Consider the following 48,585-nt stretch of genomic DNA (forward strand, 5'->3'; position numbering starts at 1 on the left):
CCCTACTGGCGGCAGTTGCCGCCGACGGAAGATGTTGCCAAAGGGTGTCTTGCCAACTCAATCTCCGACTTTCTCAGACTTCCAGAACTTCTCGCGTCTTTCGGCCAGCTTGGCTACGACGTCGTTGAAATGGTTCTGGCTGACCAAGACGGCTGGGACAGATACGAGGCGGCCAAATGGCTCACCATGCGCCGATGGCTTGAAGCCAATCCCGGCGACGAGTTCGCGAAAGATGTTCGAGCCAAACTGACCTCGGAACCCGAGCGCTACGCCGCTTACACGCGTGAATACCTGGGCTGGGGTGTGTTCGCGCTGATGCCGCGGTGAGGCGTTGGCGCATCCGGCGGACCGTCAACGGATGTGCCGCGGAACAGCTGGTGGCTCGTCAAGATGTCATTGCGCCTGATTTCATTTCTTATGGTTTAGTTATCCGTGCAATCAACAGAAAGGTCTGTCTCAGGCAGGCCTGACAATTCATTCAAGCCGACGCCGCTTCGAGGCGCGGCTGAATTCAAGCGTTGGAACGCAAAGAAGAGAGGCATCCCAACCGAGGGGCGCCTCCCGTTCTGCCAGCTGCTTCGCTACGTCGTGATTCAGGGCTTCAGGCCACACTCCCAGATGGCAATCCCTGTGCCCACATCCCATGCTTCGTTATGAGGATTCTCTTCTGTCAGTTTGTGTGCGGCGAGCCATACTGCTTCGGCTTGTTGCGGGGAACTCTTGGTCATATGGTCTTCAGTTCGGTTCTTAGGCTTCGCAGGAGGCCGATGATCTCTGGCAGGTGGTGGTTGACGCTGCCGGACACGTTGAGGTAGACGCCGAGGCCGCTTTCCCGGGTGGTTTGCCGGTAAGCCATGTTGTGGTAGTGCAATGGCGGTCACGCTGGGCCCCCGCTACTCCTATTTTAATTCTAACGCCGGCCGCTAGTAGGTCACCGCGCGCTTGGATTGCCGCAAATAGCGCGGGTGCCGTAAGGGGCAAGGCTGCTTCTGAATGAACCCATCTATCTGCTGATTGGTAGATTGCTCAGGCATGCTGCGCACAGGGGACGAATGAGGTTTCTCCGACGGCCGTGCACGAACTCTATCGACGGGGAATTTCCGCGCACAAACCACGATGACGAAAGGTCTATACAATTGGGCGCGCAATACGGAGAAGCCCAAAGGCACGGGAAACGCCGGCAAACCGATCACGCAGCACTGGCGGGGCATTCGGGCAGTATGAAGCCCCAGTGGCGATAGCAGTGCGAGGAGATTAAGGATGAAACTCTACACGCGCAAAGAGGCGGCCCAGCTCATGAAGATCGGCTTGCGCACTCTTGGCCGGCGTATTGCTTCGGGCGAGATCCAGTGTTACCGGCTAGGCGATGGTCACCGGTGAGGTAGTCGCGGTCAGTGTTCCTCGGCAACTTAAAAGCCTCGACCTGGGCGAAAGGGTTATCTCCTGAATACAGTTCAAGCTTCTTCGCGTGATTCCAGATGGATCTGAGGGTCTTGAGCCCGTTGTTAACGCTTACCTTATCCAAACCGACCCCTTCGGGTTTGCTCTTTCCCTGGCGGGTCAGTTCTGTCTTGAACTGTTCAGCGTTCTCTCGGGTCGCGTCGCCAAGCCGTTGGATATCGGTGAACTCGCAAAACTGCACAAACCAGTTCTTGTATTCCTCGACGGTGCTTGGGGAGCGATTGGCGTTTGCCCACAGCAGGAATTCCCTCCAGAACTCTTCCACCGTGGGGTTCCTACGTTTGACCGCCGGCTTGTCGCTTGGCACAAGCTCGGCTTTTCCTGTTTCTTCCAGAAGAAGTTCTACCTCTCGTTTGAGGCTTTGCGCCTTGTGCAGGCTCTTCGTTCCCAGACTTCGGTGTTTCTGTTTTCCTCGCTCCCGGTACAGGATATGCCCCGTGCCGGATATGCTCTTGCGGCGGATGGTCGCCATGATTCATTCCTCCGTACGTATAGACCGTCCACTGGCCATATTCGCGTGGAGGAAGGAGAATGGCGTGTTACACCATCCGTTACACCCTACCCCTTTTTGCACAAAAATGGCCACTGGCTTGCTTCTGCAAACCACTGGCCTGGAATAGGTTATATGGTGGGCGGTGCGGGACTCGAACCTGCGACCCCTTGCATGTCAAGCAAGTACTCTAACCACCTGAGCTAACCGCCCTTCTGAGCCTTGAACTATAGCAAGCGGAGACCGTCGTGTCAATCTGGATCGGGTAGATCGGCAACGGGCTCCCAATTGGGATGATGCCGCTTGGCCCAGACAGAACTGACGATGCCGCCGAAAATTGTGCGCACGCTGTGCGGGTTGACGCATACTCCGAGGTAAACGTGGCCCAGGAGCAGGAGAATCATGCCCAGGCCCGCGATGTCGTGAATGGTGTAGAGCACGGACTGCCAGGCAAATCGATGGCCGGAACTCAGGCCCATGATGAGGCCGGTGACGACAAGCACGATCATCATCGCCAGAGCGGCCCAGAAGAGGATCTTCTGTCCGGCGTTGAATTTCCCTGCGGGGTAGTGGCCTTTGCCGCCGAGGTAGCCACCCATGTGCATGAGCCATACGCGGTCGCCCTCTTCGGGAAGCATCTTCTTCACCCAGACGATCGTGACCAACGCGAACGACACGGCTGCAACGTAGCCGGCCAGGAGGTGTATGTATCGCGACCATTCGCCGAGGAAATCGTTGTGCCCAAGCAGGAAACTGAACCCGGTGAAGCACAGGTACGTCACCGATGCCATCAGCCCGAGGTGGCTGACGCGCTCGAAGGTGGTGAACCGCAAGGTGTCTAGCTTGTCTTCGTTGGGGCCGGTCTTCGCGCCGAACATCACGTAGTGGGCGATGATCACGAGCAGCACGAGCAACACGCACCACAGCGCGTAATGCTTCACGAAGCTTTCACGGAAGGCCGCGAATGCCAGGTCGGCCGTGAGATAGTCGAGCTTCTTGAAGTTGGGCTGGGTGACCGGCAGCGCGTCCGGCCCGTATGGGTCGACCATCGCCCTCCCGAAGAAGAACTCGGAGTCCATCGAGTGGCAGTCGGTACAGCCGTTGGCGCCCAGGGCCTGCTGGGCCGGCACAACGCCGTGCGAGAGCGTCCACGGCAAACGTTGCGCAAGCGATGCCAGGGCGGTCATCTTGGCGTCCGAACCGCCCGAGGCGGCGGCGAGGTCGACCTGCTCGACGCTGTACTTGAACATCTTCATGGGCCGGGGCGCTTCGGCGACCTGCCAGATCTGAGAGGTTTCGTCGAAGGCATATCGGAACTTGGCCAGACCGGGTTCGCCGTCGGGAATGGCCTCGACGCCGGCCCAAGACTCGCCGAAAGGCGGGTCGTTGACGTCTTCGACGGTGATTCTGTAGGCGCTGGTCCCTTTTATGTAATAGACCTCGGGCTTGGGAAGGCGCGTCATGGTGCGCACGAGGGCCCAAGCCATGGTCCCCATCTCCTGCTCGGTGTTGGCTTCGGGCCATCCGTCCAGGTTGTCGTCATAGATGCTCAGCCGCTCGATCTCCGGCGTGGCGTACGCCCTGAACTTCTTGACCCAGGCGCTCTGGAACTGCTTAGCATCCGCCGTTGCGGGATCGGGCATGGACACGGCCGGGTTTTCCAGCGGGGTGGCGGGGATGTAGAAGTACTTGTACTCCTCTTGAGTCAGCAACGTCCAGGCAGCGGCTGTCTCTTTGGTGAACACGGGCCGGATGGTCGTGCCGTCGTCAAAGGCCCAGAACGCGCCGAGCTGGTACCATTCGGAGCGCAGCTTCTGTTCTCCATTGGAATCGTGGTAGGCCCACGAGACGGGCTTTTCTTTGATATACCCCACGCGCGGCGCATTCAGCTTGCTCGGGACGGCCTGCAGCTTGTCGCCGTAGAGACGGTAAGCCTGGCCGCGGAACACGCACGAGGGCTCGGCGCCTTCTTCGAGCGTATTGGCCAGCGCAAGAAGCATGAGCTTCCGTTTGTAGTCGTTGTCGACCTGGTCTCCGACCACCTGCGCGACCGTCACCGCGCCCTGTTCGCGCAACCTCTGGGCCCACGGCGTCAGATTGCCCGCGCCATCTTTGAAATAGCTCCAGAAATCCGCGTCGTCGGCCGGCACCCGGAATTCCGCGGCGCGCTCGATTTCGGCCGGCGTGAGCGGAAACGCCGCCGCGCCGAGCTCGTTGACCATCGTTTTTGTCCAGAAAGCGTTGAACCGTTTGCTTGCGGCGGTCTCCTCCCCGATGTCGTGAGGAAGCTTGATGTTCTTGCCGGTCAGGGTATCGACGACCGTCGCGGGATAGAGTGCCGTGCGCGGAATGTGGCAGGAATCGCAGCCCATCCGCAGGAAATGGAGCGGCGGGAACCCGGGATGATCGTATTTCGGCGCGCCAGACTCCTCGTTTTCGTGGCATTGTTCGCACGACATCATGCCGCCGTCAAGGTCGTCGCGGACGTGCATGCTCGCCGAATCGCCTTTGGCAAAATCGTGCCGGATATCGCCCGAATGACAGTCAATGCAGGCCATGCCCTGCTGGGTGTGCATGTCCTGCATATAGTTGTCATGCCACGTCTGCCCGCGTTTCTGCACGCTTAGCATGTGGTGACAGAACAGGCAATTTTGGTCTGATGGGCGGCGGATCTTCAGATGGATCTTGCCGTCTGCGCCGAACATGTCCTTGTTGTAACTCAGGCGGGGGAGATCGCCGTCTTTGACTGAGCCCTCGACGCTGGCGAACCCCGATGCCTCGGTTGCGGCCCACTTGAAGTTGTATTTCTTCAACTGCTGGGCCCGCAGCGAATACTCGTAGGTCTCGAGATGGCAGATCAGGCAGTCGGGCCCCGCTACGCCGCTCCGATGCCATTCGGCGCCGAAATAGTCTCCGTCATAGAAGATTGAAATGCCCGGGTCCTGGGCCTGGACCACGTCGTACCGGCGCCCTACACGGTCATACTCGGCGGGACCGCCCCCGGGATGCAACACGCCTTCATTCTGCACCCATTCGAAGGGCGTCTCGTCAACGCTGTTGGGGTCGTCGAAGCTCAGCGGCGATACCTCGCGCTGCTCGAACAACCGCCATTTGCCAAAATAGGCGGGACCCTTGTCAACGGGGGTGTGCTCTCCCCGCTTGTTGGGAGGAAACAGCTCATCCGCACCCATTTGGAAATGGTAGCCCTCGGTGATGCGCTGGACGTCGTGGCAGGCTGGCCCCCCGCAGGTCTGGCGGAAACTGACCGGGCGGTTCACGTCTTCCTCGATCGTGGGGTCGATGATCTTGTTGTATTCATCGCGCAGGTAGAAGGGCGGGCACGACTGTGGGAGCAGCGGGATGATGTCCGCCGTCTGAGCCAGACCATCCTTGACCAGCTCTCTCCCGACATATTTCTCGAGGTCCCGCGTGCTATTAGGCGCGGCGGCCTCCTCGGCCGCCATCGCGACAGCGCCGAACGCCACGGTCCCCATGATGAGTGCCCAGCGGAATGCTGACTTGCGCATGCTGACGTGTTCCTTTCCCGAACCTATCGAAGGAATCAATCCGGACTACTCCCTGTTAGCTCAAGCGTGGCCGTGCGGTTTTGCCCGGCCCTAGCGGAAATGCATCTACCCCCTCCCCCTCGGCGCGGCATTCCACTGCATCCGAATGCTTGCGCGGAGCGTCCCGCGGCGCCCGCCCGAACTGACGCGGCGGGAGAGAGACTACAACAAGGAGGGGCCACTCGCGCGGCCCACTCCATGTTTACAGTTTACACTTTAACCGGCGGCCCGTACATCGAGGTGTCGTCGGTCTCGAAATCGAACTGGTACCACTCGGGCTTGATCTTCACCTCGGCGACTTCGCCCTTCGCGGCCTGGCGCATGGCCATCATGCCGCTCAAAGCGCAGATGGCCGACTTGAGTCCGACCATCACATTGGCCCGGGGAGTGCCGTTGTTCATGACATCGCTCGCGAACGCCTCGAACTGCAACTGGTCGACGCTGCGGTCGGTATCGACCAGCACCGGCTCGGCGTTCTTGACGGCTTCGTTGCTCAACTCGCGCGTGCCGCCCGTCGTGACGATGATGGCGTTCTCTTCCGCTGCGTCCTTCCGCCCCTCGGCCGCCCACTTCACGTCGGCGGTCGCTTCGCGGTAATACAGACAGCCGAGCTCGGTCAAACGCAGCGTGCCTTTGTCGCCCTGCATCCATTCGCTGGCGCCGCGCTGCGCGTTGGCGGTGATGCTTGAATACATGGTCCTTACACAGTAAGCGTCATTGCGCGCATCCGTGTGCAGTTCGCCCCGTGCCTCGATAGGCTTGTGCGCCCGGCTCTTGCCCGGCTCAAGACCGTATTCGAAGCAGACATTGATGTTGTCGAATGCCGTGCGGCCGTCGCGCCAGTAGTCAATGCCGCCATATCCGACCACTCTCGTCGGATTCGCGTCAAGGTACCAGTTCACGACATCGAGGGCGTGGGTAGCCAACTCAGTCATCAAGCCGCCCGAGCGCTCGGTATAGATGCGCCAGTTGATATGGCCATCCATGATGAGCCGCTCCTTCTCGGCGTCCGACATCTTGCTGAAGTTCGGGTGATAACTCATCTGCTTGCTCAAGTAGTCCCACACGAGCGCCTTCATCTCGTCGTCGAAACTTGTAGCCGGCGGGAGGGGCCGGAGCCAGTCGTTATTGCGGTGCCACTGGGCGTCGATATGGTGGATGCGCCCGATGATACCCTCGTCCCACACGAGTTTCAGTGCATGGTTGTAGTCGGGGTTGTACCGGCGCTGATGACCGATCTGGAGAAATTTGCCCTTTTCGTGAACCTTCATCACGAGGTCGCGGTTCTGCTGGACGTGTTCCTCGAGCGTGGCCTGGGGCCCGGCATAGCACATGGTCTTCTCGCAGAACACATACTTGTCCGCGTCGAGGCAGTGCATCGCGATATCATGATGGGTGTCAATGGGCGTGGCGATGACCACCGCATCGATTTCTTTGCCGATCTCGTCGAGCATCTTGCGGTAGTCGCGATACTGTTTCATGTTCTTGTCGCGTCCGGCGACGATCCATCCGCCTTGAAGATGGGGTCCGTAGACGTCGCACACTCCTACGACCTGAATGTTCTTTGCGCGCGCGAGGCCGTCACGCAGATGCAGGCAGCCCTGGCCGCCCGTACCGATGCTGGCCACGCGCACTTTTTCGTTCTGCGCATACGAGAACGGGGAATACCCCGATGCAATCATCACACCGGCCGCCGCGCCCGCGGTAGCCATGAAATTGCGCCTCGAAAGTTTATGCTTGCTGCTGTACTTTTCCTTCATGACCACTCCTCATGGCGCATCAAACCCAATACGCCTCGGTTCAAGTTCGCCACCCGTGTGAGGCACAAGTATAGCCCGCACACCGGGGTGTTCCCTGCAATACTCTCGGGTCTTCTCGACGCCCATGACGAAGAACGCCGTGCTCAGAGCGTCGGAAAGTGTACCCGAAGGCACGATAGCAGTCGCACTTACCATGCCTTCCACCGGCAGGCCCGTGCGCGGATCGAAAATGTGGCAGTACTTCTTACCCTCAAGCTCGAACCACTTCTCGTAGCTCGCGGAAGTCGACAGGCTCTCGTCCTTAAGACACACTTCATCAATATACTTATTCGTATTATACGGGTTTCGAATACGCACTGTCCACCCGGGCTCCCCCGGAGGGGCGCCTATCGCAAGCACGCTGCTGGTGCCCCCGTGCAGAATACCTGAACTAACCCCATAGCTCCGAATGACTTCCGCCGCGACTTCCAGGGCGAGACCCTTCCCGATGCCCCCGAAATCGAGGTGCATGCCTTTTTCGGAAAACGCGACCGTGCGTTCCCCCTCGTTCAGCGTGACCTTCTCGAGGCCCACGCGCGCCACGGCCCCGCGCAGTTCTTCATCGGAGGGTAAGTGACCCTCCCCCTTGTAAAACCCCCACAGTTCGACCAAGGGCCCAACTGTCACATCGAACGCGCCGCCGGTTTCGGCGTACACCGTCTTACACGTCTGGAGAAGGTCAAAGACTTCCGGAGAGACCCGAACCGGTTCCTCAGCGGCGTGCCGGTTGATGTAGGTGGTCTGGCTCTGCGGTTTCCACTGGCTGATTTGTTCCTCGAGGTCGCGCACGGACGCGATGGCCAGGTCGGCTATCCGCACGATCTCGGCGGTGCTTTCGGCTCCGGGCCCGGTATACAGCGTGAACTCGAAATCCGTGCCCATTGCCTGGTAGCGCATGGTCTGCTGGAGGCGTTCTCCCGAAGCGCCGGCTGCCGCCGCGGACGTTTCAAGCGACTCGGGACCGGCAGCAGTTTCGGTCGGCGGCGTCGCGCTCGCGGAAGGGTTTGCGGGCTCCGGGCCGGACGCTTCGGGCGAACATGCGGCCAAACCCGCAACGCACCCCAGAATGGCCGGAAGGAGGCCAATTCGTGCACCGAGATATCCAAATCTCTGTCTCATTTCGCTTCACCGAATTCCAATCACCACGGCTGTCACAAGAGTCTATCAACTGAAAATGAGCGCTGCAAGAAGGAAGGGAGCAAAGGGACAAAAATGCGACTAGAGGTGCTCACGCAGACCTCCGGAACCTTGCAGGCATCGACAAATCCGGCTGGCCGCCTGAGGCCTCCTGGCTCGTCGGGCTGGTCTGACCCGTTCGACAATCCTGGACAGGATGCCAATGCTGCCATAAGTGCGCCCCAGAGCGCGCCGTCCGCCACGCGTGGGCCGTGTAGGACCCGTTTCCTTATCTTCGTGCGGCGTGTTACCATTGCGCCAACTGATAGTGATTCAAGAACCATGAGCAATCAGACAGTAATTGGCATTGATTGCGGCACGCAAAGCCTGCGCGCGGCGATATACCGTACTGACGGCCACGTCGTGGCCCAAGCCTCCTCTTCCTACCCGACCTCCCTCCCGCATCCCGATTGGGCGGAGCAGAATCCTGACGACTGGTGGCGCGCGCTCGAGGACGCCGTGCGCGCCTGCCTCGGCCAGGGCGGCGTCAAGGATTTCGAGATCGCCGCATTGGGCATCGACAGCACATCCTTTACCGGAGTGTGGTGCGAAGAAGACGGCACACCGCTGCGGCCGGCCGTGTTGTGGATGGACCACCGGGCTGCGCGCGAAGCAGACGAGGTCGCCGCGTCACGCCACCCCGTTCTCGAGCATTCGGGATGGCGCGTCTCCTCCGAATGGATGCTCCCCAAGGCGATGTGGATCGCGCGGCACGAGCCGGAGGTCCACGGAAGCGCGGCACGCATCGCCGGGGGCGCTGATTGGCTGGTTCACCGGCTCACGGGAACCTGGAGAACCTCGACAGGCGGCGCAGCGAGCAAACGGCACTGGACGCCCACGGGCGGATGGCCCCGTGAGCTGTATGCGCAGATGGGCGTGCCGGGTCTCGAAGAAAAGAACCCGGATCACGTGCAGTACATGGGCGAACCGACAGCCCCAATGCTTCCGGAAGCCGCCGAAGCGCTGGGGTTGTCTCCCGAGTGCATCGTCGCGCATGCCGGTATGGACGGCTGGGTCGCGCCAATCGGCAAAGCGTGTCTTGAACCCGGAACCGCTTCTCTCACTCTCGGCACTTCCACCGTCATGGTTCTCGAGACCGTCGACCGGATAGTCATTGACGGCATCATGGGCCCGTTTCCCGAAGGCATTCGCAAGAACCGCTTCACTTACGAAGCGGGTCAGACCTCGGGCGCCGCAGTGGTCGGATGGGCGCTCGAACTTATGGGTGTGGCGCCCAATTCCGATGCGTACGCGCATCTCGAACGCGCGGCCAGACGCATTCCGGCGGGTTCGCAGGGCATCGTGGTCTTTGACGCCTGGCGCGGCAACCGCACCCCCTATTTTGATGCCGCAGCCCGGGGCGTGGTCTTCGGATTGACCCTCGAACACACCCCGGCCCATGTCTACCGCGCCGTGCTCGAGGGTTGCGCCTTCGGCATCCGCAACGTGGCGTCTCGGATAAGAGACGCGGGGCACGCCATAGACGAATTCCGCGTCTGTGGAAGCGGTGCCGCAAACACACTGTGGACCCAGATCATCGCGGATGCCACCGGAATCCCGTTGCGCGTGTCAGCAGAGAAGCATGCGACATGCCTCGGCGCGGCGGTGTGCGCAGCCGCGGCAGCCGGCCTGTTCCCCTCCCTTGCCGAAGCAGCTGCCGCCATGGCGCCCGCGTTTGAAACCGTAATGCCCCAAACGGGTATACACGCGTATGACGATTACTTTTCCGCGTACCTCAAGATTTACGAGAAGACCTGCGGTACAATGGCACATCTGTCGGCACTTACGGGAGACACGAGACCCGGGAGAACAGGAAACTCAAAATGACGGGCGACATTGCACCAGGCGCTCCTTTGCGCCTGACACGAAAACAATTGGCGCGCATGATCGACCATACACAGCTTCGCGCGTACGCCACCCAACTCGATATCACCGAGCTCTGTGATGAGGCGGTTGCGTTCGGCTTTGCATCCGTGTCCATAAACCCTGTTTGGACATCCTACTGCGCGAAACGGCTCGCGGGCACGTCCGTAGTCGTGGATCCCACGGTGGGTTTTCCTCTCGGCGCGAACACGGCCCGAATCAAGCTCGAAGAGGCCAGGGAAGCCGTGCGCTGCGGAGCTCAGGAACTCGATATGGTCATTAACATCGGCGCGCTGAAATCGGGGTACCCCGACTACGTGGAGAAGGAGATCGCCAGCATCGTGAGAGGGGTGCGCGGCGTCCCTGTGAAGGTTATCCTGGAAACCAGCTACCTCACTACCGACGAGAAGGTCGCGGTGTGCGAAATGAGCCTGCGCTCGGGCGCCGCGTTCGTGAAAACGTCCACGGGTTTCGGGGACGGCGGCGCTTCCGTTCAGGATGTGGTCCTGATGCGCGAAGTCGTTGGCGGCCAGATGGGGATCAAGGCCGCGGGCGGGGTGCGCACCTACGGCGATGCCGTCGCCCTGATCCAGGCGGGAGCGACGAGGATCGGCACCAGCACAGGGCCCAACATACTCGATACGGCGCCCCAGTAAGTCCCGGCAGAAAGCTCAGGGTTTGCCCATCATCTTGATGAATGTCTGCAGCAGGTCGGTGTCAAGCTCTTCTGACATCTCGTGCTTCATAGTATTCAGGGCGTCGAACGAGCTGACCGCGCCTTTGTACGACCGCTTGGTGGTGAGGGCATCGAAAATATCCGCAATGGTGCACATGCGAATGAGGAGAGAAAGGCCGTTGGCTTTGCGCCCTTCCGGGTAACCGCTGCCATTGACCTTTTCGTGGTGATAATGCACCACTTCCATGGCCGCAGGGCTAATTCCTCCGTGACCGTCCAGAATCCGGCACCCCAATTCGGGATGGCGTTTCATCTCCTGCCACTGCTCGTCCGTCAGCTTGCCTTTACAATTCACGATAGACGGGTCGAGCAGGCTCTTCCCGATATCGTGCAAGAGCGCGCCCGCGCCGAAGTCCTTAACCTCCTTTGGCGAGAACGTGCCCGACCGCTGGGCCAGCGTGATGCTGAACACAAACACGTTGATGCTGTGGGTATACGTATAATAGTCGTACGACGTAATGCGTAAGAGCTGGGCAAACGCGGTCTTCTCCTGCGACAGGAATTCGTAGGTCAACTGCACGTACGCCTTGCTGCGGTTCACGGTGTCTCCCGCGCGAGGGTCCGCAAATACTTCGCGCAGGAGAAACCGGCCGGAGTCGTAGACCACGTCCGTCTTATGCTCGAGGGACATCTCGGGGTCGGCCAGAATGGCCCCGAGGTTCTTCTCAAGATACCGCAGGTAGGCTTTCTCTTCCCGGGAATCGACAAACAGGTGTTTGACGTTGTTGTCTTGCAGCCGGCGGCGATCTTCTTCCGTGAAAGGCAAATGCTTCTCTCGGTAGAGCACCGGTGGCTGCCCGCCGCCGGTTCGGAGGTATAAATTGAAGCTGGTGACGGTCTCATCCCGCAAGCAATCTACCGGCACCGGGATAAGCTGCGCAGGCTCTGAGACTACGGCATCACCCTTCAATCCCATAGGGAATCCCCCTGCGACTTGGACCACTGTCCACAATTTGCATTATACCCTCATAAGCGCATTTCTGACAAGAATACTCCCCTTGCCGCATCTTCCAAGAGGTGGCAAGGGGCAGACGGCGAGGCAGACAGCGCCGCGACAAAGGGGTAACCCAAATGATAGGAATGTATTAGACGCGGGGGGCGCAGTCCCGGAAGCGACTCCGGAAGCATCCCTGGGCAGCCTATTTCCCGCCCATTTGTCTGATGATCTGGGTGGTTGAGTGGCCTTCGACGCCTGGGATAATTGCGATCTCGCCGCCGTACCCCTCGACGAGGCGGCGCTCCTCCTGCACGATAGTATCGAGCGAATAGTCCCCGCCCTTGGCATATATGTCAGGCCTGAGGATCTCGAGCTGTTTCATAGGGGTAGGTTCATCGAAAAGCACGATGTAGTCGACGCATTCAAAGGCCGCCAGGACAATCGCCCGGTTCCCCTGGTGAATGATGGGCCGGTCCGGACCTTTGTTCATCTTTACGGAGACGTCACTATTAAGCCCGACCACTAACACGTCCCCGAGCGCGGCCGCTCGTTGGAGATACGTGATATGCCCGACATGAATGATGTCAAAACATCCGTTGGTCCACACAATGCGCTTACCCTCTCTGCGCAAGCCCTCCAGAATGCGCTGGAGGGTATCGACGGTCTTGAGCTTTGAGGGCGCGCCCGATGCGGTGAGGGCATCGCGCAACTCATCGTTCGACACCGTAACCACGCCCGGCTGCACCACCGCCACCCCTGCCGCTGCGTTCCCCAAGACCGCGGCGTCCTCAAGCGAGCCGCCCGCGACCAGCGTCAGCGCCACCGCCGCGGTGACCGTATCCCCGGCCCCGGTAACATCCACAACCGCGTCCGGCGAAATGGTGATGGGCACATCAACGGGTTTCTGGTTTGGCCGGCACACGCGAATACCCTGGGGCCCGCGCGTGATCAATGCATTCTTTGCGACCTTCAAGAGTTTCGTCGCGGCTGCTTCAAGGCTGGCCTCGTCCACGACATCGATCCCGGCGCCAATTCCCGCCTCGCGATCGTTCGGAACGATAACATCGAAGCCTTTGAGCGCTCCCGCGCGGGAGCGCGAATCGCCCACTGTCAACAATTTGTGCTTCTTCGCGCAGGCCACAGCGGTCGCGAGCACGCGTTCGGTCGCCACGGAGGATACCTGGTCGACCACCACGATGGTGTCGACCTCGGGCGCGAGTTTCTCAATGTTCGCGACGATTTGGTCCTCGATAGCCCCGGAGATGAAAGTGGGAGACGGGGTATCGGTGCGCAGAATCTCCTGGCTAGGGATATTGAATCCGCCGGCACGCAGTTTGCCGTAGGTATTGGTTGGCCGTGAGGGGTCCGTCACGACGAAATCCGTGTTCACGTTGCGCACCGCGAATTCGTGCCGCACGATGCCCGCATTCACGTCATCGCCCACGTAACCGAGCATGTACGTCGTAGCGCCCAGGGATGCCACATTGCACGCGGCATTGCCCGCCGCACCCGGATTATGCCGGCGCTCATGGACTTCATACACCGGGATCGGCGCCTCGAGGCTTACGCTCGTCACGGCCCCATAGACGTTCTCGTCAAGGTAAATATCCCCTACCACCATAACGCGCGCTTGTTTGAAGCGGCTCACTAAATCGGTGTAACTCATACGGCCATCAGCTCCCCGTCGGTTCCTTTGATCACGGTCCCTTGCGCCGCGATTCGAGGCGCAAATTACAGCACAATCCCGGCCGAAACACAAAATGGGGACATGTACCAAGCGCCATCTTCGGCGCGGTTACGTCTCCCCTGCTCTCTCAATCTCACCGTTCCCGCACCACAAAAAACCGGTCCACGTAGACCGTCTCGACTTGCTCGGGATTGTTGACCGGCGATACCCAGAAATACATGCCCGCCGAGAGGTTGTGGGTGCCCAAATCAAGGGTCTTGTATTCCTTCCCGGCCACTTCGGCTATTGGCACGCTGCGTTGCATGACATGTTTCTGCCCGCGGGCGTCGTAAATGCCTACCGCCAGAGCCGTACCCGATTCAGCCTTTGCGTCGCAACGAAGTTCCGCGTAACAGTGCCACGGGTTCGCATCGGAGGCTTCCTCGCGAATCTCATATTGTATCGCCCATTGGGTGTGGTTCGACGGCATGCACGCCGCGGCCTTGTCGGCGGCGGCGGCATCGTCCACGAGATGGCTCCACCCATTATCCACGCCGTGCAGATTGAACCGGTTGTCCTCGATGATCATGTAGTCCTCTTCCGGCAGGCCTTCACAGGCCGCCGGGAGCGGTCCTGCAGGCCGGAAACGAAGGCGCATCATCTGCGCGTACTGCTCGAAGGCCCCGCCTTCCCGGTAGCTGTTCGCGGAAAACGCGTTGGCCCGCGTGATGAAATCCTCCGCAAACGCAACTGGCTCGGGGGGCAATGGAATCGCGGCGCCGGCTTGCTTTGCGGCACGCGCCAGGTCGTAATACCGGTTCAGAAGTACGGCATCGAGGGGCATGCGCGCCCGGGCGGCGCGCCTCGCGATAACCGGGTCGTCCTTGACGCGCTGTTCAGCCTCGTTGAACAGTTCCGCCGCGCGGACTACGTCCTCGAGCGGAAACCATTCCGATGTATCGGGCATGTAACAGCGGAGGTACACGCCCGACCACGCCGCCGCGTCGTGAATGAGGTCGATGTACCGGCGCAATGGAGCCGCCGCAAGCCCGTAGTAGCCATCGAGGAATTCGTTGATGAGGGCGTACTCGTCCCGCGAGGGGTCCCACATCAGATGCGCCAGCACCCAGGCGCGCAGTTCGGGGAAATCGCTGATCGAGCAGCTCGAATCCCCCTGCTCGAACAGCCCCACCGCGTTGTTCTCTACAAAGAACCGGATGTTCGGGGCGAGCACCCGCATGTTGGGATGCGGCATGATGTAGTCGCGGAAGTTTGTCACGTAATCCCAGACGAACAGGCGCGGAGCAATGGCGCTCCACGCCTCCATGTCGCGTTTGAATGCACCGTTCTGAGGACCCATCGCCAGCGGCTGCGAATAGGAGCACTCGATCGAGCATAGACGAATGATGACGTTGTGACGCGGCGTGACGCCAACGGGCGCTTTCCGTGTGTATTGGTACGCGAGGGTCTCGATCAGGAAATCGGGGTACTCCTTCTCGATCTCCGCCGCCACGGCGTTCACAAAGTGCAGCAACGACCCTGAGGGCGACCCCGCCGCGTCGTCCAGGGCCTTGCAGTTCGCGCATTGGCAGTTCCCGTGACAGTCGTTTTGCGATATCGAGATGATGCCCGCCTCGGGACTCTTCCGAATCCATTCCAGGGCGTTCTTGACGAATTCCCCGCGCATCGCCTCGTTCGTGAGGCACAGTTGCGCACCCTCGGCACGGCGTTCGCCGCCAATCTCGCTATACCAGTCCGGATGCTCGCCAAAATACTTCTCCGGCGGCAGGATCTGATAAAAGGTATGGCACCAGCCCAGGATGTTGTAATGCCCGCCGTATTCCTCCGCGACCCTTACGAAATGGCCATTGCATTTGCTCCGTGCCGCGTACACCCCCTCAAACGCGTCCCGGTAAAACGCTTCCCGGTAAATCAGCCGCGGCGAGTACACCGTATCAAGTGCCGGAATTCGGAGCGTGGGCTTTTCCGGCACAAACCGTTCCGTCGACGACCACCACCGGCAACCCACCACGTCCTCGAGAAACGTGTACACGGCGTACAGCGTGCCGCGCGGACGGCCGCCCGCCAGGTAAATGCGGTTCTCCGCCGACTTGAGCACAATCCCGTCATGACCCAAGGCGTCCAGATCGACATCAGGAAACGCCGCCGTGAACAGCGCCGAGGGTCCGACAACGATGGCCTTCGCACCCTCTTCGACAGCATGCTGGATGGAAAATGTTGCGCCCGTTACGGCTTGAAGATGTTGCTGCAGTTCCACGGCGGCGGTCTGCTCCGGCGCAATGGCGTCTTCCGCGACAACGATGACCCATTGGGCCGCTCCGTCCTGGGACAGGACCGCCTCGCCCGGCGCCTGAGCCGCCAAAAACATGATGAGCGATAATGTGAAGTGCATGGTGAAACTCCCTCGTTCTTGAACGCACGACTCGTGCGTGCTCACAGAGTATACGGATGGAAGGCGGCCCGTGTCACTGACCATTGACGCAGTTGAGGCGGCCCGGTACACTGCTCGGGGAGGAACGTTGATGACGCCCAAGGAACGCGTACTGGCTGCCGTGAATCACCAGCAGCCCGACCGGGTGCCGATTCAAACCTATCTCACCCCGGAAATCCACCAGCGGTTGACGGAACACTTCGGCACAACCGAAATCAACGGCGTGCTCGGGGTCGATTTTCGGAGCGTGAGCCCGCGGTTCCGCGGCCCCGAACGGCCCATACCCCAAGGGTGCGCGTGCGTCGACGAATGGGGTACCGGCTACATCATGAAGGAATACCCGGGAGGGACGTATCCCGAGTCTTTTCACAAGCCCCTCGCCGGGCTGACGTCGCTGGACGACGTGGAATCCTACCCCTGGCCGGAGGCGGACGACTACGACTTCTCGGTTCTGCCGGAGCAGTGCGAGGCGGTATCCGAGTATGCCGTGTGTTTCGGCGGCGCCGGGATTCCCGACATCGTCAACGGCGTGGGACGCGGACGCGGCATGGAACAGGTGTTGCTCGATATCATGACCCAGGACGCCGTGGGGGTCGCGGTCATCGACAAGCGCTGCGATTTCTTCTACAACTACTGCCTGCGGGCGCTCGAGACCGCCGGCGGCAAGATCGATATTCTGTGTCTGGGCGAGGATTGCGGCAACCAGAACGGCCCTATGTTTGACCCGGCGGTGTTCGACGGCTTCTTCCGGCCTCGTCTGCAACGCTTCTACGATCTCGGCCACGAGTTCGGCTGCAAGGTGATGATGCACTCGTGCGGCAGCACCCGAAAACTCATGCCCCGGTTCATCGGGATGGGCCTCGATGTGCTGGATGCGGTCCAGCCCGAGCCCGCGGGTATGAATCCCGCCGAAGTAAAGCGGGAGTTCGGCGGCAAACTGGCCTTTTGCGGTATGATAAGCACCCAGATGACGCTCCCCTACGGAACCGAAGCCGAGTGCCGGGCCGAGGCGCGCCACCGTATCGAGGTTATCGGAAAAGGCGGCGGTTACATCTTCAGTCCGGCCCATTGCATACAACCGGATACGCCTCTCGAGAACGTTCTGGCCATATATGAAGAAGCCCTGGGATTGACGGAGGGCGCTTTTCGCAACATACGCGAGGCCCATTGGAAGGAGAAAGTTCGATGAACGGACAGGAAGAGTACGTGGAGACCGTGCGCCTCGACCCAGCCGGGTGCATATCGGAGGGGTGGAATCTGGTAAAGGACCAGTACGGGTTGTTCCTGGGCATTACGGTCGTAGGCATGCTTCTGGCGAGCTGCGTCCCATTCGGGATACTTGCAGGGCCAATGTATTGCGGCATCTTTCTGGCCCTGTTCATGAAGATGAGAGGGCTGCCAGTCGAGTTCGGCACACTGTTCAAAGGGTTTGACTATTTCGTCGAGAGCCTTGTTGTGACGTTGCTCATCATCGCCGTGAGCATAGCGTTCGCGGTGCCAATGTTCATCGTGTTCATCGTGGTCACGGCTGTGGGCGCGAGTATCGGGGACGCCACACACTCCGGCGCCATAGGGGCAATGATCATCGCTCCGCTGTGGCTGCTGTTCTTTGCCGCGATGGTCGCCTTCGGCGTCTTTGTATCCGGCTTGATGTTCTTCACCTATCCGGTGCTGGTCGACCGCAACGTGCAGGCATGGCCCGCACTCAAGTTGTCGGCAAGGGCCGTCTTAGCAAACAAATGGGGCGTGTTGGGCCTCCTGGTTCTCAATTGGCTCCTCAGCATGGTCGGGATGTTGCTTTGCTATGTCGGTGTCTTCTTTTACATGCCAGTGATGTTCGGGTCCATCGCCGTGGCATACCGCCGGATGTTTCCCGAGCTTGCGCCGCCAGCCGCACCAACCCTCTAATCCGCCAGGGCGTGCCGCGCCATTTGGCACATAAACCATGGCGCTACAATGAGATCTGCACCGAACACCGGCGTCTGGCCGGGTGGGTGAGATTTCTTTCTCCTGTCCGTGTGAACGGAACCTCCTGTAAATCGTTATCCTGGATGGAACATGTTCGCGAACGTTCCTTGCCGGCAAACAACTAGAGCGTAGGGGGAAGTGATGACGGAAATCGCGTCAGCGGACTGGATACGTCAGGCGCTCGAGCAGTACGAGAAACCGCTCATCCGGTACGCCTGCCGCATTACGGGCGACCTCGAGACCGCGCGCGACGTGGTGCAGGATGCGTTTCTGCGTCTGTGCCAGGCGGAGCGCGCCAAGGTCGACGGGCACCTGGCGGCGTGGCTGTACACGGTGTGCCGCAACCGCGCGTACGACGTGCGGAAGAAGGAGGGACGGATGAACGCGCTCACCGAAGGCCGCGCAAACGTGCAGCCAAGCGATGGTCCCGGGCCCAGCGCCGTGGCCGAGCGCCGCGAGGCCCTTGCAAAAGTGTTCGACGTGCTCGGCGAACTGCCTGAGGAAACCCAGGAGGCGTTTCGCCTGAAATTCGAGGACGAGTTGACCTACCGGGAGATCAGCCACGTGATGGGTGTCTCCCTCGGCAAAGTGAGCAACCTCATCGCCACGGCGCTCGACACCATGCGCCTAAGGCTGCGGGGCGAACTCGACCTCGCCCAGGAGGTGTGAATATGAAACCCACATTGAACATCGAAACCCTGACCGCCTACGCGCTCGGCGAACTCGACCCGGCCACCCGCGAGACGGTGGGAAATGCCCTCAAAGCAGACCCGGACGCCCGCAAGACCCTCGAGGAGCTTCGGGCGGTGGCAGAATTGGCCCGGACCGCCCTCCACACAGCCCCGCAGGCCTCGCTGACGGAACGCCAACGCGCAACGGTCATGGAAGAAGCGGAATCCTCGACACCGCACGAGGCGCGCGGGACAAGCAATATCATCCGGCACATATTCTTCGGCAAGAGTGCCGGGGGCGCGCTGGCGCGGGCCGCGGCGGTGCTGCTTGTTATTGGCGTATTCTACTGGGCGGCGAACGACGCCTTTGTAGGCCGGCCAGCGCAGGAATTGGCGAAGCAGGATGCCGAGGGAGCCAACACGCCAGCCGCAACGGCGCCCGCCCCGGAAGAGGGAGAAGTGGCCCCAGTAAGGCAGGCCCCGGGCTCTGCCGCTGCTTCCGCTCCAGCGGCCGGCGTCATCGATACTGAGGACGAGGACTGGAGCTCGTTCGAGGTCGTCCCGACTGATTCGGGCAGCGCCGCCGTGCGCGTGCTCGAAGACAAACCTGCCGCGACGCCGGACGAGGAGACGATGCCTGCGCCTGAGCCTCCAGCCAAGCCAGCCGCGCCCGAGCCGGAGCCCGCTATACAGCCGGAATCCGCCGGTGAGACGGCCCCCGTCGAGGTCGCGGCGGTTGCGGAAACCGCCCCCTCTGGGCCGTCAGCGGCTCCAGCCGTGAGACCCGAAGCCCCCAAGGCCATCGCTTCGAAGCCAGGGTCCACGATAGACCTGGCGGCGTTGCGGTCGCAGCGCGAGGCGGCCTCCCCGGAGATCATCGCCGCCCTCGGGACCATGGTGAGCAATGAGGTGTTCGGAGCCAGCAACAGCATTCCGGTGAAGCGCGCCAACGTGACGGCGCTTGATGCCAGCACGCTGTCTATCCAGTTGAACGATGACAAGAACGGCGTGTTGGTGCTCGAGACGACGCCCGAGGCGGTCGAGAATGTTCTGCTCCAGGACCGGCTCGTCCTTGCCATGGCCCGGCCCGAGCCAGCGGCAGTGAACGAGGGGGCTGCGCCGCCGAAGACGGCTGTCGAGGTGGCTGCCGGCCAGCCGGTGGCGCTGCCCCTCGAGTTGCCCGAGAAGTCATTCATGGGCACGCCGTTGGACTACTGGTCCGAGATCCTGGAGTTTACCTACACGGCCCGGGAACCGTTCATGGTCCCGGCGGGCACGGAACTGCTGTCGCGCGGCAAACCGGTCACCAGCAGCGACAACACTCCCGCCATGGGCAAACTCGCGATGATCACCGATGGCGACAAGGGGTTTCAGGAAAAGAGCCTCGTCGAGATCGGCAAGGGGCTACAGTGGGTCCAGCTTGACCTTGGCCAGCCGTGCGGCATCTGGGCGGTCGTGGTGTGGCATTTCCACACGAGCGAGCGCGTCTACCACGATTTCATCGTGCAGGTGGCCAACGACGCGGATTTCACCCAGAACGTGCGCACCCTCTACAACAACGACCATGACAACTCCGCGGGCCTCGGTGCGGGGAAGGATAAAGAGTACATCGAATCCAACGAAGGCCGCCTTGTGAACGGTCGCGGCGAGGTCGCGCGGCATGTCCGCCTCTACAGCAAAGGCAACACCTCGAACGAACGCAATCATTACGTCGAGGTCGAGGTCTGGGGCGTGCCGGCTCCAGGCGCGCCTGTGGTTTCAAGCGGAGAAGACACGCAGGGAAAGCCTCCGTACACCGGCGTGCCGGTCAAGGGGCAGGCGCCGGAAGTGCTTCACAACCGCGTAGCCCTGCGCATCGAGTTGGCCGAGAAATCGTTCATGGGCACCCCCCTCGACTATTGGTCCGAGAACCTCGACTTCGATTACGCCCCGCGCGGGGGCCAGACGTTGGCCAAGATGGAGCAGCGGAACGCGCCGGCGCAGGACAAGCAGTGGACCGAGTTTGAGGTGGTGCCAGCGGCGTCCGCCAGCGCCGCAGCCCCCCCGGCCACCGTAGCCGAGCCCAAGCCTGGCGGTTTGCAGAATGTGATGGTGGGCGGAGAGATAAAGATCCGTGGGAAGTATTTCGCGCGCGCCGCGAAAGACGCGAAAGATGAGCCGCTTGCCGCAGGGGTGTTGATTGATGAAGTCCGGCGGCCGGACACCTCGGACCACCCGGATTTCAACAACGACCCGAATCTGGTCTATTGGCCGGAGCACAACACGGAAGCTTACGACCACATTGTCGAAAACCCGTTCCGGAAAGTGACCGATGAGCCCCTGTCGACCTTCTCGATCGACGTGGATACGGCGTCGTATGCGAACGTACGGCGGTTCCTGAACCAGAACACCCTGCCGCCGCCGGGGGCTGTGCGCATCGAGGAATTCATCAACTACTTCGATTACCATTACGGCCCGCCGGACGGGGAAGACCCCTTCGCGGTGCACGTCGAAGTGGCGTCGTGCCCGTGGAAACCCGAACACCGCCTGGCCCGGCTCGGGCTAAAAGGCAGGGAAATCCCCCCTGACGCCCGGCCCGCGTGCAACCTTGTGTTTCTCATCGACGTCTCGGGATCGATGCAACCCGAGAACAAGCTGCCCCTTCTGAAACAAGCCATGGAACTCCTGGTGACGCAGTTACGCGAAGACGACCGTGTGGCCATGGCAGTGTACGCCGGCGCCTCAGGGTTGGCGCTGCCGCCGACTTCCGGCAGTGACCGCCAGAAGATCCTCGACGCGTTGAGGAACCTCGAGTCGGGCGGTTCCACCAACGGCGGAGAGGGCATCAAACTCGCGTATAACACTGCAGCGGAATCCTTTATGAAAGACGGCGTGAACCGGGTGATTCTCGCGACGGACGGCGATTTCAACGTTGGCATGACCGATCAGTCAGAACTGATCGATATGATCGAATCAAAGGCCAAGACCGGTGTATTCCTATCGGTACTCGGGTTCGGGATGGGGAATCTCAAAGACTCCACGCTCGAGAAACTTGCCGATAAGGGCAATGGCAATTACGCCTATATCGACGACATGGATGAGGCGCGTAAGGTCCTCGTAAAAGACATGTTAGGCACATTGGTGACCATCGCCAAGGACGTCAAGATCCAGGTCGAGTTCAATCCGGCGCAGGTCCAAGCCTATCGCTTGCTCGGGTACGAGAACCGGAGACTGGCCAAGGAAGATTTCAACGACGACACCAAGGATGCTGGCGAAATCGGTGCGGGGCATACGGTTACCGCGCTATACGAACTGGTTCCGCCGGGCGTGCCGTTCACCAATCCGGGCGTGGACCCGCTGAAATACCAGCAGGCTCAGCCCGCGCTCACGGATGCGGCATCTTCAGGCGAACTGTTTTCGTTGAAACTCCGGTACAAGAAACCGGATCAAGACACTAGCAAGCTGCTTACGTTCCCAGTTGAAGACGAAGGAGCCGCTTACGAGAGCGCGTCCGAGGATTTCCGGTTCGCGGCAGCCGTCGCGGGGTTCGGGATGCTGCTTCGAAACTCGGATTACAAGGGCGCGCTTACATACGGGCAGGTCCTGACACTGGCTGAGCAGGGCCTTGGTAGGGACGAAAACCAATACCGTGCCGAGTTCATTGGACTGGTACGTAAGGCGAACGCCCTGGCAAGCCAGTGACACTGACGGGCCGGGAAAGCACTCTTCCACCTCGGGGGCTTTCCCGGCCCGAATCTTGTCATCATTCCTGTGGCGGGAGCCATCGACCTCATGGTGTCGAGGCCCGCAGGCCTGAGCCAGAATCACTGGTCACCGACCACGGTTTCCCGTTGGATGCGCGGGTCGGTGAAGAAGTCCGACTCGTCGCGGCTGGTGCTTGAGAATTCGGACACGATCGCCCCTTCATCGCCCGCCTGAAACCAATGCAGCGTATCTGAAGGGATGGTGTACTGCTCACCCGGACGAAGCACAATCTCGTGGAAGACGGTGTAGTGCTCTTCGCTGCCTTCAGGCGGCTGGCATACGGGGTTCGGCGCCGGTTCACCCTCGGTGTACAGAAAAACTTCGCCGGACCGGCACCGAAACGTCTCCATCTTGCCCGGCTGGCCCTGGACGTGCGGATGGCGATGCTCAGGGCAAGTCTGGTGCGGAAACATGACAAGTTCCTTGGCGCAGTAGCGGTCCGTATTGACATAGACCACCAGTTCCAAGCCAGTTTTCTCAACCTCGTCGAGGCCGAAATCGGCAATTTCAATGTTCTCGCGTTCTTTCTCTGTAATGGCAATGCCCTTCGCATCGAGCATCTTCGCGGCCCGTTGCTGAAGCCGGTGCAACTCCTCTCGCGTCAACATAGTGCAATCCTCCTGGCCCGTGCTTCGCGCACCCCATGCCTCACAGCACGCTTTACTGAACCGACTCAAATTTACCGGGGCGAGAACGATTATGCAAGCTGCCCTAAACGTTTCCGGACCAACGGATAAGGACGGACGGCCCCGGTAACCGGCAGAACAGCGTGTTCGGGCAGAATCTGGGGTATAATGTAACAGATTTCGCGCGAAAGACGAAGAAAGGAGCTCGGTTCGAGATTGGCGGAGACCGAAGGAAGCGGTATATTCGGGTCTGGCATCCCGATAATTTCATTTTTCTCTGTTTGTAAGAAGAAAGTATGGTATAATCTTCAGGGGAAATACTGGGGAGTATGTCAGGGACCGTGCGAGGAGAAACGATGGTTCTGGCGTAGGGGGATGGATAGGACTTATGACCAAAGCAACAGCACACACCGGCGAAGGCTGGGACCGTCTCGAACGGCTGGTTCTGGACCTTCAGAGCATGTCAGCGGACGGGTTCCGGACGGGGACAGACCAGATTGCCAAGGCGCGCGACCTCCTGGAAGCTGTCAGGAATGACTTCACCACGCGGGGCGAGTCTGCCGCACAAGTCGTGAAGGACATCATGGCAGCAGTTCAATCGTTGCGCAAAGCCACTACGGAAGCCGAAGAGCTGCAACAGACGATTGCCGGTCTCGAGAAGCAGGTCACGGAACGTGACAACGCGATAGAAGCGCAAAAAGAGGCCGCCCTGCAGCTCGAAAAACGCCTCTCGGAACAGGACCAAGCCATCCAGGCGTCCAAGCAGCGGGTAGCCGAACTCGAACGTCAGGCCAGAGAATACGAGGCGTCGCTCGACTCCGAGCTTTCCCGGAAGACTGCCCTGCAACACCAGCTCGATGACCTCGAAAACATGGTGAACGCCAGAAATGTCGACCTCGAGCAAGGTTCTAAGGAAGTGGACTCTCTCAACCTGAGTCTGGCCGAAAAGGACAAAGAAGTTGCCGAATTGCGCAAACGCATTGAATCATTCGAGAGAGGCAAGTCGGACGCCGAGTCGGCGCGGGATGCGCTGAAAGCGCGGTTGGTCGATATGACGGCCGGCAAACAAACGGTCGAGGGCGAAATCAACACCTTGAGGATGGAGGCTGACGGCCTCCGCAAAGATGTGACGAAACTCCGCGAGAAACTCCAGAAAGCGGCAAACACCGAAGCCCGCGTGGCCGAACTCGAGAATGCGCTCAAAGAAGCAACTGACCGGGTTGGTGTGCTCGAGGCGCAACTGAAGGAAGAAACGGCGGACGGCACGAAAGCGTCGGTCGTCGAGCAACTCGCCAAAGCCACGAAAGAGCAGGAAGCATCGAAAAAGGAATTGCGCAAGCTTCGTGCGGAAGTGAAACATTTGAAGACGGCGCGCGCGGAAACGCAGGAACCGGAACCCGAGGCTGTAGCACCCGAGCAGGTGGAATCCGAAATCACTATTGAAGAAGGCGCCGCGCCGGCGGCTCCCGCATCCTCCACGGCTCCAAGCCTTCCGGACGTGGAGGCGCGCCGCTGGAAACTGGGCGAAATCCTGTGGGAAATGGGCGTTATCACATTGGAGCAGCTCGAGGATGCGCTTGAGGTGCAACGGCAGAATCCGCAGGCGAAAATCGGGACGATTCTTCAGGATAAGGGCTTTGCTTCGCCGGAGGCGGTAGCCCAGGCTGTGGCGTTACGGGCCAGGACCGAGTACGTCGAGGTGGATGCGCAGTCGATCGCGCCCGATGTGGCAAGCTTGATCCCCGCGCGGCTGGCGGCCTTCCACAAATGCATCCCCATCCGCGCCGACGACGAGACCGTGACGCTCGCGATGGCCAATGCCCTGGACATCGTGGCCATCGAGGATGTCGAGCGCGTCAGCAAGCGGCGGGTCGAACCCGTGGTCGCGACCGAGCCCCGAATCCTCGCGGTCATCGAGCAGGTTTACGAACGCGGCGCGCCGACTCGCGGCTAGTCTCAGTCGCCTTCGCAGTCCGGGTCATAGCGCGGGAAACACCCGCAAACGGTGTTCAGCGCGCCCCGCTTCGTTTCCATTCGCGTCGACCAGGCGCAGGATCAGCGTGCTTTCCCCGAGAGGCGCGTAATCGAATCGGATCGCCGCCGCAAACCGCGTTGAAGCCGGCGCAGGAAACACTACCGGCTCAACAGAGGGTTCTTGGGCGTTACTCAACTCAACATGCACCTTTGCCCCGTTTAAGAGCTCGGAATTCCCTTTCCACGCGATATCCAGGTCAAGCAGGTCGAAAGGCAACGCTAGAGCAGGGCCTTGGCGCAACTCCAGCAATCCCGCGCGAGATACCGGTTCGGCGTCGGGCCCGGCCTGTTGCGCGCCGGCCTCGGTTGCCGCTTGTTCGGGGAAAGGGGTCAGGCCCAGGAACTCGAGACGGCGTCCTCGAGCAAGCTGCGGTTCCGCCAATACGGTGTTCGTGTCGACGGCGAACATGAGATTGCAGATGGCGTAGGCGATTGCCGACCGCGCGCGGGCATAATCGCGGAGGGACCAGCCGTTGGGTTGTTTCAGGACTCCGCCAATAACCAGGTCCGCCTCAGCGTCGCTTGTTTTGAAGCCGGCTTGGTCTTTGGCGGCGGAGAAGGTCCAACTGGCGCATCCACGAACCGCAGGAGAGGCTTCGACGGACGCGGCCAGATACGAGAGCAGGTCTTCCGCCGCGCGGATGGCGGGCGCATCAGGCCTGGCTTCGCGCGCCTTGGCAATCCAGGTCTCAAGAAGGATGAGATAGCGCAGGTCGTCGACTCCTTCGCGTGCGCCCTCCCATCCGAGGGAAGGTCCGCCGAGCGAATCGCCCTGGGGCAGATAGAGGTGCACAAAGTCCCCGTTCTCGCCGTCGAAATCGTTGTAGAGATCGTTGCTTCCGCCGCGGTATTCCCAGTTGTAAGCGCCGTTAATGCGCGCGGCAACCTGGAAGATGCCAAGCACGTAGCGTTGCACTTCGGGCCGGTACCCTTCGACGTCGTTATTGTAAAGCGTGATGATGTGGCTGCGCTTGTATTCTTCGAGTTTGTCGAAGGGCGCGACCGCGCCGTTGTAATTCCATACGTCGGCATGGGGTCCAGCCAGTTCGTGGAAGTACGCGTCGCCCGGGCCGTCGATTTCAGTGCGCATGCCCGGGAGCTGTTTGAGCAGCCTCAGGTAATAGACATTGCGGTCTCTTTCTTCCTGACCCTGCCAGGCCGGCTCGTCGACAGGCTGAACAATGAATTCCGGCCAGCCTCTTTCCTTGCACGCGTCCTGCATCGCCCGCCAGAAGGCGATATAGGCCGCGTCATGCTCGGGCGTCCCGCAGGGGCCAGCCTGCAGCGCGACGCTCTGGCCGCTATCCGCGAGTATGAGGACCGGCATGGGGAACCCCAAGTCCCGATAGAGGTTCATGAACTGCTCGAATTGCGAAGAGCCGTCAAAGCCAAGAGCGATCTTTCCGTCCTGAAGCACGGTCTTCTCGGTGTCGAGTCCGAAACACAATCCAACGGATGTCATGCCGCGGCTTCGCATGTCGAGGAGGTCTTCCCGCAGGCGCGCGATGCCCGCATCGCCCTTTTCGCAACCCCACGCGCGGTAATACTCGCCGATGAAGTAGCCTTCGGCCTCCGGCAACGTGAATGGCAATACCCGGACCCTTACCGGCAGGCTGAAGGTTCTGCCGCCGGCTTTCAAGAGCGCATCGCAATGGTATACGCCCTCGGCGGCGCCGGCGGGCACACGCACCGAAAGCCAGAATGTGCAGCTTGTACCCTCGGGAAGGGTTTCGAACACGTTCCTGGGCTCCACATAAGTGGGCAGCCCCGCGATATAGTCGTTCGACGAGTACGTGGTCTTTTTGTCGAGGCAGCGAACCCGGCCAACCTGGATAGCATCGGCAGGCAGCGCACCCTGCTCGCATTCGAGCGCCGTCGTCTCGAGAGTAAGGCCGTCGAGGCTGCGCAGCGCATGCACCGAGACGGTGAGCGGCTCGGTTTCGCCCCGCGCCGCCACGCACGACGAGCTGTCGATGCGTTCGCCGGGCCAAGGCAGCGAATTCTGGAACACGTGCGCCAGGGGACCGCGCGCAAACACCAAGCCGCCGAATTCCAGCTCCGCCGGCGTGGGTTCGGGCGGCTGGGCCAGTTCCACGTAGGCAATGCGCTGGAAACGTTCGGTTGACGTTTCGGTGCGGAAATGGTCGAAATACAGCGTGTAATTCTGGCGCGGCATGCGGATATACGGAAATACGCGGTCAATCCGCGCCACCCCATCGAATCCCGAAGCCAGCCAGATGCGAACGGTCTGCCATGCCTTTGCAGGAATGTTCTCGCCGCCGAATTCGGTTGCGCCATCGGTACGGTCAATGCGATAACTCAACCCCACAGGCTCCGGCATGGGGTTGTAGACGTCGAAGGCCAGCAACTCTCCTCGCTCGATATCGCCCCCGGGAAGTTTGACCGTCAGGCCGGGCCACGTATCGTTCTCGCTGCCTGCAAAATCGACCTTGAGCGACCATTGTCCGTCGGACACTTGGTCTTGCGTACGTTCAGCCGCGCACCCCGCAGGCTGGATGGCCGCGAATTCCGGGTCTTCAAACGATTCGATGGGTTGTGGCGTCGCGAACGCTGAAGTGGCCACGACACAGCCGGCCAGAACCGGCAAAAAACACTTACGCACGGTCAACTCCTTTTCCTGCGGTGATAGGCCCTTCCCACATGGAGGCACGTGTTCCTCCCCATTAAATCACAATCAAAGCAGCGAATTCAGACTGTCTGCAGGCTCAGAATGTCGGCTAGACGTCCGCGCTACCTTGAACGAGGGCGCTGGTTCCGCAACCGGGCCAGTCCGCATCGCTATGTCAGAAGCACGTTATTCGCCCAGACGATAGAGCTGCAAGTCGTCGAAGTATACCGTCTCGCCTTCTTCAAACCCGTCCAGGACAAGAATCGGGAGGATTTCGGCAACGCGTTCCATGTCTTGTTCGGTGATGCGGTGCACGACCGCGAAGACCTGCCATGACCCGGGCTGCAGGGGCAGCCGGGTGGATGGCGTGGCCACATTGTTTCGGGCGGCGTCGCGCAAGGTGAACGACAACTCGACAGTGCCCCGCGACTGCTGGCCCTCGGGAGCGAATACATAGCACAAGAGACCGTAACGGCCGGGCCGTGCGGGCACGGTCTGCACCGGACCCGCGCGTTTCACTGCCTCGCAGGCGACGGCGCATTGTCCGGTATGCGCGACCGCTTCGGACCGTGCCATGCGGCCGGCGCTGTCTTTGACCCACCACGACCAGCCCTCAGCAACAGACCCCGAACCCTCTTCGAACGATGCGTTGCGGGTGAGCAGTTCGCCTTTCTTGTCTGCGAGTTCGAGGAGCATCGAGGCCTGCTCCTTCACTTGCGGGATAGCGCCTTCCGCGGCGATGCGTGTCAGTTCGTGGCGGACGGGGCTCTCGGCCGCGGCCAAGAACGGCATGAGCGCGCCGAGTCCCGCGGCGCCCATGGCATCGTTTTGCAGGGCCTCGTACTGCGTCATCGTGAGGGGATGCTGCAAGACCGGGTGGGCGGGGAAAACCTCGAGAGCAAGATGGCGGCGTTTGGCAGCGTATTCGGACCGCTGCTCAACCGATGCCAGCAACGCCATCACCTCGTCTTGCGTGGCGGGCGGCGCCTCGATCGGTGCGTTGAAATCGAAGGCGTACGCCGAGGCCTCATAATACTCAAAGGCTTGCAACAAGAGCCGCGTGCGGTATTTCTGAGGCTCCGTGAGGGCCTTCTCGACGGCAGCTTCGAGCCATTGCCGGCTCTTCTCGATGTCGTCGCGAGTGATGTCGCGGAGATAGCCGGGGGTCGAGAAAGACAGGTATTGCCCGCCCTTTGAGAACCACTTGGAATCCAGCACGCGGCGGGTCCAGAAATCTTCCCAATGCGCGTAGTACTGTTTGAGAAACGGAGCGGCCTCCTCACCGGCGCAGCGCGCATACCACTCGTCGAGGAGCGCGTCCACGTCCGCGTTGGGGTCCCACTGGAGTCTGAGAGAGATGTACAGCTTCGGGCCCTCTCCCCAGTTGGGATAGGCTTCGGCGTACATGGCCCGTACGCCGGTGGCGCACCCGAACCGATAGTATTCGGCCATGTGGTGGAACCAGACGCGCGGCAGGCAGTAAGGCGTGCCGTAGATGTAGTCGTACCATCCCAGAACGGGGCTCTTCGCATGCCATTGGCGCGTGAGAGCTTCACCGGTTTCGCGAAGTTCCGGGTCCTTCCATTTCATGCGGTCGTAGGTCATGTACGGGATCAACCGGGGATGGACCGAGACATTCCCGGGCGGAGCGGCGACTTCACTGTAAGCCAGGCACCCGAACCATTTGTCGGGAAACCGTTCGAGAACGCCTTCAATAACCTGGTTGGCCCAATCGTAGTAGAGGTCCGAGTAATCGACGCGGTCAAGGAAGTTTTTCTCGCCGGAGATGCGCGCCAGGCAATGCTCACATTCGCAGTACCCGCTGCTGTCGTTGGCGCCGAGAGAATAGGAGGTCGCGTCGGGATGAGCTTCGAAAAACGCGATGATGTTTTTGATCGCTTCATCGACGATGCCCGGCGCGGTATAACAGGGTTGCCACTCGTGGGCGCTGTTGTTCGGGGGCAGGAAGCGCTCACCATTGTGCACGGGGAAGAATTCCGGATGGCTCGCCGCATAGGTTTCAGGCGGAAACAGGTTGAGGAGATTGTGGTGGAAGCTCACCCGCCCGTGCATACGATTGCGCCGCGCCCACGTGCTCTGAGCATCCCCCGCCAAACCGCTGAACAGGCGCGAAAAAACGGCGGGTTCCTGCCGGACAGGCTCGGGGGGAACAGAAAGAGTACTGCTGACCGGCACATCATCGCCGTGCTCGCCGGGGAGGAGCCAGCGCACCCCAACGTACCGCTCGAGGAACTCGCACACGCCGAATTCGGTGCCCCAATCGGTGGGGCCGGCGATCGCGATGATATTGGCATCAGGAAACGCGATATCGAAGCCATCCTCGTCGAGACCGGTTTGATCGGGCGTCTGCCAAGCCGTTCCCGAACCGAGGCAGATAGCGGCGCCTTCGGGCGGCAACGCGCTGGTCACCGGCAGCCGCGCCCCCGTTGCACGCTCCACGTAAGTCACGAGAAGTTGCGCTGCCTCCTTCACCTGCGGGGAAGCCGCGTCATCCACCACGACGGTCGCAACGGGCGTGCCCTCACGCACGATGTCGAGGGCACAGACCGGGGCCGAGGAAACAGCCAGCCCCAGCATGATCAGGAACGCCTGAGCTTGATAAGAATGCCTTGTCCAGCGGGAAGCCATAGGTCTTCTCCTGAATTCAGGGGGTTCTCCGGCAGCCTCCATACCGCCCTTACCCAATAGTAAGTGGCGGAGGCGCCACGTTCAATCCTGTCATCTTAACCTTGAGGCCCGGGCCGCCTTCCCGATGCAGCGTACGGCCTCGTGATGGACGGTGCCGGGGCCAAGGACGCCCGGCGGGACAAGCCGCGCGGTTCGGATTCGCAACTCCTTGGGTCAGTCCCGATGGTTTTTCTGGCGGTCGGGCACGCGGTGGGAAAGAAGCCAGCGGGGACGTTTGATGAAGGGGCCGTTTTCGAAGGTCTGTTCGATTTGACCGGTCTGTTCGAGGTGGTCAAAGCAGCTTCGCATACAGCCGCGCGACCCCTCGATGCCGTAACTGCCGTCTCCCCCCCATTCTTTGATGCGGGCGTGTCCCTCTACGATGTACCCGGAGGGATCCTCTTCCGTGGGCCGCCATTTCCCGAGCGAAAACGGCCAGCAGAGCTTGTAGGCGGCTTCTTCGGAGACCTCCTGTTTCCGCACGTCGAATTCGTAACCTGGGAACATCTTGTGGATGAACGGGGAGACGCGCGGGTCGCCTCCATGGTAGCAGAGAGTGCAACGCCCCATGTGAACGCCGGCCCACTCATAGGTCTTGTCTTCAATCCGGATGGATACGGTTTTGCCGCCGGTCTTGTGCGGGATGGCATCGGGGCATCCCTGGACGCACGCCATGCAGCGGTCGCAGATGGATTGTGGTTCGACGAGGGGATCGGGTTCGAGTTCAGCGTCGGTAATGATGGCCGCGAGCCGGACCCGCGGCCCGAATCTGCGGGTGAGGAAGACTTTCGACCAGCCGATCTCGCCAAGTCCGGCCGCAATACCGGCGATTCGGACCGCGAGATGCACGTCGGGCGCGACAGCCCCGGGACGAACCGGCGCGACAGGTGGTTGCGACTCGGGAACGCCGGGGTAGTACGGCACGGCCTCCCATCCGTGGTCCTCGATGAAACAGGCGGCCTCATAGACGCCTTTAGGGATGAAGAAACTGTTCAGCAGGCCGTGGTAGCCGAAGTAGGTGTAGTTGGGCCAGTAAGTGCCCTCTTCAATGCCCCGCCAGTTGCCGCGCAGGATGCGCCGGGCCACGACGATGACCGATTTCGCGCTGGGCATGATCGCTGACGGGTGCATGCGTTCGGGTGCGCCGTCGAACCGCTCAATGTTGGCAACGCCGGCGAGGTCGAGGCCCTGTTTCAGCGCGAAGTCTTTAACGTCCCGTGCCGTGAGTGCCGCCATGAGTCAATTCTCCACGATGCGGGCAGTGCCGGTCTTGTCGATGCGCCATGCGGGGCGCTGGCGGAAGGGCTGCTCGAACGCGTTGCCCGCCAATCCGGCTTCTTCGAGGTGATGTACGCAGGTGCGCGTGCACAACGCGGCGGTGCGGTCCGGGTTGCCACTGGGGTGGATGCGGTTCGGAAACGCGCCGTTCCTGCAGGCGCGGCAGACGTCCCAGTTTATGTGCGCCGTCTTCATGACCATGCCGCAGACGACGCGCTCGTCTGCCTGTGCGGAATCCATGGCGTCCAGAGGACAGGCTTGGATGCATTCGCCGCACTCGTCGCAGACAACGCTCCCGCAGAGCGGGTCAGGGTCGAGGACGGCGTCGGTCAGGATGAGCTGGAGGCATTGGCGCGGACCGAAGCGCGGAGTCATGAGCGCGCCGCTCAGCCCGAACCGGCCGAGTCCTGCGCGCACGGCGGCCTCATCGAAATCGAGCGTGACATTGGGAGCGGGGGCATCGGGCCGGACCGGGACTCCCATGGGCGGCACCTGCGCGGGAAGATAAGGGAGGGGGACGGCTTCCCAACGGTGGTCCTCGAGATACTGGGCAACGCTGACCGTGGTCAGAGCGAGGAACCGGTCCGGCACCCAGTTGTGCGCATACTGTGCGTAGATAGCGAACTGTGTGCCTTCTTCGATGCCGCGCAGGCAGCCCCGCGCTATGCGTTTGCCGAGAACGATGACCGAGTGCGTCTCCGGGAAGATCGAGCAGGGATGATGTTCGGCCGAAATCCCATCAAACCTGTCAATCGGGGCGATGCCGATGAGGTCGGCGCCGACTTTGTGCGCGGCCGACTTGAGTTCTTCCGTAAATGTCATTCCGATTCTCCTCTACAGGGCGAAACGGCGGGCGGCGTGCCGGGGCAACGCGAACGTCCGCACGTGCGATTGAGCCATCCCGCTTACCGCAGCGCCGCCCCGTCCGTGCGCTGGCCCGTGAACGGCACGGGCTGAGTGTTGGCGCGATCGAGATCGATGATGCGGATGTTGCGCCAGCGGATTTCTTTGGTTTCGTCGTCTTTCGAAGCGTGCACCTGGAGCGCGATAAACCCGCGCTGGGTCATGAAATCGTCGAGATCGGCGACGGGGACGCCGTTAACCCAGGTCTTGATGTTCTCCCCGCGGGCTTCGATGCGGAAATGGTTCCATTCATTCTGCTTGAACGCTTTTCGGGCTTCTTCTTTTCCTTCGAGGTTAAAGAGCCATCCCCGGCGCGCTTCGTCGTAGATGCCGCCGGTCCACGCGCGATCAGAGGGATCAATCTCGACCTGATAGCCGTGCACGCGGCCGTTCTTAAACCATTCGAAGCTGTTGCTGCGAATTTGCACGCCGGAATTCATGCCCGGGTCGACTTTGAACTCGAGTTCGAGGATGAAATCTCCGTAGTGACGTTCGGTGCAGAGGAACGTGTTGTCGGTCCCCGAGACGCGCTTACCGTTTACGTTCGTGCCGGGAACGGTGGTTCCGACAATGGCGCCGTCCTCGACGCGGTAGGGAGCCGTGCCGCCGCGCTTGATGAAGCCGTTGAGCGTTGCGCCGTCGAAAAGGGTTATCCAAGGGCCGTCTTCCTGGGCGTTTGAGAACGGCGCGGCACACAGGAGGGCGAGAATTGCGAGTGTTGCGTGTTTCATCGTATGCAGCCTTTCACAGATGCTCATGAGTCGAGTTACAGGGCCCATGGTTCACGCATGGACGGTTTGACCATGCCGTTGGCATCGGCATTGCCGGGAAATTCCTCTTTCTCAGGGTCCCAGCGGAGTTGTTCGCTTCCCAAAACCATGGCGATATTGCCCAGGTTGCAGATGCTTGACGAACGATGGCCGACCTCGGCGTTGCATATGGGTTGTTCGCGGGTCCGCATGCAGTCCAGGAAGTTGCCCACGTGGTCGCTGCTTTCGTAGAGGCGGACATCGCCCTCTCCGATGGGTTTCTCGAGGATATCGTCGGGAACCGCCCGGATTTCTTTGCGATCGACGCAGATGGTGCCTTCGGAGCCTTCGAAGTAGATGCCGAAGCGGCCGGTGCGGCACGTCAAGCGCACGCCGTTCTCGTAAAGGCACTCGAAGTATACCTTCGTGGCAGTGGTGAACAGCCCGGACTGGGGGAACTCGCCGTTGCCGGAGATTTCGATGGGCCCGGAAGCGTCCATGTCGAGGGCCCATTGGGCGATATCGAGGTTATGCGCGCCGAAGTTGGTGACCTGTCCGCCGGAGTAATCGAGAATGAAGCGGAACGTGTAGTGGCAGCGTTGCTCATGGTACTCGGCCCATGGCGCGGGGCCGAGCCACATGTTGTAGTCGAAGCCTTCGGGCACGGGCTGCGGCTGCCAGGCAGGTTCGCAGGTTCTGTTGTTGGCCGGGATGCCCACGTTGATGGTGTGAAGCTGGCCGATGCGGCCGTTGTGCACGAGTTCGCATGCCCGGCGGAACCGCGCGTCGGAACGCTGCTGGCTGCCGGTCTGGAGGATGCGTCCTTCCTTGGCAACCGTGTCGCTCAATACCCGGCCTTCGTAGATCGAGTAGGCCAGAGGTTTCTCGACGTAGGCATCCTTGCCATTTCGCACCGCATCAAGCGCGGTGAGGACGTGCCAGTGGTCCGGCGTGGCTATCAGTACGGCGTCAATGTCGTCCCGGCGGGTGATTTCACGAAAATCGTCGTATCCGGCGCAGTCCGAGTTGCCGTAGTGGCGGTTGACCGACTCGACAACGGGCTTGAGATGGGCCTTGTCGACGTCGCAGACCGCCAACACCTGGACCGTGTCGCGCCTGAGGAAGTCCTTCACGACGTCGACGCCGCGCCCGCCCGCGCCAATCAGGCCGAGGGTGATGCGGTTGCTCGGGGCATTGTTGCCGGAGGCTGCCAAGACGGTCGATGGCACGACCGCGGGAAACGCAGCCGCCGCACTTGCCGCCGCGGCGCTTTTGAGGAAGGTTCGTCGGTCTACACGCGGTTTGGAAGACATGCGGCATACTCCTGCAAAGTTTGTCGAATCTGAATGGCTTCACTGTAGCAGATTTCGGGACGATATCGAAATTGGAATGCCTTCACATCTTCGCAAGGGTCGAAAAACCGGCAAAGCGGCAGAGCCGGAGCGGACCCGCGCAGGTTTGAGGGGTGGAAACGTGAAAACCTGCTCAGAGGCGCCAGGAAAGAAGTCTAACCGGCGTTATTCAATTCATATAGCCGGAGCTTCTCGTACAGGGTGCTGCGCGAGATGCCTAACGCTTTCGCGGCCTTTGAAACATTGCCCCCGTACCTGGTCATGGTATGTGCGATGTGCTTCTTCTCGATATCAGCCAGGCTGGCGGCATCCTGCCCTTCCTCCCGGCGCCGCGGCCCGGATAGGTTATCAAGAGCATCTTCCGCCCGGATGGTGTCGCCTTGGGCAATACTCACTGCCCGCAATATGCAGTTGCGCAACTCGCGGACATTGCCGGTCCAATTCTGAGTCTGCAGAATCTCCATCGCCTCAGGCGCCACCGCCCTGACGGGGCGTTTCGCCTGCTGCTTCGCCAATTCGAAAAAGTGCTGCGCCAGTTCGGGGATATCCTCAACCCGCTCGCGAAGGGGCGGCAACGAGATCTCAAATCCGTTAAGACGGTGAAACAGGTCCTCGCGAAAGGCGCCTTGCTGCGCGGCGGCACGAAGATCACGGTTCGTGGCGGAAACCACCCGCACGTCCACCCTCGAATCCTGATCGGCCCCCGGCCGGCGGTACGTGCCGTATTCGATCGACCGGAGGATACGCGCCTGGTTGGAAAGACTGAGGTCGCCCACCTCGTCAAGGAAAATAATGCCTCCATGCGCTTCCGCCAGAAACCCCCGCGACGAACGGTCCGCGCCCGTGAACGCTCCGCGTTCGTAACCGAACATGAAGCTCTCGAACAATTCGTGGGGAATGGCCGCGCAATTGACCGTGACAAAGGGCCCCCGTTTTCGCGACGATTGCTGGTGGATAAGCCGCGCCGCAAGTTCTTTTCCGGTGCCGGTCTCCCCCGTGATAAGGACGCTCAACTCGGACTTCGCCGCGAGTCCAATGCGCTGGCGCACCTGGCGCATGGATTTGCTGTTTCCCACAAGAGATAGGCTTTCGCCCGCCCGTGCGCGCAGATACTCATTATCACGGCGCAACTGCTCCATGTCTTCCACGGTCCAGAAAACCGGACCAAGCGACTGGCCCAGCAAGACCAGAAGACGGAGATCGTCTTCCACAAACACGCCATGCGGGACCCCGGTAAGTAGTACCAGCGCTCCTACAATCGTGCCGCCTGCGATCACCGGCGTGATAAGCGTGAAGGATACCCCTGTCTCATCTCCGGTCTTCTGCGGGTTGACGCTGAGAAATCCCCGCTTTTCGCGGAGCGCGATGTGAACGCTTTCCGAGGGAAGGATTTCCGCGTTCGTCACCTCCTCATCGAGCACAAAAAGCCCTTGTTGCTCATCACTTGATAGAATCCACAACGCAAGCGGACGAAAACGCTCCTTAAGCGCTCGTTTGAGCAGCGTAGTGAACTCTTCCCGGTTGCGGCACCGGGCAAGCCTCGTCACGATCTGCTGAAGCGCCAACAGATCCTGAATTGTCCGGGGGCTTTCCTGTTCCGCGTCCACGCTCCCGTCGGCTCCCAGGAAAATGGGGCGTCTCAGGTCGATGGACTTGGTGTCCGAGGGCGGCTCGTTCTTCTTCCTCGCATCCGTCTCTGGGTGGGACTGCACCAGAAGAAACCGTTCTCCGCCGATGGTCACCTCGTCCCCTGTCTCAAGAACGCCTGTTCGCATGGGGAGTCCGTTGACAAGCAGCGGATTGCGGCATCCCAAGTCTTCGAGACGAATCTGTCCGCCCGCAAGAAGGAACCGGCAGTGCCTTCTCGAAACAATGGGATCGTCCAGCACGATGTCGTTGCCTTCCTCGCGGCCAAGAGTAAGGCCCCTTTCACCCAGTATCCAGCAGGCCCCCTTCGTGCGTCCCCCAATCGACACCAATTGCATTACGCGTCTCGCTCCTAACGGCTGGCAGCCGGTTCCAGCGGGTGTGCCTCGGGCACATAAGAGCTTGCACCCGGACATATTTCAGTTACTGGAATAACTCTGGCACGTGTTATAATACCACAGGGCCGGATGGACGAGAGCACAAAACGGTCTTTTCTATGAGAACCCAGTCTTAATCTCGAGTCTGAACCTGGTCCCGCGAGGAGAAAGGGCGTGTCCGTGTCGAGGTCGCATTCTCTCGACCCTATGAAGCAGGACGCGGAACGTATGTAATATGAACACCCTCGAACCTGGTTCCCTGTTCGGGAAGTACCGAATTCACAATATGATCGGGCGAGGTGGGATGGGTGTAGTCTATGTTGCCGAAGACACCAGCCTCGGAAGGCGCGTAGCTCTCAAGGTATTGAGCCCCGACCTCGTGTCGAGCAGTGCTTTCGAAGAACGGTTTCGGCGTGAGGCACGTATCGTCGCAAGCCTTAACCACCCCAACATCGTCCAGATACATTCCCTCGACAACATCGACGGAAGGCTGGTTATCGACATGACCTACGTCGAGGGGGGCTCTCTCGCTGATGCGGAAGCGATGCGGCGCGCCACACTCAGCCAGTCGCTCCAATCGGTGGGGGACGCGCTCGCCGGGTTGGCCAGCTGCCACCAGGTAGGCATCATTCATCGGGATGTGAAGCCCAGCAACATTTTACTTGGCCGGGAAGGCATTGCTCTCCTGTCGGACTTCGGCCTCTCGAAGTGCCTCGCCGCCCACCACGAAGCCGCCGTGAGCAGCATGGCTTCGTCGTGCCTCTTTCTGGGCACCCCCCGCTATGCGCCCCCCGAATCCTGGGAAGGTAAGGAACCCACCCCGTCGTGGGACGTCTATTCCGCCGGGGCGGTCATTTATGAAGCCGCCAGCGGCCACGCGCCCCACGAAGCCAATTCGCCGCTGGAGTTGATCCGCAGCATTTACGAGAACGCTGTGCCGCCGCTATCGGACATCAATGAAGCCATCACGCCGGCCCTGAGCAAAGCGGTGGCGCAAATGCTGGCCCAGAATCCAAACGACCGGCCCCAAAACGCCAGCGCAGCGCTCAAGTTGCTGTCGGAATGCCCTGAATTCGCGGAGAAGAAATCGGCGAGGCTCTCGACCATTGTTCAAGTAAAATGGCCGCCAAAGAGGGCCCCCTTCCGTTTGCGTCTCGCGAAGATGAAGCGTCCTCTGGTCATTCTCGCCGCGGCCGCGTTTATCCTCGCGATAGCCAGTCTACTCCCCTTGAAGAGCTGGTTCTCCTCCCTTCCCGGCGAGGGTGCGCGTCCCCGCGCTGCATCAGACCACTATGTGTTCAACACGACAGACACTCTGACCAGCGAGCGCTGGGCGGAACACTGGCTCATGATTCGCGGCGGGGAACAGCAAACGTGGCAGGTTCTCGCCAGCAAAGGAACCGATCTTATCTACCTTCAGGCCTCCCCCAACGATGAATCATTTGATTTTCTGGGGCATTGGGCCCACTACACAGACAAGACGGCCCGGGCATTTCGTCACGGCACTGTCCAAGGCGCCGGAAAATGGGTGCGTGAGAATGAACTCATGACTGCTGTACTGCAATTCGAGTGCGCACTCGATGGTTCTCGATGGCAGGGCGCGTTTCTTCTGGATAGAACCGTTTCCGACGAGCCCCCCGGCCAATTCATGGCCGCTCTCGAGTCGACCGGCCTGTTCACTCGACTGGTGTATTGCGAATTGATCCCCCGAAATCTGGATTGGGCGGAAGAGGTCGAGAACCTGTTTATCGCGAAGGATATTCCCAAGGTCACGGTGCCGTTCCTCGCGGGGTCCGATGCCCCCATGCAGATCGACGGGCAAGCAACGGAAACGATATGGCGGCAAGCAGCAGCGAACGCTGGTCCGGAGTCTGGAGTGCTCAACGCGCAGTCCGAGGGCAGTGGCGCCACGCTGACTGTCTGCCGGGACAAGAACCAGTTGTATTTCTATCTCGCTTCGCCAACCCCACTGGATAATCCTGCATTGACCCTTCGATTGTTGACGCAATGTGACGCGCAGCCCAATCAGATCATCTCGTGGAAACTCGTCGTGGACCAAAGCAACGCCATTCAGTTGCATAAGGTGGCGGGAGACAAGGAGTATCCTCAGAACAGCCATGCAGTGGCGGTGTCATCTGGCGAAGCCAAGGGGCACCGGGTCGAGATGGCAATGCCTTTCACCGATTTGGAACTTGAAGAGGGCCCTCTCCCGGATACTCGCTGGCGGTTGTCTGGCGCGTTTGCAGACGCGCAAGTTGAGCCTGTCAAGGCGGCGGTTTATTGGGGACGCGCCGCAGGAGCATCGCCTGTACATGGCGCGATCCTCTTATTCGGACCTTCGGAGTAGCCAGCCCCCGGTGCGGCAGTTGGCCCCGGCCGTGTGGCCCGGCGGATGGCCGGGTATGCTTCTGTGTTTCGTGATCGTCTGGGGGCAGCACGCAAGCGGACAAGACACAGGGTCTCTGAATCCATCCTCTTATCCCGATCAATTGATCGTTCTCGAAAACTCGCTTTACTTCGTAGCCGACGACGGTATCCACGGACGCGAGATCTGGCGCTACACACCCGAGGATGACCTGAACAAGGCCGCCGAATGCTCGCTCGTCACCGACTTGATGCCTGGTCAGGGAAGTTCCAACCCTGAAAGATTCCTTGCGGCCGGTAACTGTCTCTATTTCTCGGCCGTCGGACCCCGCATAGATCGCTGGCCCTGGGTGTTGCGCAAGAACGAAACCCAACCTGCGGCAGTCACAGAAGCAACAGACACCTTTCTGGTCGACCCACAGTTTATGGACCAGGATGCCCGCAATGTGTACATGGCAGCCGCGACCAGCGCCACTTCCCGGTTTCTCTATCGTATTCCCCGCGGCAGCGCAACCGCCGAACGTGTAGCCGAATTTGGCCCCAACAGGCTATCGGAAGCCCAGCGAACCACTATCGGACCCGACGGCTCCTTTTACTACTATTTGGGAGGGCATCTCATCCGCCTTTCGGAAGGGCAACTCGTTGATCTGGCCGATTTTGGCGGCGCCACAGATCTCTTCCTGAGCGGGGCCATAGCGCCCCTGCGCGACTGTATTATCTTGGTGGGGTTCGATGACGGCCACGGCCGCGAGGTGTGGCGCTCAGATGGCACGCGGGAAAGCACCCGGCTGATGAAGGACATCGCGGACGGTCCCGGCTCGTCGCGAATAACAAGTTTCACGTTGTGGCGGGATGAACTCTACTTTGGCGCCGATGATGGCCGCTGCGGCAAAGAACTCTGGAAAACCGATGGCACCACCGAAGGCACCAAGCTGCTCAGAGACCATCTTGAGGGGCCTTCACACGGCGATCCCCATTATTTCGCCGCGGCAGAGAACTGGCTATTCTACCTCGCCCACGACGAGAACCACGGAAAGGAGCTGTGGCGAACCGACGGAAGTCCCGAGAACACCGTCTTGGTCGCGGACCTCAAACCCGGTCCCTTGGGCAGCGACCCTTGGCAGCTCACGCCGTTCAATGGGTTGCTTTTCTTTTGCGCGGACAGCGCCGAGTACGGGGAAGAAATCTTCGTGAGTGACGGCAACGCCGACGGCACTCACATCCTGAAAGACATCGTTCCGGGAGAAGGCGATTCCGGCCCTGATAACCTTGCCGTATTGGGCAACCGACTCTTCTTCACATGCGACGACGGCATACACGGCGAAGAACTGTGGGTTACTGACGGCACTGCCGAAGGCACCCGGTTAGCCGCGGATATCTATCCCATCCGGATGAATCCGTCTTCGTCGCCGCACAACCTTGTAGCTGTCGGCGAGCGTGTCTTTTTCACCGTTTACCACCAGATGACGGGCGAAGAACTATGGGTGAGCGACGGCACTTCTGACGGTACGCGTCTGGTGCGCGACATTGCGCCTGGCCCGCTGGACAGTGCTCCGTCAAGCCTGACCGTGTCGGGAAACCGGGTTTTCTTCGCAGCCCGCACTCAAACGAATGGTTGTGAGCTCTGGTTCTCCGACGGCACCCTCGATGGCACGCAGCTTGCCTGCGACATCAACGAGGGTCCCGAAGGAAGCAATCCACGGTGTCTTTGTCCCGACGGCGAGTCGCTCCTCCTCGTAGCCGACGACGGCAAGAGCGGGGAAGCCTTGTGGCGGTATTCTCTGGCCACATCATCCGCAAACGGCCCGGCACATCCTGGGGAAGCCGGTGCGCAGATAGCCGATGTCTTTCGTTTGTTCAACAACGTTTACGCCTATGTTATTGATAAAAATGGGCATGCGAACCTCTGCCGCATCGAGGACAACCCTGACGGCCTCGCGCTCATCGTCCAGAATGACGCTGTATCGGCCTTGAACATTCCCGAGGAAATAAGCGTGGCGGCAACGCCCGTGTCCGGCGCAGTGCCGCCAGAACTCTCTGAAGCCGGTCTCGTCGGGCTCGTCCATCCCCTCGGAGCTCAAGAGACCGATCGCACAACTCTTCCGTTGGGAGAAGTGCTCCTGTGCGTTCTCGACGTCCCCGGCCATGGCGCGGAACTCTTCAGCGTTCGCTGCGATCCGCGGTCACTGCAGTTGGTGAGAGACATCTTCCCCGGCCCTGCAAGCTCGAGTCCGGCCAGTCTCTGTGAGGCTGGCGGATTGGCCTATTTCACGGCGGAACATCCCACGGAAGGGCGCATCCTCTGGAAAAGCGATGGTAAGGCTGAGGGCACCGGTGTTGTTATGGGCCAAGTTGAACTGATACTCTCCTTCACGATACCCGCATATGAAGTTGCCGCCCTCGACGACACGCTCGTCGTCGTCTCCGAGGCGGGCCGGTCTTCTCCGCGCGAACACAAAGACATTGAATTGCGTTTCATCCCTCTAGCCGAGGCAATAGAGGAAGACAGGATTTTCAGCATCTGCGTGGGCAAACAAGGCTCGTGGCCACGGCAATTGACAAGGGCTGGCAACCATATCTTCTTCACTGCAAATGATGGCATCCACGGCGAGGAACTCTGGATAACCGACGGCACCCAAGAAGGGACCCGCCTCGTGAAAGACATCCTGACTCCAGGCGACCTCTCGCCTCTCACCCCGTAACCGGGAAACGGCCCCGAAGCAGGGCGGCGGCTTTTCTTGTCACCCGAAGCCGTGAAGGTCACGAACGTTGATAGTTCGACAATCCCCGCGTTGCGAGGCCCGGGCGTCTCAAGCGCATATCTCCACTCAGTCTCTTCAAACAAGCGGGAATAGTTGCCGGAACACGCCATTCGGCAGCTATACTATTCCCACAACCAGGAAAGGGGAAGCGCCATGACCGAATCCATCCAGGACGATCCCCAGCCGGGTGCGCAGCCCTTCTTCAAGACCCGGGGCGTCGTCATCACTCCTCAGGATCTGACCCTGGGCAACTGGCCGGAACGCGCCAAGCGCGCGGGATTGACGACCATAGCCCTGCACCCCTTCCCAAAGCGGTTGATCGAGTTCGTCGAGTCTAATGACGGGCAGGAGTTCCTGGATACGTGTCGCGAGCTGGGTCTCCGCGTCGAATACGAGTTGCATGCCATGGCCGAGCTGCTGCCGCGCCACCTCTTCGATAAGGACCCCTCGCTATTCCGCATGACCGATGAGGGCGAGCGAAGCCCCGACGCAAACGTATGCGTGCACTCGGCCGCCGCTCTGGAAACCGTTGCCGCGAACGCCGCGCGGGTTGGAAACCTTCTCAGACCAACTACCGGCCGTTATTACTTCTGGGGCGATGATGGCAAACCATGGTGCCGCTGTCCCAAGTGCCGGGAGCTGTCGGACAGCGATCAGGCGCTTCTCCTCGAGAATGCGGTTGTTGAGGCTCTCGAAGCGTTCGATGAGCGCGCCCAACTGGCCCATCTCGCGTATGTAAATACGCTGGCGCCGCCGGCCACAGTCAAGCCTGGCCCGCGCGTCTTCCTCGAGTTCGCGCCCATTCGGCGGAGATTTGACAAGCCTCTCGATGCTCCCGGCGTCGATGAAAATGAGAAACTCCTTGACTTGCTGGACGCAAACCTCGCGGTCTTTCCGGCCGAGACGGCCCAGGCGCTGGAATACTGGCTGGACTGCTCGCTCTTTTCACAGTGGAAGGAGCCCCACGTGAAATTGCCATGGTCCCAGCAGGTTTTGGAAGCGGACCTGGGCGTCTACGGCTCGAGGGGCATCCGGCATATCACCACATTCGCGGTGTATCTCGATGAACACTACCTCAAGACCTATGGCGAACCGCCCATCGACTCATATGGTCAGGCACTCGCCGCCTACCAGCCGGGGTAAGCAGTCACACATATGTAGCGTCGCCAACCAACGCGATTCCCAGGTATAGAAGTGGAGCCGCCATGACAAGACACACGAATCCACTTACCCGGCCCAGACCAAGCCGGGCCGACAACTGCGTCACGCTGCCGGTCACACCCTCTGGCATCCTTCGGGCTGACATCAAAGAGGCCCTGGGATGGGAACGCCAACCCAACGATCTCGTGGGTTCTATCATACTCTGCAAATGAGTCGCGGGGTTTGCCGTTGTTCGTCGAAGCAGGCCCATGTCCTTCAGATAGAGTGCGGCCCATTTTTATCGCATGTGTTGCGGCTAACCCTCCGCGATCTTTGCCCAACAGGAGCTATCTTCCGGCGGCCAACAACTCGTCGTCAACGAAGCGCGCGTCTTCAGGATTCGGCGCCACAAAATAGGCGCCCTCGATGCCCGGGTCGGGAAACTCCGTCAAGGTCACTTTGCGCGACGCCGGACCCGGGTACCATTGTCCCGGATCCCACACTTCCACCGTGCATGCCAGCCCGCCGGGGTGCACGGAATCGTCTGCAAAGGGGCCCTCAAGCGTGTCCGGGTTCATAGTGAGCAGCCGCGGCTGGCTCTCTCCCATCCCCTCGTTATAGGCCTTGTTGAGCCCAAACACGAGCGGCCCGTACATGACCGCCACCCGCCCAACCTGCGACCTGCGCCCCTTTACCAGACGCAGCGCCATCGGCAACGACAGTGCCACCTCATCTCCGTTCTTCCAGGTACGTTCGACGGTGCACACGGTTCCCGGCGCGCAATCCGCACCGGCCGGCTCGCCGTTCACCTTCACCGACGCATTCGCGCACCAGCGGGGAACCCGAAATCCCAATGCGAACGCGTTTTCCCCCTCAAGCGAAACGCGTACCCGCACGGTTCCTTCCGACGGATACGCCGTGTCCTGCGTCAGCCTGACCGTCGTGCCGTCTTTCAGCGCCGTCTCGACCGTGGATGGCGTATAGAGATTCACAAGCAGCCCTTTACCAGTCCGGTACACGACATATTTCGGCAAATCCCCTATCCCCCGGCGGTAGTTGTTGGGACAGCAATAGGTGTCCTTGTCGAAGAATACCCGCGGCGCTTCGAACGGCGTGTAATAGCGCAGAAGACGCCCGTCGGGCGACTGCGCGCCGAACAGCGTGTTGTGAATCGTGCGTTCCATCAGATCTCCGTACAGGGACTCGCCGCTCTGGCGCATGAGCTCATCGTAGAACTTCAGCATGTATGCCGACGCGCAGGTCTCGCCCAGATTGTTCAATCCTGCCTGAGTATCGTGCCAGCATTCGTGATCTCCGACCGCGCCTGAAATGGTCAATCCCTCGCCCGCGAGCAAGAAGTGCATAACGCCTTCGCTCATTTCGTGCAACGCCGGACGCGTCCTCTCCGGGTCGAGCCGGAGTTGGAGCAGACATTTGTCGATATACGCATAGACATGCCCGTCGATGGGCCACCACCGTCCTTTTACGATTGGTTTCCGCCACTCGCCAATCTTCAGCGTATCAATGCAGAAGTCGCGGTACCGCGCGTCGCCTGACTGCTCGGACAAATACATCAGCGCGTCTCCAAGCCCTGTCGGGCCCATGTCAACGTTGAGATCTCCCTCGAAGCAGCCCGGCGGCGGATTGTCCGTCAACTTGCCCACGAGGTAATCCGCTAACCGTTGCGCCGCGCCCAGCGATTCTCTGTTTCCGAACAGGGCATAGTCACTGGTGAGCCCCAACACGAGGTACGACATCTCGTGAACGTCCCAGAGCCTGGCAATGCGCGCCTCGGGCTTCATCAGACCGATGTAACCGTCGTCTTCCTGCGTCGCGATGGTTGCCGCGACAACGTGCTCCTTCCGTGCAATCGCGGCCGGATTGCCCGTATGGAACGCCAGCCGCGTCAGACCGTCAATGAACATGCCCAGTCCGATGAACCCGTCTGTCTGGTTACGCTCCTGGAACGGTTTGATGAAGTCGTTGTCGACATCCACCGCCAGCAGATTATTCTCCACGGTGACGTCAATACGACGCCCCATTTCCCCGCCGATGTCGATCGCGTCCAGCTCGATGTGCTCCAATTCGTAAGCCATCGCCGAAAACATTACCATCACCAGCCCTCCAGTCAGGCAGGTTCCTGCCAGAATTCCCCTGTGCATAGACGCCTCCAATTCGGTCCCTTGCGCTCACAGCCCATTCATCAGAAACTCGACCGCTCGAAGGATAGCAGACCGCGCGTCACGCCGCCACGCCGAAGTCCCCGTCACGGCGCCAAACGGCCATAAGAGAACGCGCTCCCAGGAAGACCACCGGGACGCGCCTCGACATTGCGCGGCCCCCAAACGAAGGGCCGTCTTATCCCCCCGCGAATTGACCGCCCATTTCCTTCTCGAGCGCCCGCAGCTTCGCCTTCATCTGCTCAAGCCGCCTTGCATACCGCTCGTTCCCGCATAGGTCGTGCGCCTCCAAGGGATCCTTCCTGAGATTGAACAGCAGATATTTCTCAAGCTTGGGGTACCAAATCAGCTTGAAGTTGCCGGCGGTAACCATCCGCTGAAGGTCCATGTATGCCCCGTAGATGGCGTCATAGCTTTCTTTCCGGCGGCCGTCGATGAGCGGCATCAAGCTCCTGAAGCGCACGTGCTCGGGAACCTTGCATTCCGCCAACTCCAGCGTTGTCGGCATGATGTCCTGGAGATATACCCCCGCATGAATGCGCTTATCTTTCTGAATGCCCGGCCCGCAGACGATGAGCGGCACGCGAACGCTGTGGTCGTACATGTTCTGCTTGCCCAACAGCCCGTGATGCCCAAGCGCAAGGCCGTTGTCCGCTGCAAAGAAGATATAGGTGTTGCCCGTCTTGCCCGTCTTCTCGAGAGCATCCAGGATGCGCCCGACCTGCGCGTCCATATGCGTGATGATCGCATAGTACTCCCGCCGGTGAACCTTTACGGCGAGCTCGGTTCGCGGGAAAGGCGCCAGTTTTTCGTCCCGAAGCGATTCCCCGCATCCAATCGCATCCTTATATGGATACTCGGGCATATAATTCCCCGGCAGAGCGATCTTTTCCGGCGGATACATGTCGACGTATTCCTTGGGCGACTGCCGCGGATCATGCGGCGCGTTGAACGCCAGGTACATGAAGAACGGGGCGTCACTCCCGGCGGCCTGTTCAAGAAACGCGACACCGTCGTCGGCCAGAACTTCGCTCCAATGCCTGCCGCCCTTCCAATAGCCCTCGAACTCAGGGTCGTAAGGACTCCACCCATCCGGCTGCCCCTCGATGGGCCGTCCATAACCCTCGTCGGTCTGATTCGGCATGCCCGGACGCTCACTCATCACATGGTCGAATACCGCGGCCGGCTTGGTCGCGACGTGCCACTTGCCACTGAAATACGTGTCGTACCCCGCCGCTTTCAAGTACTGCGGCCACAAACGTCCCGCCGCCGCTTCGCCGTCGAGTTTGGCTTCGAGCTCTTTCGCTTCCCACAAGAACCGGCCCGTGTTGAGCATGGTCCGGCTTGCCACGCACACCGCCCCCTGCCAGGCGCCCATGTTGTACGCGTGGGTAAAGGTCACGCCACCACGCACCAGCCGGTTCAGGTTCGGCGTGTGGATTTCGCCGCAACCCAGCGCGTTGACGGCCTCGTAGGTAAAGTCGTCCGCGAAAATGAACAGCATGTTGGGCGGGCTCTGAGCCTGTTCTTCGGCAAACCCGAGGCGATTCAAGGCAACGGCCGCAGCCCCCATTCCCATGGCGCGCAAGAAATCCCGCCGTCGCATTAGAAACCCCCCTTCCGCCCCCGATGATAGAGAAACGCGCCCCGCGATGCCAGAAACAGGCGAAAGGACGAACGCAGGCGAGCGGCGGCCCTTCTGGGGTCGCCGGGCGCCAGCCCGCCGTTCTTTGCGGCTGCGGTGCAAGAACGCAGGGGATGGTATGATAGCCCCACGACTTGGTTCCGGCACCCATCAAACGAAGGGCTCTTGGCCATGGGAACAATTCTCGTCATAACGAGCGTATTCGTCTGCCTGTCCGGTTACGCCGCCGTCATAGAAGTCGACGGCACGAACGGCGCCGCAATCGCCAAGGCCATCGAGATCTCCTCTCCCGGCGACACGGTATCCATCCCCGAAGGCATATATCTCGTCGACAGGGCTCTGGCACCAAAATCCGGTGTACGCGTCATCGGCGCGGGCCAGGACAAAACCATGCTTCGGTTCACGGGCGAACAGCCCGCCGTCTTCATGGGGTTGAGCGGCGTCAAGGACGTCGAAATTGCCCACATGACGCTGGACGGCGCCGATAACCCCAACGCAACTCAAGGGATCTCAGGTAGCAACTCGAAACGGCTCAATATCCACCACGTAACCGTTCGCAACCTGGTCAAAGGTGCGGGATTCGGTCCACACGGCATTCTTTTTGCCGGGATCAACCCCACGCGGGAGAACGGCGTCACCGAAAGCGCAATCGCCGATTGCCGGTTCGAGAATATCGGCGTCGAAGCCGGTTTCGCGGGCGCCATCCGCCTTTCCTGGGGCTCATCCAACAACAGGATCCTGCGGTGCACAATCGAAAACACCGGACGAGGCGGCATCTTCACGGACAACGGCTCCACGGACAACATCATCCAATACAACACGGTCAACGGTTCGGGAGGCGAGGGGCTCGGAATCGAGGTGTGGGGCGGCTCCGACCGGTCCCTCATCGAACACAACACCATCGACCATTGGCTCAGCATCGGCGGCTGCAGCAATTGCGCCGCACGGCACAACACCATCAGCGACCACTCGGGCGCCTACAAGTTCTGCGGCATCGAAGCCATCGGCTCATACATCATCGTCACCGACAACACCGTCGACGGAGGCGCCAAGATCGGACTATCCCTGTCCTCCCCCCATGTCATGAACTATTTCCTGTGGGCGCGCAATACCGTTCGCGAATGCAACCAATGGGGTTCGCAGCTCCAGGGCGAGGCCGGCGGCATTGCCTGGCATTACTTCTACGACTGCACCTTCGAAAACATGCCCGTGGGCGTCGGGCCCGTTTGGTATCCAGGCGATGAAGGCTATGGATTCCGCGTCCTCGGGAATTGCCGCAACATCACCTTCGAAAACTGCGTTTTTCGCAACAACGCCCGCCTCGGACTGCAACTCCTCGGACCGAACGTCGACGCACTGTACTTCCTCAATTGCACCATCAGCGGCAACAGCCGCGCCGCGGTATCCGGCCCTTCCGGTTACACCGCGCTCGAGTTTGAGAACTGTGCCGTCTCCGGCAACGGAAGCGATGCCCTGCCCGAAAGGAAATCCTTCGCAACCGCACGTCCGGCCGCATCCTTCACCGCCCCCCGGGAAGCCCGCTCGGGCGAGACAGTCGCCCTGCAAAACACTTCAAGCCCCTCGGGACCGCCTCTCGCCGCTGCTCTGTGGGACCTCGGTGCAGGCCTCCCCGTCTTCCACGACCTCGCCGCAAAGGAAGCCGGCGAGAACGCCGCCCCTGA

At 60.7% G+C, this 48,585-nt stretch carries 30 protein-coding genes and 1 tRNA gene; 13 read left to right on the forward strand and 18 right to left on the reverse strand.

All coding sequences use genetic code 11. The annotated features are described in order from the left end of the window. Positions 1-327: SAM-dependent methyltransferase (locus tag PLJ71_01215; protein ID HQM47271.1), on the forward strand; the 327-nt coding region annotated here is incomplete at its 5' end. 967 nt (positions 328-1,294) lie between these two features. On the opposite strand, the gene PLJ71_01220 is transcribed toward PLJ71_01215, so the two are convergent. The 5 genes from PLJ71_01220 to PLJ71_01240 form a co-directional block, all read right to left on the reverse strand. Continuing rightward, positions 1,295-1,933, reverse strand: coding sequence for a phage integrase N-terminal SAM-like domain-containing protein (locus PLJ71_01220; protein ID HQM47272.1), 639 nt, complete (start codon positions 1,931-1,933; stop codon positions 1,295-1,297). A gap of 154 nt (positions 1,934-2,087) precedes the next feature. Further along, positions 2,088-2,164, reverse strand: a tRNA-Val gene (locus PLJ71_01225). Between the two features lie 38 nt (positions 2,165-2,202). Next, positions 2,203-5,478: a cytochrome b/b6 domain-containing protein gene (locus PLJ71_01230; protein HQM47273.1), complete on the reverse strand. Its 3,276-nt coding sequence runs from the start codon at positions 5,476-5,478 to the stop codon at positions 2,203-2,205. A 248-nt stretch (positions 5,479-5,726) separates the two neighbouring features. Continuing rightward, positions 5,727-7,277 carry a Gfo/Idh/MocA family oxidoreductase gene (locus PLJ71_01235; GenBank protein HQM47274.1) on the reverse strand — a complete coding sequence of 517 codons (1,551 nt, stop codon included), beginning with the start codon at positions 7,275-7,277 and terminating at the stop codon, positions 5,727-5,729. 9 nt (positions 7,278-7,286) lie between these two features. Further along, complete coding sequence (locus tag PLJ71_01240) at positions 7,287-8,435, reverse strand: FAD:protein FMN transferase (protein HQM47275.1); 1,149 nt, start codon at positions 8,433-8,435, stop codon at positions 7,287-7,289. Positions 8,436-8,774: 339 nt separating this feature from the next. Here PLJ71_01240 and PLJ71_01245 point away from each other — a divergent pair, with 339 nt between their 5' ends. Continuing rightward, the gene (locus PLJ71_01245; GenBank protein ID HQM47276.1) at positions 8,775-10,319 is read left to right on the forward strand and encodes an FGGY-family carbohydrate kinase; all 1,545 of its coding nucleotides are present in this window, start codon (positions 8,775-8,777) and stop codon (positions 10,317-10,319) included. Continuing rightward, on the forward strand, positions 10,316-11,011 hold the full coding sequence (gene deoC / locus PLJ71_01250) for a deoxyribose-phosphate aldolase (GenBank protein HQM47277.1): 696 nt from the start codon (positions 10,316-10,318) through the stop codon (positions 11,009-11,011). The genes PLJ71_01245 and deoC overlap by 4 nt, the downstream gene beginning before the upstream one ends. A gap of 15 nt (positions 11,012-11,026) precedes the next feature. Here the strand turns inward: deoC and PLJ71_01255 are convergent, their stop codons facing one another. The 3 genes from PLJ71_01255 to PLJ71_01265 form a co-directional block, all read right to left on the reverse strand. Next, positions 11,027-12,007 (reverse strand): HD domain-containing phosphohydrolase, encoded by a 981-nt coding sequence (locus PLJ71_01255; GenBank protein ID HQM47278.1) that lies wholly within the window; start codon positions 12,005-12,007, stop codon positions 11,027-11,029. 223 nt (positions 12,008-12,230) lie between these two features. Beyond that, positions 12,231-13,694 (reverse strand): D-glycero-beta-D-manno-heptose 1-phosphate adenylyltransferase, encoded by a 1,464-nt coding sequence (gene rfaE2, locus PLJ71_01260; protein ID HQM47279.1) that lies wholly within the window; start codon positions 13,692-13,694, stop codon positions 12,231-12,233. A 154-nt stretch (positions 13,695-13,848) separates the two neighbouring features. Then, positions 13,849-16,107, reverse strand: coding sequence for a DUF4838 domain-containing protein (locus tag PLJ71_01265; protein HQM47280.1), 2,259 nt, complete (start codon positions 16,105-16,107; stop codon positions 13,849-13,851). Positions 16,108-16,177: 70 nt separating this feature from the next. On the opposite strand from PLJ71_01265, the gene PLJ71_01270 reads away from it, so the two are divergent. The 4 genes from PLJ71_01270 to PLJ71_01285 all read left to right on the forward strand — a co-directional run bounded on the left by PLJ71_01270 (position 16,178) and on the right by PLJ71_01285 (position 22,466). Continuing rightward, entirely contained in the window at positions 16,178-17,335 is a 1,158-nt protein-coding gene (locus tag PLJ71_01270) for a uroporphyrinogen decarboxylase family protein (protein HQM47281.1), read from the forward strand. Beyond that, on the forward strand, positions 17,332-18,054 hold the full coding sequence (locus PLJ71_01275; protein HQM47282.1) for a hypothetical protein: 723 nt from the start codon (positions 17,332-17,334) through the stop codon (positions 18,052-18,054). The genes PLJ71_01270 and PLJ71_01275 overlap by 4 nt, the downstream gene beginning before the upstream one ends. A gap of 201 nt (positions 18,055-18,255) precedes the next feature. Beyond that, positions 18,256-18,783: a sigma-70 family RNA polymerase sigma factor gene (locus PLJ71_01280; GenBank protein HQM47283.1), complete on the forward strand. Its 528-nt coding sequence runs from the start codon at positions 18,256-18,258 to the stop codon at positions 18,781-18,783. A gap of 2 nt (positions 18,784-18,785) precedes the next feature. Next, positions 18,786-22,466 (forward strand): von Willebrand factor type A domain-containing protein, encoded by a 3,681-nt coding sequence (locus PLJ71_01285; GenBank protein ID HQM47284.1) that lies wholly within the window; start codon positions 18,786-18,788, stop codon positions 22,464-22,466. A 122-nt stretch (positions 22,467-22,588) separates the two neighbouring features. Here the strand turns inward: PLJ71_01285 and PLJ71_01290 are convergent, their stop codons facing one another. After that, on the reverse strand, positions 22,589-23,137 hold the full coding sequence (locus PLJ71_01290) for a D-lyxose/D-mannose family sugar isomerase (GenBank protein ID HQM47285.1): 549 nt from the start codon (positions 23,135-23,137) through the stop codon (positions 22,589-22,591). Positions 23,138-23,543: 406 nt separating this feature from the next. Between PLJ71_01290 and PLJ71_01295 the strand changes: the two genes are divergently transcribed. Next, entirely contained in the window at positions 23,544-25,109 is a 1,566-nt protein-coding gene (locus tag PLJ71_01295) for a hypothetical protein (GenBank protein ID HQM47286.1), read from the forward strand. A 24-nt stretch (positions 25,110-25,133) separates the two neighbouring features. Here PLJ71_01295 and PLJ71_01300 read toward each other — a convergent pair whose 3' ends face one another. The 7 genes from PLJ71_01300 to PLJ71_01330 all read right to left on the reverse strand — a co-directional run bounded on the left by PLJ71_01300 (position 25,134) and on the right by PLJ71_01330 (position 36,773). Further along, complete coding sequence (locus tag PLJ71_01300) at positions 25,134-27,812, reverse strand: hypothetical protein (GenBank protein ID HQM47287.1); 2,679 nt, start codon at positions 27,810-27,812, stop codon at positions 25,134-25,136. Positions 27,813-28,004: 192 nt separating this feature from the next. Then, positions 28,005-30,467 carry a DUF4838 domain-containing protein gene (locus PLJ71_01305; GenBank protein HQM47288.1) on the reverse strand — a complete coding sequence of 821 codons (2,463 nt, stop codon included), beginning with the start codon at positions 30,465-30,467 and terminating at the stop codon, positions 28,005-28,007. A gap of 213 nt (positions 30,468-30,680) precedes the next feature. Beyond that, positions 30,681-31,742, reverse strand: coding sequence for a hypothetical protein (locus PLJ71_01310; GenBank protein HQM47289.1), 1,062 nt, complete (start codon positions 31,740-31,742; stop codon positions 30,681-30,683). A gap of 3 nt (positions 31,743-31,745) precedes the next feature. Then, positions 31,746-32,606 carry a hypothetical protein gene (locus PLJ71_01315; protein HQM47290.1) on the reverse strand — a complete coding sequence of 287 codons (861 nt, stop codon included), beginning with the start codon at positions 32,604-32,606 and terminating at the stop codon, positions 31,746-31,748. A gap of 83 nt (positions 32,607-32,689) precedes the next feature. Further along, entirely contained in the window at positions 32,690-33,418 is a 729-nt protein-coding gene (locus tag PLJ71_01320) for a DUF1080 domain-containing protein (GenBank protein ID HQM47291.1), read from the reverse strand. Positions 33,419-33,453: 35 nt separating this feature from the next. After that, on the reverse strand, positions 33,454-34,749 hold the full coding sequence (locus tag PLJ71_01325) for a Gfo/Idh/MocA family oxidoreductase (GenBank protein ID HQM47292.1): 1,296 nt from the start codon (positions 34,747-34,749) through the stop codon (positions 33,454-33,456). Between the two features lie 194 nt (positions 34,750-34,943). Continuing rightward, positions 34,944-36,773, reverse strand: a complete 1,830-nt coding sequence (locus tag PLJ71_01330; GenBank protein ID HQM47293.1) for a sigma 54-interacting transcriptional regulator — start codon at positions 36,771-36,773, stop codon at positions 34,944-34,946. Between the two features lie 274 nt (positions 36,774-37,047). Between PLJ71_01330 and PLJ71_01335 the strand changes: the two genes are divergently transcribed. The 4 genes from PLJ71_01335 to PLJ71_01350 all read left to right on the forward strand — a co-directional run bounded on the left by PLJ71_01335 (position 37,048) and on the right by PLJ71_01350 (position 43,311). Further along, complete coding sequence (locus PLJ71_01335; GenBank protein ID HQM47294.1) at positions 37,048-39,159, forward strand: serine/threonine-protein kinase; 2,112 nt, start codon at positions 37,048-37,050, stop codon at positions 39,157-39,159. After that, positions 39,125-41,878 (forward strand): hypothetical protein, encoded by a 2,754-nt coding sequence (locus tag PLJ71_01340; GenBank protein HQM47295.1) that lies wholly within the window; start codon positions 39,125-39,127, stop codon positions 41,876-41,878. Before PLJ71_01335 ends, PLJ71_01340 begins: the two co-directional genes overlap by 35 nt. A 213-nt stretch (positions 41,879-42,091) precedes the next feature. Then, on the forward strand, positions 42,092-43,081 hold the full coding sequence (locus tag PLJ71_01345; protein HQM47296.1) for a DUF4838 domain-containing protein: 990 nt from the start codon (positions 42,092-42,094) through the stop codon (positions 43,079-43,081). Between the two features lie 62 nt (positions 43,082-43,143). After that, positions 43,144-43,311 carry a hypothetical protein gene (locus PLJ71_01350; GenBank protein ID HQM47297.1) on the forward strand — a complete coding sequence of 56 codons (168 nt, stop codon included), beginning with the start codon at positions 43,144-43,146 and terminating at the stop codon, positions 43,309-43,311. Between the two features lie 114 nt (positions 43,312-43,425). Here PLJ71_01350 and PLJ71_01355 read toward each other — a convergent pair whose 3' ends face one another. Then, on the reverse strand, positions 43,426-45,240 hold the full coding sequence (locus tag PLJ71_01355) for a glycoside hydrolase family 127 protein (GenBank protein ID HQM47298.1): 1,815 nt from the start codon (positions 45,238-45,240) through the stop codon (positions 43,426-43,428). A gap of 196 nt (positions 45,241-45,436) precedes the next feature. Beyond that, entirely contained in the window at positions 45,437-46,864 is a 1,428-nt protein-coding gene (locus tag PLJ71_01360; GenBank protein HQM47299.1) for a sulfatase-like hydrolase/transferase, read from the reverse strand. A gap of 210 nt (positions 46,865-47,074) precedes the next feature. Between PLJ71_01360 and PLJ71_01365 the strand changes: the two genes are divergently transcribed. Next, the coding region (locus PLJ71_01365; protein ID HQM47300.1) for a right-handed parallel beta-helix repeat-containing protein at positions 47,075-48,585 on the forward strand (1,511 nt) is incomplete at its 3' end.

It is taken from the genome of Candidatus Hydrogenedentota bacterium (assembly GCA_035416745.1).
Lineage (GTDB): Bacteria > Hydrogenedentota > Hydrogenedentia > Hydrogenedentales > SLHB01 > UBA2224.

Coding starts and splice junctions, on each gene's coding strand:
- PLJ71_01220 (HQM47272.1), bottom strand. CDS start 1,933: ATGGCGACCATCCGCCGCAAGAGCATATCCGGCACGGGGCATATCCTG.
- PLJ71_01230 (HQM47273.1), bottom strand. CDS start 5,478: ATGCGCAAGTCAGCATTCCGCTGGGCACTCATCATGGGGACCGTGGCG.
- PLJ71_01235 (HQM47274.1), bottom strand. CDS start 7,277: ATGAAGGAAAAGTACAGCAGCAAGCATAAACTTTCGAGGCGCAATTTC.
- PLJ71_01240 (HQM47275.1), bottom strand. CDS start 8,435: ATGAGACAGAGATTTGGATATCTCGGTGCACGAATTGGCCTCCTTCCG.
- PLJ71_01245 (HQM47276.1), top strand. CDS start 8,775: ATGAGCAATCAGACAGTAATTGGCATTGATTGCGGCACGCAAAGCCTG.
- deoC (HQM47277.1), top strand. CDS start 10,316: ATGACGGGCGACATTGCACCAGGCGCTCCTTTGCGCCTGACACGAAAA.
- PLJ71_01255 (HQM47278.1), bottom strand. CDS start 12,007: ATGGGATTGAAGGGTGATGCCGTAGTCTCAGAGCCTGCGCAGCTTATC.
- rfaE2 (HQM47279.1), bottom strand. CDS start 13,694: ATGAGTTACACCGATTTAGTGAGCCGCTTCAAACAAGCGCGCGTTATG.
- PLJ71_01265 (HQM47280.1), bottom strand. CDS start 16,107: ATGCACTTCACATTATCGCTCATCATGTTTTTGGCGGCTCAGGCGCCG.
- PLJ71_01275 (HQM47282.1), top strand. CDS start 17,332: ATGAACGGACAGGAAGAGTACGTGGAGACCGTGCGCCTCGACCCAGCC.
- PLJ71_01280 (HQM47283.1), top strand. CDS start 18,256: ATGACGGAAATCGCGTCAGCGGACTGGATACGTCAGGCGCTCGAGCAG.
- PLJ71_01285 (HQM47284.1), top strand. CDS start 18,786: ATGAAACCCACATTGAACATCGAAACCCTGACCGCCTACGCGCTCGGC.
- PLJ71_01290 (HQM47285.1), bottom strand. CDS start 23,137: ATGTTGACGCGAGAGGAGTTGCACCGGCTTCAGCAACGGGCCGCGAAG.
- PLJ71_01295 (HQM47286.1), top strand. CDS start 23,544: ATGACCAAAGCAACAGCACACACCGGCGAAGGCTGGGACCGTCTCGAA.
- PLJ71_01305 (HQM47288.1), bottom strand. CDS start 30,467: ATGGCTTCCCGCTGGACAAGGCATTCTTATCAAGCTCAGGCGTTCCTG.
- PLJ71_01310 (HQM47289.1), bottom strand. CDS start 31,742: ATGGCGGCACTCACGGCACGGGACGTTAAAGACTTCGCGCTGAAACAG.
- PLJ71_01315 (HQM47290.1), bottom strand. CDS start 32,606: ATGACATTTACGGAAGAACTCAAGTCGGCCGCGCACAAAGTCGGCGCC.
- PLJ71_01320 (HQM47291.1), bottom strand. CDS start 33,418: ATGAAACACGCAACACTCGCAATTCTCGCCCTCCTGTGTGCCGCGCCG.
- PLJ71_01325 (HQM47292.1), bottom strand. CDS start 34,749: ATGTCTTCCAAACCGCGTGTAGACCGACGAACCTTCCTCAAAAGCGCC.
- PLJ71_01330 (HQM47293.1), bottom strand. CDS start 36,773: ATGCAATTGGTGTCGATTGGGGGACGCACGAAGGGGGCCTGCTGGATA.
- PLJ71_01335 (HQM47294.1), top strand. CDS start 37,048: ATGAACACCCTCGAACCTGGTTCCCTGTTCGGGAAGTACCGAATTCAC.
- PLJ71_01340 (HQM47295.1), top strand. CDS start 39,125: ATGGCGCGATCCTCTTATTCGGACCTTCGGAGTAGCCAGCCCCCGGTG.
- PLJ71_01345 (HQM47296.1), top strand. CDS start 42,092: ATGACCGAATCCATCCAGGACGATCCCCAGCCGGGTGCGCAGCCCTTC.
- PLJ71_01350 (HQM47297.1), top strand. CDS start 43,144: ATGACAAGACACACGAATCCACTTACCCGGCCCAGACCAAGCCGGGCC.
- PLJ71_01355 (HQM47298.1), bottom strand. CDS start 45,240: ATGCACAGGGGAATTCTGGCAGGAACCTGCCTGACTGGAGGGCTGGTG.
- PLJ71_01360 (HQM47299.1), bottom strand. CDS start 46,864: ATGCGACGGCGGGATTTCTTGCGCGCCATGGGAATGGGGGCTGCGGCC.